The organism is Dermatophilaceae bacterium Soc4.6, assembly GCA_039889245.1.
Lineage (GTDB): Bacteria > Actinomycetota > Actinomycetes > Actinomycetales > Dermatophilaceae > Lapillicoccus.
In genome coordinates this window covers 1771168-1828838 of the sequence record JAZGVH010000002.1, presented here as the reverse complement: position 1 = coordinate 1828838, position 57671 = coordinate 1771168, and the positions used below count along the sequence as shown (strand labels likewise).

Here is a 57671-nt window from a genome sequence, read left to right as displayed (position 1 = left end):
CGCTGGGGGTGCTGATGGTGGGGCAAGGGGCGCCGTTCCGGGCCCGGGAGGTGGGCCGGGTGCTGCAGGTCCCGGTCGTGACCACCCTCGCGTGGGACCCGGCCTCGGCCGCGGTCCTGTCCCACGGAGCGCCGCCCCCGCCGGCGGGCCGGCTGGCCCGGCTCGCCGGCCGGGGAGGGTGGGAGGACGGCGCGCTGCTGCGCAGCCTGCGCGCCGCCCGCAGCGCCGTCACCGGACGGATCAGGGCCAATGAGGAGCAGCTGCAGGCTGCCGACGGCGGGAGACAACGGTGAGCAGCGAGCCGATAGCCACCACAGACCCCGCTGACGGCGCTGACGGCGTTCACGCCACTCGCAGCGCGGTGGGCGCGGAGAGCGCGGAAGGCACGGAGGGCACGGAGGGCACGGAGGGCGCTCCTGACACGGCGGTGCTGCCGCCGCTGTTTGCCAGCCCGGTGTCGGGGTCCGTCAGGCCTGTGGGGCCCGTCCGGGCGGCCCGGCCTGGGCGGGTGCGCGGAGGGTTCTCGATGCGGCCACGCACCGTGGAGGGTGACCCGGTCGCGCTGGACGACGCCCGCCGCCGCCACGACGGCCCCGGCGCCCCCGCCGTCCCGAACCTCCCGAACCTGCCGGACGTCCCCGACATCCCCGATATCCCTGACATCCCCGACGTCCCCGACGTCCCCGACCAGGCGACGTTCCGTCACGCCTTGGCACCCGGCGGGAGCGACCGTCATGGTGCGCGGTTGAGTGACCGGTTGAGGGAGCAGGGGGAGATCGACTGGGCTCTGGTCACGGCGTTCCGCACGCTGGTCGCGGGCCGGCTGGCGCTGGGTGGGGACTGGCGTGCCCAGACCGATAGCGCCAACTGTGCGAACAGCGCCACCGGTGTCAGCCGTGTCAGCGGTGCCATCGACAGCAAGGGTGTTGGTGGTTCCGGTGGTGGGGGGTCGCGGCCGGGCGCGGACGGGGGCGCGCGGGATCGTGCCGCGCAGGAACGGTTCGGGTGGGTGGTCATCGCGGATCTGCTGAGGGAGCACGCGGCGGATGTCGCGGCCAGTGGGGCGCCGGCGTGGACGGGGCGGCAGCAGTCGCTGATGGGGCAGGCCGTGTTCGATGCGGTGTTCCGCCTGGGCCGGCTGCAGCCTTTGGTCGAGGATGACCGGGTCGAGAACATCTTCATCCTTGGCTGCCGCCAGGTGCTGCTGGAGCTGACCGACGGCAGCCGGATCCCCGGCCCGGCGGTGGCGGAGACCGATGAGGAGCTGATCGACTTCCTGCGTTTTCTGGCCGCCCGGTCGGAGTCCAACCCGCGCCCGTTCTCGCAGAGCATGCCCCGGCTGCACATGAAGCTCGACGGTGGGGCGCGGCTGGCGGCCACGGCGTGGGTGGTCAGCCGGCCCACCGTCGTCATCCGGCGTCACCGGTTGATGGTCGACAGCCTGGATGGGTGGGTCGAGCGGGGCTGCATGAGCCCGTCGTGTGCGAACCTGCTCGCGGCGCTGGTGCGGGCGTCGTGGAGTGTCGCCGTCTCCGGGCCCATGTCGGCGGGTAAGACCACGCTGATGCGGGCCCTGTGCGCGCAGATCCCCCGGGGCGAGGCGATCGGCACGTTCGAGACCGAGTACGAGCTGTTCCTGGGCGAGACGGGCCAGCACGAGATCGTCATCGACTGGGAGGCCCGCCCGGGTCTGGGGGAGGTCGGCGCCGACGGGCGCGCCGCGGGCGCGTTCGAGCTCGCGGATGCCCTGACCGACTCCTTCCGGTTCGCCCTGTCCCGCCAGATCGTCGGCGAGATCCGCGGGTCGGAGGTGTGGACGATGATCAAGGCGATGGAGTCCGGTACCGGCTCGCTGTCGACGACGCACGCCGCGACCGCCGAGACGTGTATCCGCAAGCTGGTCACCTGCGCGATGGAAGCCGGCAGCCACGTCACCCGGGACCTCGCGTTGGAGAAGCTGACCGGCTGCCTCGACGTCATCGTCCAGCTCGCCCGCCGGGTGGAGGACCGGCCCGACGGGTCGCAGGTGCAGCGCCGCTGGGTCAGCGAGGTCGTCCTCGTCGAGCCCGGGGAGAAGGAGAAGGGCTACGCCCTGACCTACCTCTTCGGGCCGGCCCCGCCGAGCAGACGAGGCCCGGCCCGGGCCACCGGCATCCTCCCCCCGCGCTGTCGGGAGCTGGTGGAGTTCGGCTTCGACCCCGACCTCTACCAGGCCGAGGCCGACGGGGCCGACACCGCTGACGGTGCGGGCTGGGTGGGCAGGGCTGGCAGGGCTGGCAGGGCTGATGGTGGGGGGTGGGCGCCGTGACGGACCTGCTGTCCGCGGTCTGCGGGGCCCTGGTCGTCGTGGGCCTGCTCGGCGCGGTGGCCGCCCTGCGACCGCGCACCGGGGGCACCCCTCACGCTCGCGCCGCCCTCCACGCTGACGGCGGCCCTCTTGAGCGGGACCCGTTTGCGCTCGGGACCCCACTGGCGCGGCTGGCGCGGGTGGCGCGGTTCTCTCGGCGGGTGACACCCCGGACCCGGGCCACGCTGGGGCTGGCCGTGGGGGTGGGGCTTTTGCTGGCGGTCCTGACTGGGTGGGTCGCCGCCGTCGTCGTCCTGCCGGCGGCCGCGGTGGGGCTGCCGTACCTGCTGGCGGCTCCGCCGGCGGCGCAGCAGATCCGGCGCGTGGAGGCGATGGAGGAGTGGACCCGCTCCCTGGCCGGTGTCCTCGGCGCCGGCGTCGGGATCGAGCAGGCCCTGACCGCGACGCTGCGCTCCACCCCGGAGCCGATCATGGGGGAGGTCGCCACCCTGGTGGCGCGGCTGCGGGCCCGGTGGGACACCGAGACCGCGCTGCGGGCCTTCGCCGACGACCTCGACGACGTCACCGGGGACCTGGTGGCGGCCAACCTCATCCTCGCCGCCCGCCGCCGCAACCGCAGCCTGGCCTCGGTCCTGGCCGGCGTGGCCGAGTCCGTCGCCGAGGACGTGGCCTCCCGCCGACGGGTCGAGGCCGGCCGGGCCAAGCCGCGCGGCAGCGCCCGCCTGGTCACCACGTTCTCGGTGGGGGTGCTGGCCGTCCTGGCCTTCACCGGTGACTACATCGCCCCCTACTCCACCCCGTTCGGGCAGGTCGTCCTGGTCGTCCTGCTCACCGTCTACGCGGGGGCCCTGCTGTGGATGCGGCGGATGGCCGAGGGCAGAACGAGCCCACGCTTCCTGGGGCCTGACGCCCGGGCCGGTGCCCGATGACCGGCCTGCAGCTGTCCCTGGCCTTCGGCGCCCTCATCGGGCTCGGCGTCGCGGTCATGATCTACGGGCTCATCCCCGCCCAGCCCGACCTGGCCGATGTGCTGGACCGGCTCTCCCCGCCGGTACGGCGCCGTCCGGGTGCGGCCGTCCCCTCGACGACCCCCGACCCGCAGGAGCGGCTGGGGATGTGGGCCGAACGCACCCTCCCGGCCCGGCTGCTCGGTGTCCCGCCGGCGGCGGACCTGGCTGTCCTGCGCCAGAGCCCGGCGCAGTTCTACGGCCGCAAGGTCCTCTACGGCCTGCTCGGGCTGGTCCTGCCCGCGCTGCTGACCGGGTTCTTCACCCTCCTCGGGATCCGCATCGCGTTCGTGGTGCCGGTCGCGGCCACGCTCGTGCTCGCCGCGGTGCTGTTCGTGATGCCGTCGCGTGACGTCGCCGCGGACGCGGCGCAGGCCCGCGCCGACCTCGCGCGGGCGCTGAGCGCCTACATCGAGCTGTGCGCCCTGGAACGTCACAGCGGCGCCGGCGCCTCGACCGCCCTGGCGAACGCGGCCGAGGTCGGTGACGCGTGGGTGTTCGCGCGGATCGGGCAGGAGTTGGCCCGCTCCCGCTACACCGGCCAGCCACCCTGGGACAGCCTCACCGCCCTGTCGCGCGACCTCGCCCTGCCCGAGCTGGTCGACGTCGCCGACATCATGCGCCTCGCCAGCGACGAGAGCGCGGAGGTCTACCGGCAGCTACGGGCCCGCAGCGCCTCCGTACGCAGCGCCCTGCTCAGCGCCGAGCTCGCCCACGCCAACGTCGTCGAGGAACGCATGTACCTGCCCGGCTCGCTCCTGGGCGTGGTCTTCCTCGCCCTGCTGATGGCCCCACCGCTGCTGCGGCTGGTCGGGGCCACCTGAACGCCGTCAGGAGGAGTCTCCAAGCAGTCCCACAGCAAGCCCATCGCAGCCGGGAAGGAGAGGAAACCCCAGGACCCACCGAGGCCAACCGAGCATCCCGAGCATCCCGAGCACTAGGCCAATCACGAACAGCGACAACCCGTTTCACCCCACAGCCCACCACTGAACCACCGGAAGGACACCGCCATGACCTACCTCTTCGTCACCCTCCACACCCTCGGAGTGAGCCTGCAGACCCGTGCGGACCGGGTCCGCGCGCAGCGCCGGGACTGCGGCGCCGGCAGCACGATCGAGATCGTGTTCTGGGCCGTGGCCGCCCTCGCGCTGGCCGGCATCGTGTACGCCGCGCTGCAGGCCTACATCAACAGCAAGCTGCCGGGGATCCGGTGACCATGACCAGGGACCGCTGACCATGTCCCGCCGGCGAGTGCGGCACCTGGTGGTGTCCCGCCGGTGCGCCCGCACCGGCCCCGCTGTTGCGGGGCATCACGAGCGGGGTGCGGCCTCGATCCAGATCGTCATCCTCATGCCGGCCCTGTTCCTGCTGATGTTCGTCGGTGTGCAGGCGGCCCTGATCTACCACGCCCGCACCGTGGCCATCGCCGCCGCGGCCGAGGGGGCCCGGGCCGGCGCCGCCCAGGGCGTCAGCAGCGGGGCAGCCCCGTCCGTGGCGCGGTCGGCGGCGACCGCGTTCGTCGCCGCCGCCGGCGGCCGCGACGTCCTGGCCGGGCTGAGCGTGACCACCAGCCGCACCGCAGCCACGTCCACCGTGGTCGTGACCGGCACCACCCCCAGCGTCGTCCCCGGCTGGACCCCCCGGATCAGCCAGAGCGCGTCCTCGCCACGGGAGGGCCTGACCCGATGACCGGCCCGCCCCTGTCCCGTCGGGACCCTCACGCACGGCTGACAGCCCTTCCCGGGCTGGCCCGTCTAACCCGCTGGCGCGCCCGCACCGGGGTGAGGGACCGCGGCTCCTCGGCCGTCGAGGTCGTGATCCTGGCCCCCGCCCTGGGCCTGTTCCTGATGCTGATCATCGCCGGAGGGCGTGTTGCTATCGCCCACCAGGCCCTCGAGGCGTCCGCCGCGCAGGCCGCCCGCGCTGCGTCCCTGGCCCGCACCCAGGGTCAGGCCCTGACCGACGCCCGGACGGCCGCCGACAGCAGCCTGTCCGCTCAGGGCCTGGACTGTGTGCGCACCACGGTCGAGATCGACACGACCGGGTTCGCCGCGCCCGTGGGCACCCCCGCCTCCGTCGGGGCGACCGTGACCTGCCAGGTCGACCTCGCCGGCCTGATCCCGGCTCTGCCCGGGTCGATACCTGTCACCGCCACCATCCGTTCACCCCTGGACACCTACCGAGAGCGGTGACCGCCATGACCACCACCACCAGCACGATCACGACCACGGGCACGACGGGCACGACCGGCACCACGGGCACGACCAGCACGTCAGGAAGGGCGGCCATGGCGGGCACGACGGGCAGGACGGGCATGGACGGGCGGCTGCGTGCACGGGTGCGCCGGGCCGGGGACCGCACTCGCGGCTCCATCGCGGTCTGGATGATCACGACCGCGATGACGATGGCGCTGGTCGTGGGGCTCGCCGTCGACCTCGGCGGGCAGGTCCACGCCCAGCAGCGGGCCCAGGACATCGCCGCCGAAGCCGCCCGCGCCGGCGGGCAACAGCTGCAGGGGGCCGCCGCGGTCCGCGGGCAGGGCGTCGACCTCGACCCCGCCGCTGCGGCCGCGGCCGCACGTACCTACCTCGCCGCCGCCCCCGGGGTCACCGGCAGCGCCTACGTCCTGGCCGGGACCCGTGTCGTCGCTGACACCCGCAGCACCTACCGCACCCAGTTCCTGTCCCTGATCGGGATCACCACCATCACGGTCACCGGCCACGCCGAGGTCCAGGTCAACCGCGCCGTCGCGGGGCTGGCCCGATGAACCGCCGACCCCGTCTGGTCGGACTGCTTGCGACCCTGCTCGTGGTGGGCATCCTGATCGGGCTGCCGGCCACCCTCCTGGCCCTGGGGGCCAGCCCGTTGCCGCACGGCATTCCCACCAGCATCCCCACCCTCGAACAGGTCCGCTCGGCCCTGACCACCCCCGACGACGGCACCCTGGCCCTGGGCGTCATCAAGACGGTCGCGTGGGTCGCCTGGGCGGTCCTGGCCGTCAGCATCCTGCTCGAGATCGTGGCGTACGTCCGCGGCGCGCACGCCCCCCGGCTCCCTGGCCTGCACGGGCCGCAGGTGGCGGCTCACCAGCTCGTCGCTGCCGCCGCCCTGCTGTTCCTGCTCGTCCCCGGCACGGTCGGCGCGACGGGCCTGGCCGTTGCTCACGCGGCACCAGCGCACGCTCCCACCCCTCGGCCCGTCGCCACCGCACCGCCCGCCACCGGCCCGGCCTCGCCTCCCGTCGGGCATCCGGCAGGGTCCCGCCGAGGCGTCGCGCCACAGCAGCAGGCATCACCACAACCCACGGTGCAGCCGACGGTGCAGCCGAGGGTGGAGGCGACGGCGCAGCCGACGGGGCGGGCGACGGTGGCGGTGACGCGGGGGACCTACACCGTCCAGCGGGGTGACACCCTCTCCGGGATCGCCGCCGACCAGCTCGGTGACCCGAGGCGGTGGCCGGAGCTTGCCGACCTCAACCCGGCCGTGGCCGGGCACCCGGACCTGATCTATCCCGGCACCCTCCTGCGGCTGCCCCACCCCACCGCGTCACCCGCCGACACCTACACCGTCCGCGCCGGCGACACCCTGTCCGGCATCGCCGAACGTGAGCTCGGCGACGCCTCCGACTGGCCGGTCATCTTCGAGGCCAGCCGCCGCACGACCCAGCCCGGGAACGTCCATCTCAGCGACCCCGACCAGATCGACATCGGGCAGACCCTCACCATCCCCGACGTCCTCCCCACCCCCGCCGCCTCCGCCGCCGCGGCCCCCTCACGCGGCACCGCCCCCACCGCCGCCGCAGCCCCCACCAGCGCGACCGGCCGCGCCGCTCCGGCGCCAGCACCAGACCCAGGCGCCACACCAGTCGTCCCAGCCACCCCTACGCCGGTGCCGTCATCGGCCGGCTCGCCGTCCCCGTCAGCCCCGTCAGCCCCGTCAGCCCAGTCGGCGCCGTCGCTTGCGTCGCCGGTACCTTCCGGCGCCGCCCAGGCGCCGCCCGCCAGTACTGGTAGTACCGGTAGTACCAGGGGGGTCGAGGGGGTCGGTGGTGGTCGGAGCGCGCAGGCCATGACGGCGGCGCCGTGGATGCTGGCCGGGCTGACCGGGGCAGGTGCGATGCTGGCCGGGTCGCTGCTGATGCTGCTGCGTCGGCGGCGCCGCGCCCAGCTGCGCCACCGCCGTCCCGGGCGGACGCTGCCCAGCCCCGACCCGTTGCTCAGCCCTGTCGAGCGGACGGTCACCGGCATCGGGTCCGTCACCGCTGCCACCGTGGAGCACATGGACGCCGTCCTGCGCCGTCTGGCCGCCGCCGCAGCCGGCCAGAACAGCGCCGGCGCAGGCGCTGGCGCCACGATGCTGCCCGACCTCGCGGCCGTCGAGCTGTCCGCGACCCACCTGAGCCTGCACCTCGCCGACCCTGCACACCTGCCCGACCCGTGGGAGGGCACCAGCGACGGCTACCACTGGGCCATCCGCGTCGACACCGCCCTGGACGCCATCGGCCCGGACATCCTCGACCAGCCCGCCCCGTACCCCCTGCTGGTCACCATCGGGGTCAGCGACGGCGACCACGTGTGGCTGCTCAACGTCGAGGACCTCACCGTGATGATCACCGGTGACCCCACCTACGGGCAGGACTTCGCCCGCTACCTGGCCGCCGAGATCGCCTGCAACCCCTGGTCGGCCGGCGTGACCGTCTCGTGCGTGGGCCTCGCCGCCGAGGTCGCCGCGCTCAACCCGGACCGGATCCACACCTACCACCCACACCACGACCCGCACGACCCGCACGACCCGCACGGCCCCCGCAACCGGTACGGCACGCGGACGGACCCCATCGCGGACCAGGTCGCCGCCGCGGTTACCACCATCGACCGCTGCGATGCCGTCTGCCTGGACGTGCCCACCGCCCGAGCACGCCAGGCAGATGCCGACGCCTGGCCGGCGCGGATGCTGCTGGTCGACGCCGGGCACGAGCACCCCGGGCTGGACCAGCTGCTCGACCTGATCCACACCCACCCCGGCCAGGTGGCCACCTCGGTCGTGGTCCGAGGACACCGCCCCCGCACCCCCGGCACCGTCCTGGAAGTGACCGCCGACGGCCGCGTCAACCTTCCCGACGCGGGCCTGAACCTCATCGCCGTCGGCCTGACCAGTGACGAGGCCCAAGGATGCGCCGCCCTCCTGGCCCACAGCGAGCTCGTGACGCCGACGCCCGTGCCGCAAGACCCGCACGCCACCGACGGGTGGCGCTCCTACGCGGACCAGGCCGGCGCGTTGCGCCACGGCCACACCCTCACCCGGGCGACACCGCCGCCGCGAGAGACCGCCCGCCGCGACGGCGGTGACCCGGGCCCTGTCCCCGCCGAGGCTCCGGCCGGCCTGACCGCCGGTGGTTCCGCCGAGGCGAGCGCCGGGGGCGGCGCCCGAAGCGCAGCCCCCGCTGCTGGTGCTGACGGGGCGGCCGCAGCCTCGAGCAGCCTGCTCGAGCACGACGACATCACCTACCTGGACGTGGCCGCGACCACCCGTGAGGACCTGCAGGTCCTGGCTCCACGCGTGCCCGACACCGTCCGGCACGACGTCGAGGAGGCCGACCCCACCCTCGACGACGACGTCGCGATGTGGTTCCGCGAGGACAGTGCCCTGCCCAAGCTGCGCCTGCTCGGGCCGGTGCGGGCCACCACCCGGGGCAAGCCCCTGACCAAGCGCAAGCCCTACATGACCGAGCTGCTGACGTACATCGCGCTACAGCGACTCGGGGCCACTCCCGAGGAGATCGCCGACACCTTCACCATCACCAAGGCCAAGGTGCGCGACTACGTCCTGATCGTGCGGCAGTGGCTGGGGACCAACCCGCGCACCGGGGACCCGCACATGCCCGACGCCCGCACTGCCCCCGCCGCCGCCGTACGCGGGGTCCCGGTCTACGAGGTGGTGGACCTGCTGATCGACCTCGACCTGTTTCGGCGGCTACGGCTGCGGGGAGAGGCGCGAGGCACCGCCGGCATCGAGGACCTGCGCACCGCGCTGCGGCTCGTCGAGGGCCGCCCCTTCGACTACCCCATCGAGCGGGAAGCCGGCGGCGGGTGGACCTGGCTGGTGGAAGGGGACCGCGTCGACGAGCACATGGCCGTCGCCGTCGTCGACGTCGCCCACGTCGTGACCACCCACGCCCTGGCCGAAGGGGACCTTTCCACCGCGCGGCTGGCGGCCGAGACCGCCGCTCTCGCCGCGCCCTACGAGGAGATCCCGCGCCTCGACCTGGCCGCGGTCGCCGCTGCCGAGGGCCACTACGCCGAAGCCCAGCGGATCATCCGCGACGAGGTCTGTAACCGCACCGACGACGAAGGGCCCCCGCCGGAACTGTCCGAGCGAACCAACGCCATCCTGAGCCACCGCCAGGACTGGCACGACAGCCACGCCAGCTGACCTCCAGCAATGCCAGGCCGCCATGAGGCGGCGGAAGGACACGGCCGCACTCGCGGCGGTGTGGGACGGCCGCACTCGCGGCGGTGTGGGACGGCCGCACTCGCGGCGGTGTGGGACGGCCGCACTCGCGGCGGTGTGGGACGGCCGCACTCGCGGCGGTGTGGGACAGCCGCACTCGCGGCGGTGTGGGACAGCCGCACTCGCGGCGGTGTGGGACAGCCGCACTCGCGGCGGTGTGGGACAGCCGCACTCGCGGCGGTGTGGGACAGCCGCACTCGCGGCGGTGTGGGACGGCCGCACTCGCGGCGGTGTGGGACGGCCGCACTCGCGGCGGTGTGGGACGGCCGCACTCGCGGCGGTGTGGGACGGCCGCACTCGCGGCGGTGTGGGACGGCCGCACTCGCGGCGGTGTGGGACAGCCGCACTCGCGGCGGTGTGGGACGGCCGCACTCGCGGCGATGTGGGCTACTCGGCTGTCATGGAGTCAGGGAGGCTTCGCAGGCGTCAAGCCAGTGCAGGTACCACTCGGTAAAGCGCACGGGAGACGCGGGCCGGATGCCTTCGTCGCCGGCCCGGCCATCGGTCCAGACCTGACCGGCCAGGGGTCCGCTCACGACCAGTCGGTCCCAGTAGGCGCACCCCTGATGTGCGATCGGGATCGTGCCGTTGATGAGCGCCAGGTCAAAGTAGACAGTGTCCTTGTGCTCGAACCACCGCTCCATGCCCTCGTCGCCTAAGTCCGGTGGGACAAGCTGCGCGTCGGGGAGGTTCCACGGTTCGCTCAGGCGGAAGGAGGTGCGCAGATCGCTGACCATCCACTCATCCCACGGTTCGGTCTCGGTCGCTGAGTCGCCGCACTGTCCGACGGGGAACAGGCCGTAACCGGGGCCGGCGCCGCCGTCACCGATCTTGGTCAAGAAGAAACGGTAGTCGGCAGGAAGGGTCACACCCCAGCGACTCTCGAGTGACTCCAGGTGGTCATCGGCAAGTGGCACCCGCAGTTCGAAGCGGTGCCCGTGGAAGCCAAACACGTCGTCGACCCCGGCGGACGCGCGAAGGCGCGCGAGGCGGCTCGGGACCGTTGCCAAGTCGTCGAGGGTGCCCACATGCGGATCTTGCCACCCGATGGTGACAACTGCCGCGAGCCGTGAGGGTGGCGGGGTGGGACGGGGGTGCTCGCGGCAGAAGGGGACTGCCGCTTACGCGGCTACTAGAGACTTCCCTGCAGGACCGGTGTCTGGCCAGACTCGGTCTAGGTGATCGGCGGGCGGCTCTCTTTGCGGCTGCCCACTAGCGGTATCGGTGTGGCTCACCTTCGGTCTGCAGCCCGCCGGTCACTGTGACGAGGCGTGGCTCAAGAAGGGACTGCCCTGCTCGTAGTAGCACTGCCCACCTCGCCGTCCCCTCATCGGCACGAGTGTTAGGCAGGAGCAGCACATGGAACACACGGATCACACGAAGGACACAGGACCCGTCGTCATCGGCGTCGACCCGCACAAGCTGTCCGCGACGATCGAGGTCGTCGACGGACAGGAGCGTCTGCTCGGTTCGGGTCGGTTCACGACCGACGCGGCGGGCTACGCCGCGATGCGCAGGTACGTCAAGGCGTGGCCTCATCGGGTGTGGGCGGTCGAGGGCGCGAACGGCGCCGGTCGCCCGCTGGCCCAGCGGCTGCTCGAGGACGGGGACGACGTTGTCGACGTCCCGGCCAAGCTCGCGGCCCGGGTGCGGCTGTTCGACACCGGCCACAACCGCAAGACCGACGCCCTCGACGCGCACTCGATCGCGGTGGTCGCCGTCCGCACCGAGGGGCTGCGGGTCTTGAAGGTCGACGGGGAGCTCGAGGCGCTGCGGATGCTCGCCGACCGGCGTGAGGCCCTGACCCGCAGGCGGGTGGAGACCGTCAACCGGCTGCAGGCGTTGTTGGCTGAACTCCTTCCGGGACAGGCGAAACGTGACCTGTCCACCGCCCAGGCCAAGGCCATGCTGGCCGGTGTCCGCCCCCGCGACATCGCCGGCCGGACCCGTCGGCGGATCGCCGTGGAGGAGCTGGCCGAGCTGGTCGCGGTCGAGGTCAAGATGAAGAAGGCCTCCGCCGAGCTTAAGGCGATCGTCGTGGCCCGCAGGTCACGCTTGATGGACATCTATGGCGTCGGGCCGGTGGTCGCCGCCCGGGTCCTGGCCGACGTCGGTGACGTGACCCGGTTCGCCGACCGCAACCGGTTCGCGTCGTGGACCGGGACGGCGCCGCTGGACGCGTCGTCCGGGGAGCAGAACCGCCACCGGCTCTCCCGCGCGGGGAACCGGCGGATGAACCACATGATCCACATCGCCGCGGTCACCCAGCTGCGCCAGGACACCGACGGTAAGGCCTACTACCGGCGCAAGCGCACCGAGGGCAAGAAGCCGCTCGAGGCGCTGAGGTGCCTCAAACGCCGGATCTCCGACGCCATCTATCGCCAGCTCCTCGCCGACGCCGAACGCGACGCCGAACGTGAGGCTGACGCGGGTCCGGGAGGGCACTGCGGGGCGTCTCAAGAATCCAGCGCGGCCGACCTACCCCCGCACATCGACACTTCGGATCAGCCACTTCCCGGACCCGCAGCACCGACGCTACGCCCGGCCCTAGCTCCACGGAAGACCCACCAGCGGGCCCTCGTCACGACCCCTTGACAACAGAAGGGAGCCGGAGTGGGGCACGTCGGGGGGCCCTCGCGGATCCCGGCACAGTTGAATCCGCCTCACTGACCTTGTGCGGTGACTGCACCCATGCTCCAGGGATGCGACGCTGTGGCCGTGACGGATCTCGTGGGTGACTGGCGCGAAGCTTGGGCGCAATGGGCTGCGGCAAGCGCATCGGGGGGCTCAGTCGTTGCCCGCAACCTCATGATGGATCGAATCTGGGCTTTGGGCCAAGAGATAGCCAGGAGCCCTGATCTACACGAGTCGATGGAGGGGCTGTGCGCACCGGGCCAGGAACCCGATGTCCGGCTACACGCCGCTCTCGTCCGGGAACACTGGGACTCCCGCGGTTCGGCCGAGACTCTGATCGAGATCATCAGTGACTCGGGCGCATCCGTTGAGCGGCCCGTGACCATGTCCAGTGCGCTGTCCGTCAGCACAACGACGACAGCCAGGTCGGCAGCCCTGTGCCTCTACAACATAGACCGGGGGTCCGGCAACGTGGGCGCCGCTTCGTGATCGCTCCGCCAGCGTCAACCAGACGATGAGGGGTGTCCCGCAACCTTTCCGCTGATCGGCATGAACAGACATCGGCGTAGCCCCTTCCTTCTGTAATGGATGCTGGTTCCTGAGCCCGGTCAGACGCCGGCGACGTAGGCGGTGAGGAAGTGGACGCCGTGGCGGTCGAGGTTGCCGCGGGCGCGGTCGTAGTGCTCGGTGGTGCGGGGGTCGGCGTGCCGGGCGAGGATCTGCGCGTCGCGCAGGGGGACACCGGCGTCGAGGGCGTTGGTGATCGCGGCGTGCCGCAGCGAGTGGGGGCTGATGTGCCGGGGGATGCCGGCGGCAGTGGCGATGCGGGTGACCATCCGGTAGACGTCGCGCCGGTCGACCGGCCGACCTGAGAGGGGACGCAGGATCAGGGGCCCGGTGGTGCGCTGTCCGCGGCAGGCCTCGAGGACCCGCAGCACGGGGACGGTGACCGGCATGGTCGCGGGCTTGTTGCCCTTGCCGACGAGGTGGAGCACGCGGTAGCCGCGCAGGGTGTCGGCGTAGTCCTCGATCCGGACCGCGGCGGCCTCGGAGGCGCGGAGGGCGTTGATGCCGAGGAGGTAGGCGAGGGCTCCGTGGTGGACGGTCAGGGTCGGGGCAACCTGGAGGAACCGGATGAGCTCGAGCCGGTCCAGGCCGTGGGTGCGGGACTCGTCCTGGTGGATCTTCGGGAGCCGGGCGTAGACGGCGGGGTCGGCGGTGATGAGGCCGTCGATGTGGGCGAAGCGGAAGTAGCCGCGGACGGCGTGCATCATCGTGTTGACCGTGGAGTCCATCATCGGGCGGTCGCCGAGTTGGCGGATGTACAGCTCAACGTGGGCGCGTTGGATCCCCATGAGCGGGTCGAGTGCGTGGGTCTGACACCAGGTGAACCATTCTCGCAGCTGGTACGCGTACAGGGTGTGGGTGCGCCCGGTGTAGCGCGCGAGGTAGGACACTGCCGCTAGTTGCGCCGTGGACATCGTGGCGGGCTGGAACGGAAGAAGAGCAGTGGGGCTGGGCATGACGTCACCTCTCGCGGCGACCTCACCGACACGCCCAGACCCCGCTCGCCGCTGACACGGCCAGGCACATGGACGGATCGACGCTAGACCCGGTCGGACAACGCAGCCGCGTCCACAGGCGGCGGTGTGGGACAGCCGCACTCGCGGCGAAGTGGGACAGCCGCACTCGCGGCGGTGTGGGACAGCCGCTCTCGCGGCGGTGTGGGACAGCCGCTCTCGTGGCGGTGTGGACCGGCCGCTCTCGCGGCGGAAGGGGACGGCCGCTCTCGCGGAAGGACACGGCCGGAAGGACACGGCCGCTTGCGCGACGGAGGGGACAGCCCCTCTCAAAGCGGAGTGGGCGGCGCGATGTTCTTGTGAGTGGCCGCGGACCGGCCGGTGGATGGTTTACCATCCAGACGGTCAAGGACAGTAGCTCAGGGGGGATATGACGGGGCGCAGCGACGCCAAGAACGACCTGACGCCTCAGCAGCGCGACCGCCTTAGGCGGGCGTTGCGCCGCATGTGGCTGACTTTGCTGCCGGTTCTGCCTGCGACGGCCGTCCTCCTCGCGATTACACATTGGGTCTCGCCCGAACCGACAGCCGCCCCGGGCCACCACTCACCGCCGACGTGACTGTTCATAATCGTGCTCGGGGCGTCGCTGCTAATCGTGTTACCGGTTGAGGTGTGGTTCGTGTCGCGACGGTTTCACCGACCAGGCACGGCTAGGGACCTGCTGGTCGGCGGGGAGCCGCGTGACATCCGGCGGGTGGTCAAGATGCTGCGCCGCCAGCAGCCGATCGCGGACGAGGATGGCGGTATTGCTCAAGCGTACGTCAACTCTGCCGCGAGGCAGTTGAGGATGTTCCCTTGGCTAATTGGGGGAATGTTCGTCCTTTGTGCCATCGTCGTCTTCCTTGCCGCTCATGCGAACAGGCCATTCCCGTGGCTGCTGCTCGTGATGTTTATGGTCCTCTTGGTCGTGCTCGGCGCGGCCGTTTCCATGACGCGGAGATCGATCTCCACCGCCCGCGAGCAGGGGATCGTGGTGCAAAGGAAGCGTCGGCCATGAGCTGCCCCGTCAGCTGCGTGGAGCGACGCAGGCAACGCACACGGCGGCGGTGAACTGTCGCCCGATCGCCCGGTACCGGGCGGCACCCAGCCGCGAGAGGGGACGGCCCCTTCGCGGCGGAAGGACGCACGGCGAAGCTGTCCCTTCGCGGCGTGAGCTGCAGGCCGGCTCCCGCTAGGGTCCGCGGGTCGCCAACCTTAAGTGGCTCTTCACAAAGCAGGGTGTAGTTGAGGTCTGAAGCCGCCGCTCTCGAGTAGGGAGCGGGCGATGTAGTTGGTGAGGTTGCGGAACCCGAGGGCGGACCCGCGGAGGTGCGCGAGTCGACCATTGATGGCTCTTCGAAGTTAGCCGGGCTCCTCGTGGGTCATGACTGGCTTCCGCCGGTGTTGGCGGGTGCAGGCCCAGCGTATGCGGCGGCGGTGGTTGATGACGTTGCGGAACCCGAAGGCGTCGCGGCCGACGTGCTTGGCGAGGCGGTTGAACGTTATCTGGAGCACTTGGTCGGATGTGGCCGGTGACCTGCATGTCTGCGTCGGCTACATGTCGCTGACGGGGGCGTCGCGGCCGGCGGTGCGGTCCTGCCCGATGCGGGTGGCGAGTTGCAGGCGGAGCGCGTGGTTCTCTGCTCGCAGGGTGTGGAGTTCCTGGCGGAGGGTGGTCAGCTGTTCGTCGCGGGAGGCTTGGCTCATCCGTTGGGCTGCGGGTTGACGGGGGCTGCGGGTGGCGGGAGCTCGAAGCCGGTTGATTTGCTCGCGGAGCTGGGGATCGCGATAGAGCAGGGTCCGCGAGACGCCGGCGGTGTGAGCGACGGCGGCGTAGGTGATGGGGGTGCCAGCGTGGTCGAGGGTATGGATGGCCGCGCGGGCCCGCTCCCGAGCCGATTCGGCTCGGTGCCGGCTCGCGGCAGTGAGGGCTGTGGTGTTGTCAGCGCGCATCGGGGGTGTCCTGTCCGGCTGGGGCGTCATGGATCCCGAGGGTCTCGAGGGTTTCCAGCGCGGAGATGATCCTCGTGAGGTTGTCGGCGACCTTGCGGTGGTTGTCGGCCAGCCGGTGGTTGCCGCGGTGCTCGGCCAGGTCGATCAGTTCGAGGGTGTCGTCGTGTTGGCGCCGGTGGATCGGCAGGAACGTCGTGGTGGTTTGGAAGTCCGGGCAGGTCAGGCAGGCGTTGGGGTGTGGGCAGTCCTGCTGCGGTGGTCGTCCGCAGTAGCCGTTCGGCAGGCTGGCCTGCACCCGGGCGAGGTTGTGCTTGATCCACTCGGCGTCGGCGCTGGGACCGTGGGGGTCGAACGGGAGGCGGTCACCGTGGATGTCCACGCGCCGCTGCTGGTAGTCGTCGAAGGCCGCGCGGACGGTGGCGTCGTGGATCGTGGCGTACCGGGCGGTCATCTGGGGTGAGGCGTGGCCGAGCATCTTCTGAACGACGTGCTGCGGCACACCGGCGTTGATCAACCGGGTCCCGAGGGTGTGACGGTACTGGTGCGCGGTGACGGACACGGCCTGGCCGGCTTCGTCGTGGAGACTGATCTTCTCCTGCCAGTCGGCTAGGCGCTGGCGCAGGGTGGCGTAGGAGAATGGTTGGGCCCCATCGGGATTGGCGTGAGGCGAGGGAAACAGCTTCGGGCATCCGGCTGGCCAGCGGCTGCTCAGGTGCAGTTGTTGGGCGCGGACGGCGTCGGCGGCCCGCTGCGACAGCGGGACGAGCTGCTCGGTGGACATCTTGTGGTTGACGTACTTCAGGCAGGGCCAGCCGGCGCTGTCGACGATGACGGGGTTGTACTCGAGCAGGCAGGCGTCATTGGCGCGTAGGCCGGTCTCCTGGATGAGGATCAGCAGGTGTCGGGTGGTCTCGTCGGGGAGCAGGGCGAGGTTGTTGGGGTCCTCGAGCTGGGCCATCACGAACTCGGGGATGAACCGTGGCAGGGGACGCGGCCGCGGTGGCAGCTCGTCCAGGTACAGCGCGGCGTGACCGGAGAGGCCGGGCATCCAGTCGTGGCGGTGGCAGGCCTGCAGGAAGCTGCGCAGGATGACCAGGTAGGTGTTCGTCGTGTTGCCCGACAACTGCGGCGCCGCGGTGAGCCAGGACAGGTAGTGCTCCAGGACCTGCCGGCTGATCCCGCTGGCATCATCGACGTCCGGGTGATGGTGATGCAGGAACCCGGCGAACCAGCGCAGGGCACGCTCGTCGATGCTGACCGATCCGAACGCTTTACCGGCGCCGAGCCGGTAGCGGCAGGCTCGCTTGATCGCCTCACGCAGCCACGGTTGTGGGATGTGGTCGAACCGAATGGGTGGGACCTTCTTCGGCGACGGTCGCGCCCCGAGTGCGGCTGCCCGCCAGGTGTCTCGAGCGAACTCGGCCTCGGCGTCGATGCCCTCGTCCAGGTCGAGCACCTGCCGCCACGCGAAACGCAGCTGGCCCATCGCCCGGCCACCGGTGTCGGTCAGGCCGTGCTCGAGGGCCAGCAAGGTCCAGCGCTCCAGCCCGTGGTCCAGCAGCGAGTCGACCCTGGCGGTACTGACCAGCCTCACGAGGCGGTTGATCATCATCGGGACGAGGCGGATCGTTCGATGATCGTGGCGGATCTGAATGGAGTAGGCCACCTCCAACCGCAGCTGCAACGGCAACCCGCGAAGATCGAACGCGTCGATCCGGTCGCTGTGACCGCCGACCACCGGGCCGGTCGTGGCCGCGAACAGGTCCAGGTCGTGGCGGCCCTCGTGGACCCACCGTCCGTAGTGGCTGTTGCACAGCAACTTGGTCCAGGCGCCGCGTTCGCAGTCGGTGACGCGGCACTGCCCGCGCGCGAAGACGGGGTGGGTGGGATCGATGTGGATCAGGTCGACCGCGAACTCCGGTCGGACAGCCGCTCCCAGCTTGTCCAGCAGGCTCAGCGCGCCAGCCCGGTTGGCGTGCAGCGCGATGGTCATGACGGGTCCGCCTGCAGGACCGGGCGAGTGGCTGGCCGCTCGACCCAGAATCCCGCGCGGACGAGCTCGGCCCGCACGTCCTCGACACCGAGATGGACGTACGTTTCGCTCGTGGTCACGACCGAGCGGTGGGTCAGCATGTTCGAGACGATCTCGATCGGGACACCGGCCCGGATCAGCTCCGTCGCCCGGGTATGGCGCAGCATGTGGGGGCTGAACTCGATCCCGGTCCCGGCCCGCAGGCGGGCCACGAGCTTCGCGACCGCGTCGTACCGCAGGGGTCGCCCGACCGGTGCCGCGAACAGGTTGACGAAGACGTAGTCGCTGTCCAGGTCGCCGTATTCGGTGTGCATGTACTCGCTGTACAGGCGCACCAGCGGCGCTGAAACGGGCAGCACGGCAACGGTTTTGGTCTTGGCGCGGGCGCCGTTGGCGTTGTCGTCACGCGGCACGATCCGCAGCTCGCACCGACGAGAGATCAGATCGCTGTGGCGCAGCCCGAGCGCTTGACCCACCCTGATCCCGGTCTCGGCCAGCAGCGCGAGCAGGAACCTGTCTCGCAGCCGCGTGCAGGCGCCGAGGATCACCGCGACCTCCTCAACGCTCAGCGTGGACGGCAGCCGCCTCGGTGCCTTGAGCTTGACGGGTCTGGTCGCGATCGGGCGTCCCTTGGTGACATGGTGCAGGAACGGCTTGAACGACCCCCTCGGTACACGGCGCCACGCGACCAACGACTCAGCCAGGGCCACACCCGTGCGGGCGTGGAAGTCATAGAAGCCGAACACGCCCGCCAGGTGACGGTTGACGGTGGCCTCGCTGCGGCGGGCCGTTGCAGCATCCAGCACGATGACGTTCGCGGCCGGTGCCCGCAGCCACGACACGAACCGTGAGACGTCCTCGACTCCGGCGCTGGCCCAGTCGACGCGTCTCAAGGCGAGGAACTCGAGCCACAACGCCAGACTGTGCGCGTACGCCCGCACCGTGTTCGGCGACCGCTCGATCGAGGACAGGAACGCCAGGTACCGCTCCGCCGCCTCGACCGGACCGAAGTCGTCGTCGACGACGGTCCACGACTCCACCCCCGTCACCGGCATGAGCACCCGTTGCGCCTTCACCAGCACCGCCACCTCGAGGTCGGCCTGCACCGGCTTCCAGCCGGATACCTACTCTTCTACTCCGACCCGCCAGCCACGTGGGGGACGTCGAAGACATGCTCCAGATAACGTGTCGCTGACGCACCGGATCGGCCTCGTGAGCTACGTCGGACACACCCTCCGGAGGGCTCCAGATAATGTAGCCCTCTGAGCGCGCATTGGAGTAGCCCGTGCGCAGGCCCGCCTCGATCGCGGGCCACCAGTCCTCGATGGTCTCAGCGAGGCGGTGGACCTCGGGGATGTCACAGCTCGCGGCGCGGGAGTAGAACCGGAACAGCCGGTGCGAGATCCGCTCCCGATCAGGGGTCGTCGTGGTGGTCGCCGCGAGGGCGAGCAGGGCCCGCAGCTCCTCCTTGACGATGTAGGCCTGCACGACCTGCACCCCGAGGTGGCCCTCGTCGAGCAGGTCGTTCCACATCTTTGCGAACGTGCACTCGCGGAGGCGTTCGTGCGCGGTCAGCAGCCGGCGCCGGTTGGTCCATTCCGGGTCTTTCGCGGTGCCCCGGCGGCCGCGTTCCTCTCGCGTGGTGCGCTGGCGCACGTCGGTGACCATGGTGTTCGCGAGCTGGACCAGGTGGAACCGGTCGGCCACGAGCGTCGCCGTCGGCAGTGCGTCACGCACGGCTTTCGCGTACGACGCGGACAGGTCGATACACACGTGGGTGACCGCGTCACGCCACCACTCTGGTTGCGCAGCAACCCATTGCGCGACCGAGTTCGAGGTGCGCCCGTCGATGTGAGCGAGCAGGCCCCCGGTGCCGGCCGCGTCGACCACGGCGGTGTGCCATCGCTCGTGCACCACCGACCACCGCTGCGTGAGCGGGTCCTGCGCCCACCGCGGCCGGCCTCGGCGGGTCTCGTCGATCCCGATGACCGGGGTGATCGGCAGCGGTCGGGCGAGGACGGGGTCGACGTGCTCGATGAACGCGGCGTGCGCCACGGGCCAACTGACGTGGTGGTATGCCGCGGACGCGGACACGCAGGAGAACCCGTCTGCGACGCCGGCCCCGCACGCCGCGCGCAGGCGCGTGGTCAGCCGGGCCCGCGCGGGGACCGCGGGCAAGGACTCGGTGAACGAGCCGCGCGAACACAACGGCTCCCGGCACCGCCACCGCCGCTTGTGCCACACCAACCGCACCGGCTCCGGCCCGTACGGCAGGTCCCGCGGGCGCGTCGTCGCCCACCCCTTGACCGAGGACGAGACCACCCCACACGTGGGGCACGCCGCCGCCTGCTCGTCCCCGGTGACCAGATGCACCACCCGAACACCCCCGCCCCCGCCCTCGTCGTCCTCGTCGCCGACGACCTGCAGGACGTCCAACCCCTCGAGCCCAAGCAGCAAGCTCGCCCCTACCTCGATCTCGCGTGCCGAAGCACCTGCACATTGCGTACGCTGAACCACGCCCGTGACCTCACCTTCGTGACCAGGACTGCCTTGACAACAGCCATGATCACCGAGGTCACGGGCGCCGCGTGCTTTTATTGCGAGCTTCACGGGCCTTGGCAGGGAAATGTTACGGAGTGTGCGATGGAGTCAGGCGCGCGCAACAAATTGAGGCGTCTGTTGCCTTGACACGTACGAACGGCGAGAGTAGCGTCCCAGCCGTTACGACTGATGGATTTATGCGGGTGGTTCCTGCTTGGGGGAGTTTCAATGACTACGGCGCGTCGCTTGAGAGCACGACTTTCGTCACCTAGGACCCGTTGGCGATCGGCGGTGTTTGCGCCGTCCTGTCCCTAGCCGTTAGCCCTGTCATAACGTCACAGAGCGCTGAGGCGCGGGTGGTAGTCACGACCTTCAAGGGCTTCGATACGTGCTCGGCTCCGTCCGCGTCTACGATGGCGGCCTGGTACCCGTCGCCGTCGCCCTATTTTTGGCTTGGGGTTTATATCGGCGGGTCCAACCGAGGGTGCTCCCAGCCCAACCTCACGGCGAGCTGGGTGAGCCAGGTGACGGCTAGCCAAGCCTGGTATCTCGAGCCGATCTGGGTGGGTCCTCAAAGTGCCTGCTGGTCCGGCCCCTCCACCGCACCGCGCATCTCGAGCAACACCGCGACTGCGTCGTCGCAAGGGACCGCCGAAGCGCAAGCCGCTGTCCGCGCTTTAACTTCCCTCGGCTTCTCGCCAGGGACGGACTACAACACCCCAGTCGTGTACGACTTAGAAGCCTTCAACGGGACGAGTGCGTGCCGCGCGTCGGCGCAGGCCTTCATCAAGGCGTGGAATAGCTACCTCGGGAGCACTCCTCGCCAGGCATCCGGCGTCTATGGTTCGACCGCCGGCTCGTACCTCTCTGACTACGCGGGTTCCCCGCCCCCCAACTTCATCTGGGGCGCTCTCTACGACAACAACAGCGACACCAATGTTCTGACCCCTGTGCCGTCTAACGCCTGGTCACACGGTCAACGTCTGAAGCAGTACCAGGGAGGACACAATGAGACTCACGGCGGCATCACCCTCAACATCGACACCGACAGCGCCAATGGTCCGGTTTACGGATCCTGACGGTCCCGTTGCGGTCAGCAGCGGACGCCGGGCACGGCAGGCCCACCGGTCTAGTCGCCTCACGTCCGGCCTGGTGGGACTGGCGGTGGTCGTTGCCGTGTCCTCCTGTGGACAGCAGCAAGCCGGCAGCTCAGGCGCCACCGCTCCCACATCGACGGGCGCTTCGACGGCAACTGGCCACGTCATTGCCCGGTCTGATCCGGGGGGCGTCGTCTCCGTCCGGAGCGACCGCCGCATACAGCTCAGCCGGAACGGGGGGGCCACGTACACCACGCTTCCGGCACTGCCCGCGGCACCAGCCGATATCCAGGACGTTGCGGCTGGCCCCACCAGCGCCTACATCGCCGCAATCGTCTCCGGCCGACCAAGAGTGTGGACGACCAGCGATGGCGGTGCCGCCTGGGCACCCGTGACGCTCACGCCCCCTGCCGGCGCCAGCGTCGGCGCCGGCGTCGGCGCCGGCGCAGTGCGGTTGGTGATGAACAGCGGGGTAGTCGCGGGGCTCCTGGTGCGGGCCCAGAGCAGCTCCAACTTCGTGACCAGTCAGTGGTACGAAGCCCCGACGACGACGGCGAGCACGCTGTGGACCGGGCACGTCGCGGCGAACGTCGCCACCGTCACCGCAGACAGCGGCGGCCTCTGGGCCGTCACCGGCCCGTTGTCGTCCGGCCTGGCCGAGAGCACGGACGGCGGCACGACCTGGGCTCCGGTCAGTCTGCAGGGGTGCACCACCGTGGACGCGGCCTTGGCCGTCCTCGGCGCATCCTCGACCGGAGGCATCGTGGTCGCTGTCACCACCGCGACAACCAGTGGAGCGACCTGGAAGACCTGCTCACGCCAAGACAGTGGCGCCTGGTCGGCCTCCCAGGCGACCGACGTGACCGCTGTCGTCGGACCCGGGGTCTCCCTCCCGAGCAGCCTGGCCGGAGCCACCGCCGTCATGGCCACCCCCGACGGATCGCGGGTGGTCACCGCCCAGCCCGCCGGTACCACCGCCTCGACCAACAAGGCCCCGACCCTGCTCTCGACCAACGGTCTCCCCTCTGGCGTCAGCGATCTCAGCGCAGCCAGCGCGACGTCACTCACGGCAGTGGTCACCTCCGACCAGTGCCCCGACGGGACCAAGACGTCGTGCCAACCCGCGACGACGTCCTACACGAGCAAAGATGGCGGGCAGACGTGGCAGCCCATGACCTCCGCCTGACCCCTTAGGGCGCCCGGTCCTGCTTCAGCAGTACACCTTCCCCGGCTCGAGGACAACTGCTGGGTGGCCCCGGTTTTCGCCGGAGGGTCAGGACCGGCGCCTTATACCGCTCGTCGAAGCCGGTGATCGCCTCGGTGGGTCCATTCGAGGTGCCGGACCGGTCGAAGTAGGCCAGCACGTCAGTGGCTCGGCTCGCCAGGGTGCGGCCGAGCTTGGCGACCTTGGCCAGCGCGGTGGGGACGCCGTCGCTGACGGAGGCGATCAGCGCGGTCATCAGCTCGCGACCGTGGCCGCGGTCGGGATCGCGGTACGCAGCGATCATCCGCTGATAGATGCCCCAGGTCGCTTCCACCTCGACGTGCGCGCGAGTCGCGAACAGGGCAGTCAGTCGCTGCCGCTGGGAGTCGGTGAGCAGGTCGGTGCCGGTGTGCAGGGTCCGCCTGGCCTTGTACAGCGGATCGTCCTTGTGACCGCGGTGTCCGTGCAGGTCCTGCTGGACCCGCCGCCGGCACGCATCCACCGCGTCCCCGGCCAGGCGCACCACATGAAAGGGATCCATGACCGCAACGGCGGCGGGGAGCTCTTCCGTGGTGGCCGTCTTGAACCCGGTGAAGCCGTCCATCGCCACGACCTCGACCTGGTCGCGCCAGGCTTGCGGCCGGACGGCGAGCCACTGCTTGAACGCCTGCTTGGAGCGGCCTTCGACCATGTCGAGGAGCCGAGCAGGGCCGGTACCGTTGCGGATTGGTGTGAGGTCGATGATGACGGTGACGTACTTGTCGCCGCGCCGGGTGTGCCGCCACACGTGTTCGTCGACGCCGACGACGTGGACGCCGTTGAACCGGGTGGGGTCGCCGATCAACACCCGGCGGCCCTCGGCGAGGATGGCGTCGTTCGCGGTGTTCCACGAGACCGCGAGGCCCTCGGCGACGCGGGCTACGGTCAGGTGCTGACACACGATCGCTTCGAGCGCCCACCGCAGGGCTCGCCGCGTCAGCTTGGCCCGTGGCTCGGCCGCTCGGGAGGTGTCCTGGCGCCACACGTGGCCACAGTCGGGGCATTGGTAGCGGCGGATCGTGACGGTCAACGTCGTGGGGCGCCACCCCCACGGTTCGTGCGCGAGCCGGCGGACCACGGTGTCGCGAGCGACGCCCTCGAGGCCGCAGCGGTGGCACCACCGGTCGGGTTCCACGACTCGGCAGGCGAGGACCGCCCGCCCGGGTTCCAGGCGTTGCCCGGTCGCCACGAGTCCGAGCTCGTCGAGACGGGTAAAGGTCGTCAGGTCAGGGCGCGCGAAGGTAGCGTGAGACACGTCGAGGTCTTCCAGATGGGTGGTGTGAGAACTTCCATCTTCGGGAGACCTCGACACCTACCCCGGGACCGACGCGCCGAGCTACCCTGCGAGACCTACACCCTCGTTTGTGAAGAGCCGCGAATCCGCCAACCTTGCGAGGCCGCACTCGGGGTGGTGGGCGGCAGGACCCACACACGCCCTATCTGGGCGGAGTGACGCGCCCGCTCATCGAGGATGTCTGGTGGCTGGTGCCGATGTCCGCCCCCACACGCGGACGTGGTTGAGCGTGCGAACGTCCTCCCGGTCGCTGTCACCGTTGTCCCCACGCAGGATCGCCTGCACTGGGGCATGCCGTACACGGTGCCGACGGTGGCTGGCGTCGGCTTTCACCAAGGGAACGTGCCCGCATAGAGCCCCTTTCGGCCCGGTGCCAGGCTCGGGCAGCCCTTGTCGTGAACTTTCGGGGGGACGTTGGGGGGACGTGACCGCATCTGAGGACCCAGCAGCCCGCTGACCTGCAGGAACGTGGGGGACGCGGGGCGGAGGGGAGGGCGGAGGCGGCGCCTGCCTGTGGGTGGGGGACGTCTTGGCAGGCCCTGAGAAGGGGGAGGGACGTCTCGGGTTGGCGATGGCTGTGGTCCAGGGGGGACGAGTGCGGGGATGTCCCCGCGCGACCGTTCGTGCCGTGCCAGCAACAGGGGCTTGGCACCAGCTGGCACCCAGCTGTCACGGGCTGACGCGAGTCAGCGGGGCGGAAGGACATCACGATGAGCGTGGGAACACAGTTGGGGCTGGCGGACCCGGAGCAGGCGCTGCTTGCTCAGGCACGCGCCCTGTGGCCGACCTGGGGTGAGCAGTGCCGCGCGCTGCGGGTGGTGGGTGACCTGCTTGACCTGCCCGGGTGGATCGCCAGCGCGCCCCGGGACGACGCCGACGAGGTGCTTCACACCCTGGCCAGGCTGGCCAGCCCGAGCGGCGGCGACGACCTCGCCGCCACGGGGGCGTTGGCGTGGCTGCTGCTGCCCGGGGCGTCCCTGGTCGCGCACCGGCTGCGGTCCTTGACCGGTCGGATCGACGAGGTGGTCGCCGCGCAGCTCTGGCTCGAGGTCCGCGAGTTCCCCTGGCAGCGGCGGCGCAAGGTCGCCGCGAACGTGGTGATGAACACCCGCCGGGGGGTCCTTCGCGAGCTCGGCGTCGGGGCACACCTGCGCGAGGTCGACCCGGCCTGGTCGCGCACGGTCCCCCTAGATCCGGGAGCCGACTCGTGGCGTGCCCTCGAGGCACGTCCTGCCGTTCTCGACCCTGCCGCTGGTACAGCTGATGCAGCTGGGGCGACGTCGGTGGCGGCCGAGACGGAACTGGCTGAGGTCCTGACCTGGGCGCTCAGCCATGGCGTGGTCGAGCAGGACGACGTCGACCTGCTGCTGCGGTTGGCTGTGGCCGCCGACGAGGCCGGAGTCACCCGCACCCGCTGCGGGCAGGGCGGTCTGTGCTCACGGAAGGTGGCGCTGACCGTGGCCGGCCAGACGGGCGTCTCGTCGGCCACGGTGCGTCGCCGCGCCAGCGCCTGCCTACAGGCGATGGCCACCGCCTACACCGCGTACACCGTGCACGGCCAGATCCCGGCCTGAGGATGAGCCCCCAGCCCGGGCCGGCCCGCTTTAGGCATCGAGTGATGGACGCAGCGACGCAGTGACAGGGATGACGGGGATGACGGGATGACGGTGATGAGGCGGATGACGGTGACGGGTGTGGTGAAGACGAGGCACGTGACTGACGACCACGACCTGGCCCGGCTGGTGCGCGAGGCCCGTGACGAGGACGCGGCCGTTGCCGACATCGAGGGCTGTCGGGCGCGGCTTCAGCGGGCCCGCGCCGCCCAGAGCGCACTGGCCGCTCTGCCCGCTGAGCAGCTGCGCACCGCGTTGCGGATGCGCCGGGCCGACCTCGACGCCGGACCCGCGATATGACCACCTACGCGGACACCGACACTGGCACCGACATCGGCACCCGCGCGAGCAGCCGCGCCCGCGCCTCGGCCCGCCCGGTGAGTGTCGACGAGCTCCGCCGCGCCTGGCATGCCGTGCAACAGGGTCAGTTCCGCGGATCCGCACACCGGCCAGCCCAGCGACCTAGCCTGGCGGGCCCGCCGGGCCTGCCGGACCTTCTCGGCCCCCCACGAGGCATCACGAGCGACCCACCCGGTGCTGATCTGCGCTGGGCCGCCACCGAGCGGGTCCTGCCGGTGGTGGGATGTGTGGGTCAGGCGGGCGCCTCCACGCTCGCCCTCGCGATCGCCACCGAGGCCGCCACTCGACCCGCCACCAGACCCGCCACCGAGCCCGCCACCGGGCCCGCGGGCCGGGTCGGCACGCAGGTCGGCCGTGCCCGGGTCATCGAGTGCTGCACCGCCGGCGCTTCCGGTCTGACCAGTGCCGTCACGGCCGAGCTGGGCGTGAGCGAGAACGGGTGGTCCCTGGGCCGCCGCGAGCGGGTCTGGGTCGCCCGCCCCACCGCAGCCCACCGGGGGGTCGAGGAGCTGCCCCTGCCCGACGAGCCCCCACCGGCCACCGCCCTGACCGTCCTAGACGTCGGCTGGGAACTAGGGCAGGTGCTGACCGCAGGAGGCTGGGTCAGCCAGACCCTGACCACCACCGAGGCCGTGGTCGCCGTCACCCGAGCCACGATCCCGGGGCTTCGCCGGCTCGAGAGCGCCCTCACCATGCTGAGCATTCAGGGCGCCAGCCGCCCCCTGATCGCCGTCGTCGGTCCCGCCCGGCGCCGCTGGCCCCGCCACCTCGCCGCCGCGATGGGCCCGCGAACCCGCGCCGGCGACACGCACGGCCACCTGGTGACCGTGCCCCTCGACAAGCAGCTGGCCCTCCGCGGCCTGGACTCCGCTCCGCTGCCGCCCGCGCTGCTCCAGGCCGCGACGCTCCTCCTGCACCACCTCGAACACCTCGAGCACCTCGACCCAGCAGGCGAGACCCCCAGCACCCCTGACACGAGCGAGACCGACCCGAAGGGACCACCCCCATGAACACCCTCACCGGCGCCGTCAGCGCCGTCAGTTCCGTGAGTGCCGTCGGTGCGCTGCCGTCGGTCTGCCCGGTCGCCCCACCCGGGGCGCAGACCTACGTCGACACCCTGACCGGGTACGTCCTGTGGGGCGTGCTCGCCCTGATGGTCGTCGGGGTCGTCGTCTCCATCGGCGCCGTCGTCGGCGGCCGGGTGTTCTCCATGCCGCATGCCAGCAAGGCCGGTGTCGTCGGGGTCGCGGTCGTGTTCGTCGCGGCGGTCGCCTACATGGTCGTGCCGGGCATGCTGGCCGGCATCACCGGGTCGGGCTGCGTCGGATGACCACCCCCACCCGCACGGCTAGCGCTGACCACAACGCTGACCACAACGCTTTGCCCTGGGACCGGCGGCGGCTGCTGCGGTCCCTGCTGGGGGTCGCGCTGGCCGCTGCCGTCCTGGCCGGTGGCCTCGGGTACGCCGGGTACAGCGCTGTCATCACCGCCACCGCCCCCACCACCCACACGCTCACCACAGCCACCCCCACAGGCACAGCCAGAGCCGCAGGGAAGGCTGCGGCGAGGGCCCCGGCCGGGGAGCCGCTGCCGCCCGGGCCGGCTCGGCGGGACGCGATGGCCGCGGCGGCGATGCTGGCGGTCCCGCCGCAGGCCAGCCGTGCCGGCACCCCCGCCGCCCGTCCCGCCCCCCCGCTCGACATCCCCGCGGCGGGCCGGGTCGGTCCCGTAGGCGTCCCCACCGGCTACCCCCACACCCCGACGGGCGCGGTCGGGCAGCTGGCGGCCATCGAGACCACGGTGCTGCAGGGGATGTCCATCGAGACGGCCCACACGGTGTACCGGGCGTGGTCGGCGCCCGGGGCACCGCCCGCGGACTCCTGGGAGCTGGTCGCGAACATCCAGGCCTTCCTCGCCAGCGGCGCCGGCCCGTCCGTCAACGACCTCAGCGGCGTCAGCGATCAGGGCGGGCTGAGCGGGCTGGGTGCGGTGGTGGTCGCGGTCCCGGTCGCGGCCCAGGTGAAGGCCACCGACGGCCCCGACTGGGTGGTGGGCTGTGTCCTGCTGGCGGTGACGGCCCGCGTGGCGGCCGTGGCGCGGATCGCGTACGGCTACTGCGCCCGGCTGCAGTGGACCGGCGGGGAGCGCGGCCGCTGGGTCATCGCCCCCGGCGCCCCGCCGGCGCGGGCGCCCTCGACGTGGCCGGGGACCGCTCTGGCCGCCCCGGCCGGATGGCGCCCCTGGGGCAGCAGCCCCGACCAGTAGCCCGACCAGTAGCCCGACCAGCAGCCCGACCAGCAGCCCGACCAGCAGCCCGACCAGCAGAACGAGCAGGACGACGACGAGCAGAATCCCGACGAGCACCGACCAACGAGCAGAGCGGAGCAACACCGATGAGCTGGGGCGACTACCTCAACCCGTTCTCCTACCTCGGCAACGCCGCGGGGAAGGTCGTCGCCGACGGGTGGACGGCCGCGATGCTCGGCCTGTGGAACGCGGGCCTGTGGCTGCTGAAGCTGGTCCTGGGCATCGAGGACGACTTCCTGGTCCCCGACCTGTCCGGGACCGGGCCGCTGGGCGGGATCTACTCGTTCACGTTCTGGGTCGCCGGCGTCCTGGTCCTGATCCTGGCGATGGTCCAGCTCGGTATTGCCGCGTTCCGCCGCGACGGTGCCAGCATGGCCCGGGCCCTGGTCGGCAGCGCCCAGTTCGTCATGGTGTGGGCCACGTGGGTGGTGTACGCGTCGGCGGTGCTCGCGGCGGCCGGCGGTCTGACCCGGGCGCTGATGCAGTCGCTGCTGCACGTGGACGCCATGGCCGCGTGGCAGCCCTGGACGGGGTTCTCGACCGCCGACATCACCGACGGCACGCTGGCCACGGTGCTGGGGGTGATGGGCCTGTTCCTGATCGTCTCCGCGTTCGGGCACCTGCTGGTCATGCTCGCCCGGGGCGCGTCGCTGCTGGTCCTGGCCGCGACCAACCCGATCGCCGCGGCCGGGCTGGTCTGGGAGGGCGGGCGGACCTGGTTCTGGACGTCGTTGCGGTGGTTCCACGCGGCCGCGTTCACCCCCGTGGTGATGATGCTGATGCTCGGGCTCGGGGTGCAGGTCACCTCCCAGGTCGCGCTGTCCGCGACCGACTCCCTGCAGAAGGCGGTCGGCACCGCCGTGCCCGCGGTGATGCTCATCCTGGTCGGCTGCTTCGTCCCGCTGGCCCTGTTCAAGCTGCTGGCGTTCGTCGACCCCGGCACCTCCTCCGGTGCCGCGATGCGGTCTGGGCTGTCTGCCCAGGGCGGACTCTCAGGCCTGCTGCGCGGCCGCAGCACCGACAGCACCTCCGCCGACGCCCCCGGCAGCTCGGGCAGCTCGGGCAGCTCGGGCAGCTCCGGCAGCTGGGGTTTCTCGGACGCGGCCTCCACCAGCGAGGCCGGGGGACGATCGCAGGGTGAGGCCTCCACCGAGGCCGCCACCAGCCAGCGGTTCGCCACGTCCGCGGGAGGCGCCAGCGGCGCACTCGGGGCCCTCGGCAGCGTGGGGCGGGTCGCGGCCGCCGGGATCGGGGTGGCCGCCGGGATGGGGTCGCGGGCGGCCACGCTCGGCGCGGACCTGACCAACCAGATGGGAGTCGGGCACAACACCTACGTCCCCGACTTCGCCGGCAGCCGCCCGGGCCGCTTCGGCAGCCGGAACACCGCCGGCCCCACCAACCAGGACCAGGACCAGGACAACCCCTTCGTCCACGGCGCCGGGCCGGACCCCACCGACCCCGACCCCCGCACCAGCCCTGGGATGGCGCCACGCTCTGGGCCGACGCCACCCCCCACCCCGAGACCGCCCGGCGCCGGCGGCGGATCCGGCGGTCAGGGCGCCGGTGGCGGATCCGGCGGTGGGGGGGCCGGCGCCGGCAGCGCCGAGGCGGCCGTGGCCGTCGTCCCCGTATAGCCCGGTCTAACCGCGGGGTGACCCCGTCCTGCGTCCAGCCCGTCCAGCCCGTCCAGCCCGTCCAGCCCGTCCAGCCCGTCCAGCCCGTCTATGTCGTTCACGAGGAGAGAGGTCACCTGTGATGAGCTCCGTCTACAGGGCCTATGCGAAGGCCCGCATCGGGTGGTTCCCCTTCGGGCTGACCGGGTGGCAGGCCGCGGTCGTCGCGGCGTCGAGCCTGCCGGCGTGCTGGCTGCTCCAGCGGCAGGCGTGGGCCTCGGCGGGCGTGTTCGCGCTGATCTGCGCGGTGGTGACGGTGGTGACCGTGGTGCCGGTCCGCGGCCGCAGCGCGCTGGGGTGGGGCCTGGCCAGCACCGTGTTCGCGGTCGGCGCCCTGACCGGGTGGACCCGGTTCGCGTCCCGGGCCTCGTCAGGGCAGGCGAGGGACCAGAGCGAGGTCGACCTGCCCGGCGCCCTGGCGGGGATCGAGATCCACGAGGGCCCACCCACCGGGCTGTCCGGCGCCCGTGCGGCCGTCATCCAGAACCACGCCGCCCGGACCTGGGCCGCCACCGCCGCCATCGTCCACCCGGGTACCGGGATGCGCGACGGTGACGAGCGTGCCCGGATGGGTCGCGGGCTGGCTGACCTGCTCGACCAGGCCGGCCGGACCGAGCTCATCGACGAGGTCCTCTTCCTGGTCCGCGCCGTCCCCGACGACGGGGCCGAACGCGACCAGTGGGTCGCGCGGCACCGGCGCCCCGACGGCCCGGCCCAGGTGCGCACCATCAACGACGAGCTGCACCGGGCCCTGACCCAGGCCTCGGTCCGCACCGAGGCGTTCGTGACGATCGTGGTTCCCGAGAGCCGGATCGGCCGGGCCGCGAAGGAGTCCGGCCGCGGTGTCGAGGGCCGCGCCCAGGTGCTGTCCGCGCTGATGAGCGAGGTCGAGGCCCAGCTCAAGGGCGGCATGGGCGTCCTCAGCGTTACGTGGCTGACCAGCCCCGAGCTGGCCCTGGCCTGCCGCACCGGCTTCGCCCCCGGGGACCGGGCCGGCATCATCGACGCCCTCACCACCCGCTCCGCCGCAGTTCCCGGGAGCGGTGGGAGCGAGGTCAACGTGGACGTGCCGTGGGCGATGGCTGGACCCTCGGGGGCTGACCCGGTGGCCCGGCACTACAGCCACGACGCCTGGAACTCCATCAGCGCCACGATCATCCTGCCCGTCAGGGGAGCCGTCCTCGGCGCCCTCGCTCCGGTCCTGACCCCGACGACCCCGGGGGAGCGGCGCAGCTACCTCGTCGCGTACCCGATCCTGAGCCAGCACCAGGCGGCCCGGCAGTCGGCCAGCAGCCAGTGGACAGCCGACATGGGCGAGGGCCTGCGCCAGCGGGCCCGGATGAGGCAGACCACCCAGGCCGGCGACGACGCCGCGCAGGTACGCACTCTCGAGGCCAAGCTGGCCCGCGGCAGCGCCCTGACCCGCCCTTACGCGGTGTGCACGGTCACCGTCCCCAAGACCGCCCGCATCGCCGAGCACGGCCGACGCCTCGACGCCTCGATCCGTCGTGCCGGGTTCGCCTGCCTGCGCCTCGACCTCAGCCAGGACGTCGCGTTCGCTGCGTCCGTCGTCCCGCTCGGTGTGAGCCTGACCCGCGAGGGCGACGCATGACCACCCCAACCACCCCAACCACCCCGACAACCCCGACCACCCCGACCACCCTGACCACGCTGACTGGCATGGCCGTCGTCCCCTCGGAAAGCCGTGGGAGCGCCACGACTGACGTGGCCCTCATGACCCCGGCTACCCCGACTGGCCACCGGAGCCGACCGCCGGCTCCGCGCCTGGCAGACCTGGCAGACCCGCTCGTGCGCACCCCGACCACCGTTGATGGTGGTCGCCGCGGATGGCTCGGAGCTGGTGTGGGCTCAGGACGGTACCGGTGAGCGCCACGCGCGGCACGGGAGGCACCGGCCGTGCGCCACGCACCGGCCGCACCAGCCGTATTGGTGGTGTCGGTGGTGTCGGTGGTGTCGGTGGCACGGGGCGTGACATGACCCAGCTGCTGGCCGACTTCGGGCATGACCTGCCGACCACCTGCCCGGCGCCGGTGACCGGGAAGGAGGCCAGGCTGTTCCGGCACGTGAGCGCCCGTGGTGCCCGCCGCCCGGGGCGGGGCTGGGCCCCGGCGGGCGCGCCGGTGACGGCGTACCGGATGACCTCGGACCAGGCCCCGGTGTTCTGGCCGTTCATCGCCGGGCCGGGTCTGCCGCCTACCGGCGCGCAGATGGGCGTCGACGTTCTGGCCGGGTCGGCGTTCCACGCCGACCCGGTGGGGTGGGTCCTGCGCGACGACATCCCGGTCACCAACGCCAACGTGATCTGCCTGGGCAAGCCCGGCACGGGCAAGTCCGCGACGACGAAGGCGTTCTGCCTGCGGATGAGCGACTTCGGCTACCGGACCCTGATCCTGGGCGACCCCAAGGACGAGTACGAGCGGCTGTGCCACTTCTTCGGGGTCGAGCCGTTCGTGCTCGGGCCCGGTATGCCGGCCCGGATCAACCCGCTCGGTCTCGGGCCGTTGGGGCTGGGGTGGGCGGCCCTGGACGCGGATGAGGCGCGCAGCCGGGCCACGGTCGTGTTCAGCCGGTGGCTGACCCTGGTGCGGGCCCTGGTCGCCAGTCAGCGGATCGGGTCGCAGCGGGTCCCGTTCGGTCCGTCCGAGGAGGTCGTGGTCAAGGCGGCCCTGGCGGACCTGACGGGGTACACGGCCGGGAGCTCCACACTGGCCGAGACCACGATCCCGCGGCTGTGGCATCACCTGGACCAGCCCAGCGACACCCTGGTCGAGCAGTGCCGGTACGCCTCCCGGCAGCACTTCTTCGACCAGACCCGGCTACTGCGCGACGCCCTGGGCCAGCTGGTGTCCGGGGCACTGGCCGGCCTGTTCGACGACCACACCACCATCGACGTCGACTGGGACGCCCCGATCCAGTCGCTGTCGCTGTCGCGGCTGGCCCCGCTGGGGGACGACGCGGTCGGGATCGCCCTGGTGTGCCTGAACTCCTGGGGCCGTGGGATGCGGGAGATCGCCGCCCCCGGCGACCTGCGCATCGTGGTCCGCGACGAGATGTGGAAGGCGATGCGCCTCGGCGTCGAGGCCGTCAAGAGCCTCGACGAGGACCTGCGCCTCTCCCGCGGGGTCGCCGGCCGCGGCGGCGACATCCAGTGGGCCAACGCGCACAAGCCCTCGGACATGCTCACCGTCGGCGACCAAGGCTCCCAGGCCGCGAACATCGCCCGCGACCTGATGCACCTGGCCGACATCAAGATCCTGCACGGGCAGAAACCCGGCGTCGCCGACGAGCTCGACACCATGCTCGGCCTGGGCCGGCCGGCCACGCAGGTCATGACCGGCTGGGCGATGCAACGCACCGGCCGCGCGCTGTGGCTCGTCGGGGAACGCCCCTACAAGGTCGAGACCCGGCTCCACCCGAGCGAGGAGCACCTCACCTGGACCAACGAAGCCCTCGAGGGAGCGGTCTGAACATGCCACCCCTCCACCACCCCCTCGAGCACCCCCTCGACCACCCGCTCAGTCACCTGGTGACACACCCGCCGCGTCGCCCACCGCAGCACCGACATCACGGGCGTCACCTACCCCCCGCATGGCAGCGGCAGGCCCTCCACGCCGGGCTGCGACGGTGACGAGGCTCCTGAGCGTCATTGCCATGATGCTGGCCGTGGCCATCCCGGTGCCGCTGCTGGCGGCGGCGTTCGTGGTGTCCGCCGCGGCAGCGGTGACACCGGCACCGGACTGCACCCCCACCGGTTCGACCTCAGCGACCGGTGCGGCTGGGGCCGGGGTGTGGCGGGTGCCGTTCCAGCAGGCCTACGTCCTGACCTCTCCCTTCGGGCGCCGCGTCGACCCCCTGACCGGTGTCACGCGGCTGCACACCGGGCAGGACCTAGCCTCGCTGCCCGGGCCGGGACCCGTACTCGCCGCAGCCGCCGGCACCGCCACGACCGGCTGGGACCCGGTCGGGTACGGCCACTACGTCACCATCGACCACGGCGGCGGCATCCAGACCCTCTACGGCCACCTGTCCAGCATCGCCGCAGACCTTCTCGTCGGCCCCATCATCACCACGACCACCACTACTGGCGCCATGAGGGGCTCAGCGTCCACAGCTGGGGTCGTGGTGGGTGCCGGCCAGGCGATCGGGGTCGAGGGATCGACCGGTCACTCCACCGGCGACCACCTCCACTTCGAGGTCAGGATCCACGGCGCACCCCTGGACCCCGTCCCGTTCATGCTCGAGCACGGGGCGCCCCTGAACGGCGCCGCCGGCCCACCGGCGAGCAGGCCCGACACCGGATCCCCCCGGCCCGCCGACCCTGCCGGCACCGGATCTTCCTCGTCTTCGTATGGGCCGGCCGGAGCGGGCGGCTCCGGCGGGAAGGACGGCGGCCGGACGGGCGGGCCGGGGTTCCCCCTGCCGGCGGCCGGCACCCCCCGGCTTGAATCGCTGACCAGCCCGGCCCTGCCGATCCCGGCCGGCATCAAGGCCGACTACCTCGCCGCAGCCGCCCGCTACCACCTGCCATGGACCCTGCTCGCCGGGATCGGGATGGAGGAGACCGGCCACGACCGGACCCGGGCGACCAGCCCCGCCGGCGCGCAAGGGCTCATGCAGTTCATGCCCGCCACCTGGGCGGTCTACGGGGTCGACGGCAACGGCGACGGACGCGCCGACATCGGCAACGACGCCGACTCCGCGATGAGCGCCGCCCACTACCTCACCGCCGCCGGCGCCACCACCGGCCCAGCCGGGGTACGCCACGCGATCTTCACCTACAACCACGCCGACTGGTACGTCAACGACGTCCTCGCCTACGCGGCCGCCTACGGCGGCGGCCTCATCCCCACCAACCCGAACACCTGCCGCCCCGGGAGCTAGGTCCGACCGGACGCCCTGACCATCCCCCAGTTCCCGCCCGACATCCTCAGCCGCTACCCCCAGGAGAGCCGCACCCACAGCGCGGCGCACGACCTCGAGGCAGCTGACCCCAGTCGCCAGCTCCCCACCCTGGGGCGCCGCGAGCAGGAGCGGCACCCGCCCTTGGTGCCGAATCAAGAGCCCCGTCAAGAGCCCCGTCAAGAACCCCGTCGAGGGCCCGTTCACGGAGCCGGACGAGACCGGCCCGACGGGATCACCCGCGGGGTCGGTGACCCGAGGCCCGGCCTGCTGAAGGCCGGCCGGAGGGCGAGCCATAGCCGGCTGGTGCTCAGCCGTGCTTAAGGGTGCGTACTCGTGCTCACCTGTCATCACCCCAGGAAGGGTGAGCCCCAGGGCCGGTGACGCCGCTTTCGTGGGTGGGGGCTTTGTCGACCACCACCCACCCACCACCCGCCGAGTGATCGACCGGGCAATGCACAGGGAGCAGTGATGCAGCGTTCGCGGCGTGCCAGCCCGTATCCGTTCACCTGGGAGGTTCCGCTGGCCGTGATCGTATTCGTGCTCGTCCTGTTGGTCCTTGGTGTGCAGGTGGGCCGGTCGCTGGCCAACGCGGCCGCCGGGACCGGCTGGGTGTTCGTCGACCGGCTACACCTGTTCACCAGCGTCGCCGGGGTCGTCTCCGGGGACGCAGGCGCCGGGCTTACCGGGCCGGCTGGCGTGCCGGGGCCGGCCAGGACGGCTGGGACGGCGGGGCGGGCTGGGACGGCGGGGCCGGGGCTGCTGTGGGCGGGGATCGGGGTGGTCGAGCTGGTCCTGCTCACCGGCTGCGTGGCCGCGGTCAAGCACGGGTGGGACCGGTGGGGGCCGACCCGGATGCAGGGCATGGCCACCCGGGCGCAAGCGGAGGCGCTCCTGGGCCGGACGCGACTGCGGCAGCACGCGCCGGTGATCCGGCCCGACCTGTACGGTGCCCGCCCTGGCCCGGCCCGCAGGCGCGACCGCGGCCACCAGTCCCGTGCGGACCACCCCGTCGGCAACCACCCGGGCGACCACCCGGGCAACCACCCTGGCGACCGTCTCGGTGACGACGTCGGCGACCACCGCATCCGCGGTCACCGCGATGGCGGCCCGCGTCCGGGGAAGGCACGGGTCCAGTGAGCCCGGGACTGGGACTTGGACCAGGGCTGAGGCGGGGTCGGGTGCGGCCGGCTGAGGTCGGGTGGAGGCTCGGGCGAGCGAGGGAGCCGCGCGGGGGGCAGCTGTGGGTGCCGTGGGACCGCACGGCGGGGGTGATCGGGCCGCAGGGGTCGGGCAAGACCCTCGACCTGCTGGCGCCGGCGCTGATCGACGCGCCGGGCGCGGCGCTGACGACGCTGACCAAGGTCGACGACCTGCTGCTGACATTCACTGCCCGCTCCGGGCAGGGCCGCCCGTGTGTGGTGCTCGACCCGTTCGGGCTGGTGCCGGGTCTGCCGGAGGTGGTGTGGGACCCGGTCGCGGGGTGTGTCGACCCGCTGGTGGCCGAACGGCGGGCGAAGGCCTTCACGGCTGGCACGGTCACGGGCGCGGTCGCCGGCGGCCACGGCGACGACGCGGCCCGCTTCTACGCGGCGGAGGCGGCGAAGGTGCTGCAGGGCTACTTCCACGCTGCTGCGCTGACCGGCCGCAGCCTGCACGACGTCCTGGGGTGGGTGGCTAGGCCGTTGGCGGCCTCGGCCCCGACCGAGATCCTGCGGGAGCACCCGCATGCGGCGCCGTTCTGGGACGGGCTGCTGGCGGGGGCGCTGCAGGGGGACGACCGCACCGCCGGGAACACGGTCACCACGGTGCAGCAGGCCATGTCCCTGTTCTTCCAGGAGGACATCCGCCGCCGCTGTGTCCCCGGACCGGGACGGCCCGCCACCGACGTCGCCCAGGTCATCGCGGCGGGGGGCACGATCTACCTGCTGGGACGGGAGGACCCGTACGCGTCCGCGTCGCCGCTGATGACGGCGTTCGCCGAGCACGTCCTGGACACCGCCCTGGCCGGTGCGACCACCTCGCCCTGGGGGCGGCTGTGCCCGCCGTTCCACGCGATCCTCGACGAGCTGCCCTCGACCGCCCCGCTGCCGACGCTGCGCACGCGGATGGCGAACGAGCGGGCAATGGGGATCTCGTTCCTGTGGGCGGCGCAGGCCTGGCCGCAGCTCGCGGCGGTCTTCGGGGAGCAGGAGGCGCGCACCCTGCTCGGGCTGACCAACAACCTCATCGTGTTCGGCGGGTCCACGCACGTCGCGTTCAACCAGGAGATCTCCGACCTGCTCGGTCAGGTCCGGGTCTCGCGGACCACCTGGCAGAGCGGTCACCTCGGGCAGAGCGGTGGGCGGCAGGTCTCCGGCGACGACATCGCCATCCTCACCGCCGCCGAGGTCCGGCTCCTGAAGCAGGGGCAGGCGCTGGTGCTGTCGGAGAACGGCGCCCCGGTCATCGCCGGCCTGCACCGCTGCATCGAGGGCGCGCCTGGGCGGCTCCTGCTCGCGGACCAGTCCCGGCTGCGGGCGTCGGTGACGCTCGACCACCGCCGCGTCATCGCCCCCGAGGCCCGGGCCATCGCCGCGTTGGTCGAGGCCCGCCGCCGCGGACTCGCCCACGACCTGCTCCCCGACCACGACGACGACACTCAAGACCGAGACCGAGACCGAGACCCTGACGCCGAGCGCGAGGGCCGTGACGACGAGGACGTGGTCTGGTGAGCGAGCGCCCCCAGACCACGCCGACGCCCAACGCCGCAGTCGCGGCGCAGGGGTTCCCCGCGCCGGGCCGCCGGGTCGAGCACGCCTACCGTGAGCTCGACATCGCCCTGCACGGCAGTGACGAGGCGAAGAAGGCCCTGGGCAGCCCGCGGCTGCTGGCCCGCCCCTGGGACCCCCCGACCTGTGTCGACCCGCAGCTGCTGGCCCACCTGTGGGACTGGCTGGACCGGGTCGTGGTCTGGGTCAACCACGAGTACGTCTGGGACGTCGCCGGGATGATCCCGGCCTGCTGGCCCCACCACCCCCACCTAGTCCACGAGATCGCCGTCCTGGCCGACCTGCGCCGCCGGGCCGGGCACGCCCTGACCGGCGACGCCCTCGAGGAGTGGCACCGGTACGCCCTGCCCGCGTTCACCGAGCGGATGCGGCACCGCATCAAGGCGCACTGCGACGACAAGGACCACCAGCCGTGGCCCGCCCAGGGGCGCCACACCCGCCACCTCGCTCACGACGCCACCACCGACCGGGCCCGAGTCTTCCGCCGCGACGTCGCCACGCTCGAGAGGACCCTCGAGCCGCCTCCGCCGCCGCCGAGCGGGCCACGTCTGCAGCTGGTCGACGGGACATGCGTGGACGTCGAGACCGGCGAAGTGCACGACTGACGCTGCTGGAATTTGCCCGCTCATGCTCCGCCAGCGCTCAAAGACGGCTCTTGTGGCGCATCCGTGGGTGGGTTCAGGGGCCGAGATGACGACACGCCGTCTCCGGTCTAGCCCTCGGCAATTCAGCGGGGTCGGTGAGGGCGGGCCGCTGGTGTTGATGCACTGCCTCAGCCCTGCTTTGACTGGCTCCCCCCGAACCCAGGGCTGTGGACAACTTTCGATCCGGCAGGCGCTGTGGACGAACGACTGCACGGCAGCCCGCGACGATAAGTTCAGCGCGTGCTCAGCCAGCGACCACGACGTGCCACCCGCCTTCGTGACTGGCACCCAGACGCCGGCCCGGAGGATCAGTGGCTCGCCGGATGGGCCCAAGCAGGGTGAGCACCAGAGACTCCGCCGTACGAAGGAGTGGGGTACTCCATCGGTGGCCTCCAGCGAAAGCGATGGCGCATGCGCAGGGTCGAGCGCGACAGCTGAAAGCACGGGGCTGCCGGTGCGGGGAGCACATCCTCAACCGACGGTCCAGGTCGATCGCCCTGGTCGTCGCCGCCTGCTCCAGAGCCGCCACCGACGCCTCGACACCGAAGTGCGCACCCAGCACATCCAGCAGTTCGGGCCGCCGCTGCTCGAGCACCCGCAACCGGTCCAGCAATGGGCCCAGCTCCCGCGTCAACTTGCCCTGCGCGAAGTACCGCAAGGGATGCGCCACCCCCGGCCACAGTGACCGCGATGTCCGCCCGCCCGGCCCGCACCACCAACAGCGCCCTCTTACGAGCTGCCCGCGGCACCAAGAACATCCTGGCCCGTACGGATCCTCCACCGACGACCACCGCCTGATCGGCTTTCGCCTCGACCGCGATCCACGCCACCGAATCCGCGCCCCTGTCCGGGTGTCCTGCGCACGAGTCCCCACACCCGCAGCTCGTCCCGTCCGACCCGAGTCGTGACACCGGGATACGTCAGCTGACCATGGGCAGGCTGGGCGCACGTTGGAAACAGCCCGCCAATCGGAGGTGAGTCCGGGGCGTGCAATCTTGCGCCCGATTCGCGCTGTTATAGAATGATTGGCCTATCGTTCCCGGTCGCATCGGTGGGCCGGTTGGTCCTCGAGATGGTCACAACCACCATCGAGTGAGTGAATCTGGGGCGGAGTGTGTCATTTGAATCAAGTGCAGCTCTCTGAACTGCAGCGGCGCGGTCGGGGCATGCAGATTCTCAGGGAGTGGCACGAGTCGGGTCCCAAGACGCACCGGCACAGCACGCACCCCGAGATCGGCACATCGACGTGCGACTCCGGCGGGTGCCCACACGCGCACAAGAACACCGGGCCCACGACCTCCCCCCGCTTCCGATGTGACCCTGCCCGCCCGCCAACTGACGGACGAACGGGGGGCCGATGTGGGCGGTCAGCCGACCGTTCCCTCCGTCCGAGAGGTCAGCCCGGGCGTAGCGCGTCGATCGCGACGCCTGCGCTCACCAGCCCCAGGACAGCCATCGCCAACATCCACCAACGCCTGCTCCGGCCCAGCTCCAGCCTGCGCTCGAGACGTCCGAGAAGACCGTCACTCAGCCGTGTCATCCGGCTCGTGCGCGGTGCAGGTGGGGCGTGCGCCAGAGTCATGTGAAGCTGTTGTTCCATGGAGTGCAGCAGGTCGGCGTCATTACGCTGACTTCGAGAGTGCTTCGCCATCAGCTGCAGGCTCACTAGCGCGATCATCGCGGAGAGGATCCCGGCCACGGCTCGGTATGTGTGGTTGCGGCCGTCTCCGAGGGCAATGGTCAGCAGGAAGGCCATGGCCGACATCGCCACGACGGGCGTCTGCCACATCAGCTCGTTGTGGGAGTTGTGCCGGTCACTGACGGCGGCGAAGACGGCGAGATCGGCATCGGTCCCGGCATCGGACCCCGCCTCCTGCGCGAGTAGTTCCTGCAGCATCACGTCGGTTCCCGGCCAAAGCTGGGCGTCGGGAGGCAGGTGGTCGAGCTCGTACCACGCGAAGTCGAGGCCCTCGCCCATCGCCCCGCACGTCACCCCGTCGGGGAAATTGGCGACATAGCACGTGGCGACAGCATGCTTTCGCGGGTCCCACCCGTAGCCGGAGCCCGGCCTGGGCTCGACGAGGTACTGGTTGACGAAGAATGGGCGGGTCGCCATCTGCGCTCGGTCGATGTTGGTGAGGGTTGCTTCGAGGTGGCGATGAGCCGCCGCGGCCAGCGTCTCGCCGTAGAAGACGCGGCCCCCGAGGTGGCACCAGATTTCACCCCACGGGCTCTCCCTCAGGATGAGACCAATGTGGGACAGAGAACCGTCCGCGCTCCGGCGCACGGGGAGGATGTCAACGCAAGCGATGGGGACCGCCGTGCTGATCCGCTCCCAAAACTCCGGCGGGAGAAGGGGGTTGCTGCTTCCTCCTGGCGGTCCGATCACCTGCACATTCGACCACACCTGTCTTGGGACCCCCGAACGGTCAGTGGTTCCCGATGGACACCTGGGAAGGTGCCTGCAGTGCGTCCTCCGTGACGCACTGGCCAGGGTCCGTGGATCAACGAGTTAGGGGCCCCGATCGTGAGTCAGACGTGCCCAACGACGTCGAACCTGCAAGCCCTTCTGTCCGACTCGAATGTCAACGGGTCTCGTAGTCGCGCGGGTCCATCCCGAGGTGACCCATGACGTCCCAGAGCTCGGCGTCGGCGGCAGTGGGTTTACCGGCTCTTGGAACTTGAGATAGGGGCGGGGATGACACGCCCAAGTGGGGTGATGCGCTGAGAGTGGGGTCGAGGCCCTCAGGATGTGGAACGACCAAGCACCGTTTCCGTGAGGACCTCGGCGATGACCGGGCCTACGTCGCGCTGCGCTGCACGCCACTGCTCCCCGACCGCGTACTGCGGCAACTGCGACCTTCTCGTGGGCCTGGACGGGCTCCACGTCCTCGACGTGCCCACCACGGAGGACGAGCATCTGCGGGTGCCGGGTCGAGTCCCCGCCAGGGCTGATGGGGTGCCCTTCCTGCGGGGTCGTGGCCCTCAGCCACGGCCGGTGTGAGGTCGATCTGATCGACGCGCCGTGCTTGGGCCGGCCGGTCACGATCGAGTGGTGGAAGCGGACCTGGTCCTGCCTCGAGCCGGCGTGCCCGGTGGCGGTATTCACCGAGCAGGACGAACGGGTGGCCCGGCCCCGCGGGCTGCTGACGACGCGGGCGGCGTGGTGGGCGACCCGGCAGCTATGCCGGGAGCACGCCTCGATCCTGGGGTTGGCCCGCCAGCTCGGCACGACCTGGAAGACGGTGTGGCGTGCGGTCAAGCCGCTGCTCGAGGTCCTGGACGCTGACCCGACCCGGTTAGACGGGGTCGAGACCTTAGGCGTCGACGAGCATGTGGTGCGCCACGAGGCGCTGTTGTTTCGGATGGAGGTGAGAGACCTGCATCGCCTGGTCGTCGTAGCGACGAGGTGAAGCTGGCGGCAGCCTGACTCGGGGAACGCCGGGAAGGGTGGGAGCAGCCGCGACAAAGTCAGGGCGGTTCGGCACTACCGGACGGGCCGTGCCTGGTGAGCAAGACGGGAAGGTGCACGCAAGGAACCGGTGTCGTGAAGCCTCTTAATCGTCGCCCAGCTCGAACCCGGTGGATTAGGGTTTGATTCCAGTGGTTCACAGCAAGTCAGCCTTGCAGGGTGAGATCCAGGATCGATGACCCGATGAGTAGTTCTGTTCTGTCCAGGTCGATGTCCCTCCGCACCCGTGGTGAACTGGCGCTGCAGCTCAGGTCAAGCCAGCGGTGCGGCTCACAGGCTGCGACTAGGGTTTCGACGGGCTGGGTGGGGAACTGGCGTGGCCGCACTCAGTGGGGAGGGAGGAACCGTGGCGGCGACGGGTATGTCCGAGGGGGCCATCCGGTTACGGACGGTAGATAGGTCGTTGATCTGTTCCTTGGTGTTGGTGTGGGGGTCGTGGTCGCGCTGGTGGACTGCGGCGGCGAGGTGGCGGCGGACAGCAGTGGCGGGGAGACAGGTGCTGGCAGCGATCCGGTCGACGCCGTTGTTCCAGGTGGCTGGGTCGCTTGCGGCGAGCACGAGGACGGCTTGACGGGCGGCGTGTAGACCGGCGAGGTGCTCGAGCCGTTCGGTGATCAGGGCCTCTGCCAGTGGTGTGTGCGCGTCAAGGGTCTCGCGGAGCGCGGCGGGTCCGTGCAGGGCGAGGAGGTCGGCGGGGTCGCTACCGGGTCGTAGCGCGATGGTGTGGGGGGTGAGGTTGTGCTGGGTCAGGAGCCAGTAGTCCCGCTGGGCGGCGACCTGTCCGGCAGTGTCAGCGTCGGTGGCCACGATGGGCTGCCGCCCTGCCTCGTGCGCGACGCGGGCGAGGTGTCGGGCCTGCTCCTGGGTGAGGGACGTGCCGAGGGGCGCCAGTCCGACGAACCGGCCCCGACCGGCGACGGATACGGCGAGGGCGTCCAGGGGGCCCTCGACGAGGACGGGGGTGGCGCCGGAGGTGATCAGGCCCTCCGTGACGGCGTACAGCTGCGCTCCCTTGTGGAACAGGTCGGTGTCGGGGGTGTTGAGGTACTTCGGGCCGCCGTCCTGCTGCAACCGCTGTGGGTGGCGGCGGGCGACGAACCCCAGCGGCTCGATCTGCCCGGCCGGGGACAGGCGGGTGATGGGGAGTACGAGGCGGTCGCGGAAGCGGTCGATGATCGTGCCGTGGCGGCTGGTCGAGGCAAGACCGGAGGCGGTCAGCTCGATGTCGGTAGCGCCGAGGCGGCGCAGGTGGCGGACGAGGCCCGTCCAGCCGGGTGGGGCGTAGCCGGGACGAACGTGGGGGTCCCCGGTCAGGTCGACCCCGAGCCGGTCGGTGAGGTAGGTCTGGGCCCATGAGCCGGGGAGGTGCCGGGCATAGTAGTCGACGGCGACCTGGTTGAGCTCGAGGATCCGGGCGGGGCTGACCTCGGCGGTGTCGGCGTCGTAGGCGCGGGCGAGCAGGGTGTCAACCTCCTGGTCGGTGGGATCCAGCACGCCGGCGAACTCGCGGGCGCGGGCGGCCCACGCGAGCGTGGCGAAGACCGCGTCATCGTCCATGACTGGTGCTGCATCCAGGTCGCTGTCGTCGACGTCGACCAGGTTCGACTCGAGCTGCGGCGCCTCGTCGTCGAGCGGGTCGAGGGGGTGGAGGGTGGTCCACTCCGAGCCGGTCGGGGCGCAGGGGGGCTGGTCGTCGTCGTCCCAGAAGGGGTTGGTCTCCTCCTCGGGTGCCGCGTGCGGGTCGGGCCAGAGGGCGTCCTCGTCCTCGGGTGGGGGTGGGTCGTTGAGGACGGAGATGCGCCAGACCAGGGCCTGGCACGGGTCGAGGTCGTCGCCGGCCTGATCGTCGGCGGCGTTCGACGTGGGGGTGAGCAGGTCGTCGATGCTCTGGCCGCGGGCGATGGCGTGGTCGACGACGGCGACGAGGGTGGGCCACCAGCTGGAGGTGCGCAGGGCGGTCGCGTGGTCGGCGCCGATGAGTGCGGGCAGCCGGTCCGCCCAGGGGGTGGCGAGGTGGTGGTCGTGCTCGACCTGGGTGGCGACGGCGGGGGACAGATGGCCGGCGATCCGCCACCAGAGGGCGGCGGCGTTGTGGTCGTCCGGGAGCGGGCCTTCGCTCAGGGCGCGACGGACCATGCGGGGGGCGTCGAGTCCGGCGCGGCCGAGAGCGGCGAGCCGTTCCGCCAGCAGGGGGGTGAAGGGGTCTATTCGCTGGTGACTGCGGGGGTGGGTCAGGGCCTGGTCGAGGACGGCGCCCCACTCGGCTAGGGCGGGGGTGCGGTGGCGGGCCAGGCGGGTGATGAGGTGGGTCTGCCAGCGGTGGGGGGCTGTGCTCATCTGGGTAGGCCCGGTCGGGCGGCGGTCGTGGGGGGAGACGTTCGTGGCGGCCCGCCAGACCGCGACGTCGACGAGCAGGTCGGTCGCCGGCCGGCCCTGCCCTTGCCGGGCCCACGACGGCAGCTCGGTGGCGGCGGCGGCGTGCTCGCCGACCTGGTCAGACAGGTCACGTACGCGGGCGGCGCGGGCGGCGAGGTAGGGGCCCCAGGCGGGGTCGTCGGCCAGGTCGGCGGGGATGCCGGGCAGCCACCGCAGCGGGCCGGTGCCGGCTCTGCGCAGACCGGTGTCGTCCAGGCGCCAGTCGAGGACGGCGGCGACGTCGCCGGCGGTGTCGACCTCGCGGATGGCGACGGCGGCGGACAGCTGGTGGACCGGGTCGAGGCCGTGGGCCGAGGCCAGGATCAGGTGGGCGCGCAGGGTGGGCCAGGCGGGCGCCCGGGTCAGGTCGGGCACGATCTGGTCTGCGGCGGTGTCCAGGCGGGCGACCTGCGCGGCGCCGAGCCGCTGCTCGGCCGCGACGTGGAGGGAGTCGACGTACCGGGAGACGGCATCCCCGAGCAGGGCGGCCGGGTCGTGCGCGTCGGCGCGCAGGGTGCTGGCCGAGCGGGAGGCGTCGTCGCGGGTGAGGATGCCCTCGAGCAGGTCGGTGGGGGTGGGCGGATGGGTGTGGTCGGGGCGGATGACGTTGTGCTCGTCGCCGTCGCCGACGACCTGCAGGTACAGGTGGTTGGCTGTCCGTCCGCGGGTGAGCGCGGTGTAGGCCAGCTGGCGGGACTCGGCGCCGGTGAGCAGGGTGTGGCTGGTATCGGCGGTCACCCCTTGGGCGGTGTGGATGGTGCAGGCGTAGCCGAGCTCGACCGAGGTCGTGACGTAGTCGCCCGGCAGGTCCACGAAGCGGCCGTTCGTGACGTGCTGAACCGTCAGCGCCCCATGACGGCCGAGCCCGGTGACCCGCCACCGGTCACCGTTCTTGACCCAGTCCGTCGCGCTCATTCGCAGGGCCCGGTCGTTGGTGCGCGTGATCACCAGGTCCCCGACCGAGGCCAGGTTGCCGTCGGCCAGCGTCACGGTGCCCTGGTCACCGCTGCCCGTCGCGGCAGAATCAAGGTCAGTGACAGTGGCGCCGGTGGCGCCGATGGTGAGGGGACTGCGGGTGGTGACGGAACTGCGGGTGGTGACGGAACTGCGGGTGGTGACAGTGCGGTTGGGGCCGCTGCTGGTGGTGTGGAGGCGGTGGAGTCGGGCGCGCTGGTTGAGCTCGGCGACCAGGTCGCGGGTGGGGGCCAGCATGATCGCGTCACGGCCGGCGGTCCGGTCCTTCCTCCAGGCGGTGAAGACGTCGTCGGTCATGGTGGTCAGGTCCCCGACACGGACCCGGTCGCGGTCGAGGTAGAACCCCAGCGCCTCGGGCAGCCCGTCGCGTAGGGCGAGGGAAGCCGCACCTTCGCAGGGGTCGGTGAACCGCATCAGCTCGCTGAGGTGCAGGCTGCCGTGGGTGGCCCGGATGTCGCGCAGGACACCGCCGGCGCCGACCGCGGCGAGCTGCTGGTCGTCCCCGATCAGACGGACCGACCCGCCGCGGGAGACGACGAACTCGATGACCGTGTCGAGGCTCAGGGTGTCGGCCATCCCGGCCTCGTCGACCACGACGAGGGTCCGCCGCCCGATCTGGTCGGCCCACTCGGGCAGCGCCGCGACGTCGGGATGGTGCAGGTGCCAGATGAGCTTGGCCATGGTGTCGGTGGTGGCCCCGAGGTGCTCGCCCAGGTTCTGCCCCAGGATGCTGGCCGCGGCCGCGGACGGGGCGAACCCGAGGACCTGCCCGCCGCCGTCGACCCAGGCCTGGGCCAGGGCCCGCATGGCGGTGGTCTTCCCCGCGCCGGCGGGAGCGATCGCGAGCTGGACCCGCGCCCCGGAGGTGGCCATCGCCCGGACCAGGGTGGCCTGGCCGGCGTTCAGCGGCAGCCCGTTCGCGGTCGAGGCGAGCATGGCCAGGTCGACCGTCGCCGGCGGGACGCGGGCGCCGTCGACCTGCCCGGCGCGGGCCACGATCCGCGCCTCGGCCGCCAGCAGGTCCGCCGACGTGAACAGCGCCGATCCGGCGACCGTGTACACGCTGGCACCATCGCTGCGCCGCAGCGAGGCCGGCAACCCAGCGACATCGACGTCGACGTCATCGCCGGGGCGGGTCAACGGCACCGACTGCCGGGTCAGGACCTCGTCGACGAGCAGACCGACGACCCGGTCCAGCCCGGAGGGATCGCCGGTGCTGCCCGTGCTACCCAAGCTGCCCAAGCTGCTCGTGCTGCTGACCCTGTCGAGAGCGGTGAGGTCGACGTCACGGACCTGACGCAGTGCCTCGGCCTCGACGTGCCAGCGCTGCCAGTGCGAGCGTCGGGCTTGGAGGGTGTCGCGGATCCCGGCCGCGGTGGTGGTGATCCAGGCGGCGTCGACCCGGGCCGGGGGAAGGTGCCGCGGGGACAGCGCGGAGGCGAGCATCGCGGTCACCGCGCGCTGCCCGCCGAGGACCTCGCGGGCCTGGCCTGCCCAGGTGGCCCGCTGCTGCTCGAGACTGCGCGGCTCATGCTTGGCGTCGCGGGTCTCCAGGGTCGCCTGCTGGGCCAGCTGGATCGACTCGACCGGGGACGGCGGCCGGCCGTGGGTGGCCTGGAACTGGCTGGCCAGGACCGCCCGCCGCGCTTCGATGCTGGCGCGGCGGGCGGACCAGTGCTGGTTCAGTGCCGGGTCGACACCGATGATCTCCCGCACGTCACGCTTGCGCGGGTCGAGGTTCGGGCGGGCCGCGAAACGGACCCCGAGCGCGGCGTGCAGGTGGTGCTCGAGGCGGGTGTTGTACGTCTCGGACGCGGCGACGGTGGCCTTGAACAGCAGACGCCCGTCGATGGCCAGCCACGTGCTGGCGCCGTGCTCGTCGGGTCGGGTCTGGACCTTGTTGGCCACGGCGACGTGGGTGTGCAGGTCGGGGTCACCGGCCCGGGAGTCGCGGTGGGTGAACGCCGCGGCGACCAGGCCGCGGGTCTCGACCTGGCGGATGCCCTGGGCGCCCTGCCGGGTGAACAGGGCGTTGTTCTCGAGGTAGGTCAGGGCATCCCGGACCGCCTGGTGGTGGGCCCGGTCGATCGCGGCGAAGGTCGCCCTGTCCGCGATCGCCCACAAGGTGCTGACGCTCTTGACCGGGGAGAAGGTCAGGTCGTACCCGGCCACCGCGTTGGTCCGCGGCCGGGAGTGGGTGGCGATCGTCGCGGCGACCTCGCGGGCGTCGGCGGGGTCGCGGCCAAACTCCTCCCGGAACAGCTCGACCGCGACCTGCGTCCGGATCCGGGCGCGGTCCGCCACGGAGCCCGCCGCGTCCGCAGGCAGACCCCGCGCGCGGTTGACGACGGCCACCCGCTGCGCGACCCGGCGACGGAACAGCGACACGTCGTCGGCGTAGACCGGGTACGGGTTCCCCAGCCAGGACGCATGGTCCTGGGCCCGGATGTCGAGCCCAGCCTCGGCCGCTGCGGCCCGGATCTGCTCGGCCATCGGATGCCGGCCGGACCCAAACAGGTTGCGCATCTGCTCCTCGGTGACCGGGTCACCGGCAGCCAGCCCATTCAGCCCGCCCAGCCCCTCCAGCCCGAGGCCACCCAGGCCGGTGAGGCCGGCCATCCCGCTGCCGACCCACACGCCGGGGGCCTCACCCTTGGCGGTGTAGTACGACGCCAGACCGGAGTGGCCGCGCTCAGTCGCATCCTGAGCAGCGACCTGACGGGTCAGGTAGTCGTACCCGCTCCCGGCGGTCAGCTTGTGGATGGACATGGTCACACCCGCCGAAAGCGACGCCCCGCCGCTCGGGGCTTGATCGTTGACCAGGTAACGACCGTCGGTGCAAGAGGTGTGTAGGGCAGCGTTTCGTGGTGCGGGAGGGGTCGGCGGGTCAGGGGTCGGGGGCGGCTCGTGAGGTGGGGGGACGTGAGCGGGTGGGGTCGGTGGCGTGGGAGCGGGGTGGGGCTGCTGGCGGAGGTCGGGATGGAGGTGAGCACGGGGGAGTGTCGGTGGGCTTTAGGGGGGTGGGACCCGGTGGGCGGGTTCACCAGGTGGAGGGAGAGTGCGGTGCCGAATCAGACGGTGAGGCAGCAGGCGCGGCGGGCGGCGCTGGACGCCCAGAGCAGGGCGCGGCAGCGCCGGGCTGAGCAGGACCGCCGGCGCAGCGCCCTCGCGATCACGGTCGTGACCGCGCTGGCGGAACGGGACGCGCACGTCCTGGCGTGCGAGGCCCGCGCGGGGCAGGCCCTGCGGGCGCTGACCGAGGTCGAGGGTCTCCCGGTGCGGGAGGCGGTCGAGTGGTGCGGTGACGGTGTCACCCGCCGGGAAGCTGCTCGGCTACGCACGCTGGGTCAGCCCCAGACCGGCGCTGAGACGTCTGAGACGTCTGAGACGTCTGAGCCAGCGGGGTCGACGGGGTCGACGGGGTCGACGGGCTCGGCCGGGTGGGCCAGGCCGGCTCGGACGGCGGACGCGGCGAAGCTGCGCTCGGGTCCACCGGCGTCCGCGGCAGCGGTGCAGCGGTGAGGGGAGCGCGGCGTCGGCAAGCGCAGGGACTCCGCGTTCTGACGGCGGCGTCGCAGTACAGCAGGCGATGAGCTGCTACCGATCGAAGATCGGGTGGTCCCGGGTGGCGACTGCTGGTGGTGGTCTTCTGGTGACGAGGTCGGGTCTGGGATGGTGTTGACCGTGAGGTCTGGGACCGGGCGCGGGTAGGTTGCTTGGCGACGTCACGTGCCCGGCGGTGTTGGCGTCTGGGTGGTGGCGCAGGACAGACACTGGCTTCCGTGAGGCGGCGCAGAAGGTGAGGTGTGGTGCACCGTGACGGACTTGGCGGACGAGCTGGAGCGGGCGGGACTGACCAGGGCCGGTGTCCTCGACCGAGTGCGTCACTCAGCGCAGTGTTCCCGCGCGTTCGGCCTCACCGCAGTCAGGGAACCTAACGGTGAGCCACGGGCGCGGCGCGCGCTGACGCGGGCATGGTCGACGGCGACCCTTCCGCTGTGGCTGATCGTGGTGTCGGCGGGTCAGTCGTGGCAGTACGGCACTGCTCGAGCGAGTCTGACCTCGGCACCGACGCCCACGGCCGTGATGAGGACGGCCGCCATCCCCGTCATCGCACTGGCCGTGGCGATCATCGCCGGTCCCCGGCTCCTGGTTGCTCTTGCCGTGGCGGCCGCGCCGTCGCTGATCGAGGCCACCGCGCTCACTGCCCGCGCCTACCGCTCGGGCATCGTGAGTGTCACCTCCGCGCGTGACCAGCTCCACGCGTCGGGCGTGCGGGACGTGCTCGAGGTCGGCAACCTGGTGGCTGGCGCGCAGACCCATGAGACGGTCGTCCTACTGCGCCGGCTCCTGCGAGCAGCGGACGCCGCCGAGACGGGCCTGGTCGTAGCCGCTCGAGACAGCGTCCGGCCAAAGTACGTCCGGCTCGGCTGGCAGCCGGTCGCCGGGGCGCCGCACACGCTCACCCGCCCGCCACAGGGCAAGCCGGCGAGACAGACGGCCGACTGAGAGAGCCCCCGCCGCGCCCCGCTCACGCGTGCGCCGTGCGCCGGTGGTACTCGCTCCGGTGAGCGCCGGCACGGTTCGTGCGGCTTGAGGAGGGCATCGACGTCGGAGGTGGCGCGCAGATGTCTTCTCGGAAAGCCTGGGAGGTGGCCTATCAACGTGACCGGGCCGCCGGCCGGCGGCGGTACGTCGATGCCCAGCCGACGCGGGCGCGGCTGACCGAGCTGGCCGCAGCACACGTGCCCCTCAGGGCCCTGGCCCGCGCCACGGGGCTGAGCGACACCGGCGTGAAGAAGATCCTCGACGGATCCGTTGAGCAGGTGCAGCGGGCCACAGCCGCCCAGGTCGCCACTGTGTCCCTGCCGCGACTGTATGAGGCGCAGACCCGCGGCCACGTTCCCCCCGTCGGTGCGGTGCGTCGGGTCCAGGCCCTCATGGCCATGGGGTGGAGCCACGACGACCTCAAGGCCGCCGGCGTGCCGAACACGCCCCAGCTGCTCAGCTCATCGGGGGACCTGATGACGGTGCAGCGGTGGCGCCAGGTCCGCGACGTGTACGACCGGCTGGCGATGACTCCTGGCCCGTCTCCGCAGACACGGGCACGGGCCAGGCGTCTGGACTACCCGCCTCCGCTGTCGTGGGACGAGGGCTCGATCGATGACCCCGGTGCCAGGCCAGTAGGTGACGCTGTAGAGGGAGCGGGCGCCGAGGTGATCGACATGGTCGCGGTCCGCCGCGCGATCGGCAGCGCAGGTGCGGGGCCGCCGTTGAACGCCCGAGAGCGGCGCGAAGTAGCCCGCGCGCTGGCCTCGACCGGCGACTCCGACGCGCAGATCGGCCGTCAGCTCGGCGTCAGCGGTCGCACCGTGCTGCGGATACGTCACCGCGAAGACATCGCCGCGGGCGGCGCCACCGATCGTGTGGGATCGAGCGAGGTGGAGTGGGCCGCCGCGTCGGCGGCGACGCGCGACCGCGTCGGCCGCGAGGGTGCACCCGGCCAGCCGGCGGGGGCACTGGCCCGACCTTTCGGGTGCAAGCCGCTGACCGGGTGAGGTGTCGGTCCCCTCTTGACGTCAGCGACAGACCCCTCCAGCCCGCCCGCCGTGTTGCGTCACTCCGCCCACTAAGACGCACATGAGTAGCGCTACTAGATTGACGACCGTGGGCAGGCGAGAAGTGGGTCGACGACTGGTCTCCGGATCGTCGTGACTTCACCACCACATCGAGCCCTGCGGCGCAGGAAACGGGTCACCCGACCAGACCACACCTGGCATTCTCTGAGGCGTGTCGAGCCCGAAGGAAGCAGCAGGGGAGCGCCTGTTCGAGAACTCGTTGCGGGATTTCGGTCCGCCGAACCGCGGGAGGATCGCGACTACGACCTGCCGTCGTTCGAGATGACGCTGCCGCCGCATGAAGCACTGATCCCCGTGTTGCTCCGTCACGCCTTGACCCTCATCGGGATACCCCACTGCGGACCCAGCGAAAATGTGGCGCGGTGGATGACGTTCACCTTCAAGGGTTACCCGGGCGAGCTCGCCCACGAGAAGTTCGGACTGCGGCTGCGCATCGGCGGCGAACTCACCGAAGAGCAGCCTGGCGACCTCTTGACCGAGATACGGACGAAGTTGATGTCGACTGTAAAGATCGTCGAAGGACTGCTGGCCGAGACGGCTAGCGACACGCTCAACGCCGGGAACGTGACGGTGATAAATCAGCACCTGCAGTTGCGCCGCGCCCACGACCACCTCCGCGAGCGGGCCAGCAACCCGGACGTAGTCGAGGACGTCCACGAGAGTGGGACGAGCGAGGACGGCACCTGGTCGACCTTCCTGCTGGGCAAGAACGTCATGGCATGCCTTCCACGACCTCGTTGCCGCCATCTCGGCCTTCGTGAGTTCGCTGGAGCACGACCTGGTCCGGGCTTAGCTACTTCGACCTGAAAAAGTCGGGGCGCGGCGGTGCGTGATCGGCTGGTTCCAAAAGGGAAGGATTGCCTCAACCCTTGGGGTCGAAGGGATCGAGGCCATCGTGCTTCGTACCGTAGGCGATCAGCCGTCGTTGTTCGAGGCTACGTTGCCGAAGGAGCTGTTGCGGCTCCCGGCGGAGCTTGCTCAGATCGACGAGTTGCCGGATGATCCGGTGTTCGTCGCGCCGTTCGTGCCGTTCTTCGACCCACGGCCGGGTCGGCCGTCTACGCCGATAGAGACCCTCTATGTGGTTGATGTTCCTGAAGTTCCAGTATCGGCTGGGCTGCGAGTCGCTGACGCCCCCGACAAGGCCGAGAGAGAGGGCGACGAGTGGCGGATCCTGATGACCATCTACCAGGCGCCCATCGTTCGGCAACTCAGTCTCGACGAGAGCACCCCGTCCGTCGTCATGAAAGCGCATGCGCTGGTTCCGGTGCCGCTCCCCGAAAATTGGAGGGACAGGCCAGACTTCCTTCGACTCCACAACGTCTGCCTCAAGCACGGGTACGAGTGGCCGCACGCACTATGACGCCTCTCCCTTTGAAGTCCCACATCAAGTCGTGAGCCGCCAGATCGGCACATGGGGACGCCACCAGCGTCATTGACTGGCAACCTGAAAGCCCGTGACGTTTGAGTGACATCTTCTATCGCCCGTGCGAAAATTTTCGCATTGCACGCTCGCGCGCTGGGCACCCTGGCTCGTCGCGCGCACGCGATGCGACAGGAGGCACGTAAGCTGCAGATGGCGATCTTAGCCATCCTCTGCGGTTGCCGCCCCCACCTGGTCGCGGAGTTCGGCGTCGGACCGATCGTTGCGGCAACGGATGGTTGAGGACGTCGGCTTCATCGCGGAGATCAACCGTTCTCCGCCTGTTCCGGCTCTTCGGCACTGGTCTTTCAACCGGCCACCGGGGCGGCTCGCTACACCGCCGGCGCCACGTGTCGGGCCCTTCGGGTTCAGTGCGGCGTGCAACCTCCCTGAACTGAATTTATCCGTAGTTCGCCACCGAAGAAGCGCGGTCGTTCCAGCCATATTGTCGGAAATTGGCTTCTTTTCTCGCTAAAACGTCCTTCGAATTGTCGTACCGGGGGAGGATTAGATTGCTACCGCCCGCGTTCACGTGCTCATAGTACGTGATCGTGTCGTCAGAGGGAGACTGCGACGAGATTTGGTCATTCCAGTCACCATGGGTAAAGAGAAAGCGGTTCTTCCATACTTTAGTGAGGTCTGGCCACCAATGTCTAGACGTCAGCCAAAAATAGTCCCCTTTCCATTCGGCATCATCGAACATCTGCACTGTCCCTGACAAAGTGGGAGGGTTTAGCAAGGCATTTGGCGCCTGGCCTACACTCCCCATCCAACCGCCACCGCCGCCCATTGGGGGCCCGTAGTCCAAGACCGATAGAATTGCGCGTGTGTGAAGAGCCTCCTCGACCTGATTGTTGGTGAACGTTTGCAGGAGTGGGCCATCTCGGCCGGACGTTGCCACCATGTAGAGCGGTTGCCCATCAAATCGCGTGATGTCGCTTGGATCATAGTTGACCCCGTCGATTACAAGTTCACACTCTGGTGGACGATGTGTGCAGTCCACATCGCCATCTGATGTCTCTTTGAAATGTCGACGTAAGATCGAGCTGGTCATTGGCGTAGCACGGGAGGGATTTTGCTGTTCCGCTCGATACATTTTCAGTGAGTGCGTCACGAGGGCTTCCAGATTTTCGACGCCTCGATCACGTATTTCCCGTAAGACGTCGTCGGCCGTGTGCTCGTCCTCTACAAAAATATCGGAATTCAAAACGTGTTCGAGTTGACCTTGCAGGCGTCGCTGTCCGTCTACCATTTCGAACTCCGTGAGTGGCCGGGTCGTCTCCGAGGTTATGGAGCCAACTCCACTATCCTCACCAGACCATCTCGCGTCAAGGTGCCTCCTGCCCCACCGAGCGGCTCGCGCGCCTATGGGGATTATGGGCTCTTCACCGCTGAGTGTGGGGTGAGCGCGACGCGCCGGGCGCCCGGTTGAGCCGGGGACAGGGTCGAGGTCCCCGAGGATCAGAGGACTCTGACCTCTTCTGATCACGAGGACCTCGACATGAGCGAGCCTACGTTGTGCTGCCGTACGCCCGGTGCGCCCGGTGGCTACTGCATCCGATGTGACCTGCTGGTGGGCCTCGAGGGGCTGCACGTCATCGCCGTCGAGCGGGACGACGGACGAGACCGGCCGGGGTTGACCATCACGGTGGAGTCCGCCCCGGGCCGCTGGGCTGCCCACGGTGGGGAATCGTCGCGCACGCACACGGCCGGATCGAGGTCCATCTGGTCGACGCCCCGGCGATGGGCCGACCGGTGAAATCGTGTGGCGCAAGCGGCGGTGGGTCTGTCCTGAGCGGGCCTGCCCGATCGGCTCGTTCGTCGAGCAAGACGCACGCGTCGCCGCGGCGAGAGCCCGGTTGACGACGCGGGCGTGCTGGTGGCTGGTCGAACAGATCCGCCGGGAGCACGCCTCGGTCAACGGGCTGCGCAGGCAGCTGGGCACGAGCTGGCGCACGGTGTGGGACGCCATCAGACCGCTGCTGCAGCACGCAGCCCGCGGCTGCGTTGCAGGCCGAGGTCGCCGCGTACGTTGACGCGTTCGCCGACCAGGGCGACGAGCACGGCCGCCGACTGGTCGTGCCCAACGGGTACCACGCCGCGCGGGAGGTGACCACGGCCGCGGGCGCCGTCCGGGTCAAGGCGCCGCGTGTCAACGACCGACGTGTCGACGAGTCCGCGGGCTCGCGGGCCCGGTTCTCGTCGGCGATCCTGCCGGCGTGGGCGCGCAAGTCGCCGAGGGTCGCGGAGGTCCTGCCACTGTTGTACCTGCATGGCCTGTCCAGCAACGACTTCGGGCCGGCGCTGGAGCAGTTCCTCGGCTCGAAGGCAGGTCTGTCGGGCCCCACTATCACCCGGCTCACGACCCAGTGGCAGGACGGGGCCGCCGTGTTCGGCACCCGGTTCCTGGCTGGGACCGACTACGTATACATGTGGGTCGACGGCTTCCACCTCAAGGTGCGGCTGAGCCCGGACAATGTGTGCCTGCTGGTGATAATCGGGGTCCGCGTTGACGGCACGAAGGAGCTGATCGCCCTGGCCGACGGGCACCGCGAGTCGTCCGAGTCATGGGCGGACCTGCTGCGCGACTGCCAACGCCGCGGGATGACCGCCCCGGTCCTCGCCGCCGGTGACGGAGCGCTCGGGTTCTGGAATGCGCTGCGGGACGTGTTCCCCACGACTCGCGAGCAGCGGTGCTGGTTCCACCAGATCGCCAACGTCTTGAACGCGCTCCCGAAGTCGGCCCAGCCCGGGGCCAAAGCCGCCCTGGCCGAGATCTGGCAGGCCGAGGACCGTGAGCACACCGCGCGCGTGGCGGCCGTGTTCGGGCCGAGCACGGCCCGAAGTGGCCCAAGGCGGCCGCGAAGGTCACCGACGACCTCGACGTGCTCTTGCCGTTCTATGACTACCCGGCCGAGCACTGGTTCCATTTGCAGACCACGAACCCGATCGAGTCGACTTTTCGCGACCCTGCGGCTGCGGCAGCGGGTCACCAAAGGTCCGGGCTCCCGGGCGGCGGGGATCGCGATGGCGTTCAAGCTCATCGAGTCCGCCCAAGCACGCTGGCGCACGGTCAACGCCCCGCACATGGTCGCGCTCGTCCGGGCCGGCGCCATGTTCGAGAAAGGCGAACTCATAGAACGACTCGAGGAGTCAGCCCCCGATTAACATGTCGCCTGACACACCCATCCACCGAGCTTGACATATTGCTCGCGCGCGCGGCACGTTCGGGTCTACGCTGTGCCACTGGGTCCCTTCTTGCCTGGCCAACGCGTGAGGCGGGCGACCTCCGGAGGTAGGCATGGTCGACCTGTTTCGCTACATCGAACACAATTTCGCCGTCCCCACCGCCACGGACGCGATCGACGCCACCAACGACTCAGATTTTCAGACCTCCCTCGGCGAGGCCACGCCCGCCGACCCGGCCGGTGATCCGGCTGACGCGCCGCCTGGGAAACCGCCAGCGGCACAGGCGATCCGGAGCCTCTCCGAGGCATACGTCGCGGCGCACTTCCCGTCCCCGACCGCGGACCCGACGGCGCTCGGACAGCGTCTCGACGGGCTCACCGCGGCCCTGTGGGCCCTCGACACCGTGACCAACGCCACCGTCGAGGCGGCAGCCGTCCAGGCGTTCGGTCAGTCGTCGGGTCAGGTCGTGGCCGCCGACGACTTCACGGGCGACCGCGCGCTGCTGCAGAACTCGGTGGTGGCGGTCAAGATGTCCACCGGGTTCGACCGCGCCGACACCGCCCGAATCGTGCGCCAGTTGCGCGCCATGGCGGTGCTCGAGCGGCTCGCCGCCGACGACGGCGAGGCTCTCGACCGGACGTCACTCCGCGCCCTCCTGCAGCGGCCGGTCCGTGTGCCCGCGGCGCTGCTGGACGCGCTCAGGAACTCGTCGCCACCGCCCGTTGCGGACGCCCCTGCTAATGACGACTACCGACAGCGGGTCGCCGGCATGCAGGCCCAGCGCGACCGTCTGCTCGCCGGCTACAACGCCCTTCTCGCGGTCGCGCCGCAGCAGCTGGCGATGACGACCGTGCGCGACGCCGGCGGTGAAACACGAGACGCCGCACAGGTGCGGGCGAGCGACTACGAGCGCGCAGTGCAGCCCGGCGAGCGGGACCCCGCATCCCAGTCCGTCGCGGCTGACGTCGCAGGCACTTCGCCGAAGGCGATCCTCACACTCGGCCCGGCCGCCCGGGAAGAGTTCGGCCGGCGGCACGGGGAGGCCGTCGACGCGCTGGGCCTCGACATCGCCGCGATCCCGCTGGACCAGACGGTCCGCGCTTTCGAGGTCCGGTTGACCGAGCTCAACACGCAGCTGCTGCCCCTGGAGGTGGCGACCGCGGCGAAGGTGTTCAGGGTCGGCGGTCACCTGTTCTCCGAGCCGGTGACGTCGATGAAGACCATGGACGCTCCTGCTCCGGGGGGCCTCGGCGCAGGCCTGGCGGCCGCTGACGCGCTGGTGCCGGCCGTCATGCCCGACTTCAGCAAGGTCATCACCCGGCCGGTCGGCATCGGCAACCTGCAGGTGGTCCGCCAAGAGCTCGTCGGCTACCGGGCGGCCGAGATCTCCCACATCGAGAACGTCCTGCCGGGCGAGGCCCTCCGCCGGGACACGAGGCGGGAGCAGCTCAACGAAACGATCCTGACGCAGGAGACGACAACCACCGCGGCTCAAGAGCGCGATCAGCAGTCGACGGACCGCAACGAGTTAGCGACCGAGACGCAGAAGGAGTCGGGCCGGCAGAGCTCGACGTCCGGGCCCGGCATGTCGTCGTCCGACTACGGCAAGCTGGTGGAGAACAGCAAGTCCAACTTCGCGCAGACGGTCGTTGCGCGGTCGGTGGAGAGCTTGACGCAGCAGGTCCGCCAGCAGCAGGTGCGGCGGGAACGCATTACCTACACCGAGCGTGCCCGACACGATCTCGACAACAGCGCGGGCGCCAAGCAGGTGGTCGGCATCTATCAGTGGCTCGACAAGCAATACAGCATGCGGGTGCTCAACTACGGCAGGCGACTGTTGTACGACGTCGTAGTACCGGAGCCTGCAGCTTTTCTCATGCAGGCGCTCAAGAATGCGGTGCAGCCAGAGAGCTTCGACCTCGTCAAGCCGCTGGATCCCAACCTGCTCCCGGACGACCTGAACGTGTCCAATTACACCTGGTACGCGAGCCAGTACGGCGTCAGCGCCTCCGTCTCTCCGCCGCCCGAGATCTACCTTCGGACGGTGGCGCACACGGAGGCCCCCGACCCGTCCCAGCACCTGACGACCTACGGC

The 57671-nt window shown here is 71.1% G+C and carries 43 protein-coding genes and 2 pseudogenes (2 of these 45 only partly in view); 35 read left to right on the top strand and 10 right to left on the bottom strand.

Annotation, left to right across the window (positions count from 1 at the left end):
• The 9 genes from V3N99_08415 to V3N99_08375 all read left to right on the top strand — a co-directional run.
• Positions 1 to 293, top strand: the 3' portion of a protein-coding gene (locus V3N99_08415; protein MEO3936769.1) for a hypothetical protein. It extends 532 nt beyond the left edge of the window; 293 of the gene's 825 nt are visible here — the last part of the coding sequence; the start codon falls outside the window, past its left edge; its stop codon occupies positions 291 to 293.
• A 233-nt stretch (positions 294 to 526) separates the two neighbouring features.
• Complete coding sequence (locus tag V3N99_08410) at positions 527 to 2308, top strand: CpaF/VirB11 family protein (GenBank protein MEO3936768.1); 1782 nt, start codon at positions 527 to 529, stop codon at positions 2306 to 2308.
• The gene (locus V3N99_08405; GenBank protein ID MEO3936767.1) at positions 2305 to 3237 is read left to right on the top strand and encodes a type II secretion system F family protein; all 933 of its coding nucleotides are present in this window, start codon (positions 2305 to 2307) and stop codon (positions 3235 to 3237) included. The genes V3N99_08410 and V3N99_08405 overlap by 4 nt, the downstream gene beginning before the upstream one ends.
• On the top strand, positions 3234 to 4139 hold the full coding sequence (locus V3N99_08400) for a hypothetical protein (GenBank protein ID MEO3936766.1): 906 nt from the start codon (positions 3234 to 3236) through the stop codon (positions 4137 to 4139). Before V3N99_08405 ends, V3N99_08400 begins: the two co-directional genes overlap by 4 nt.
• A 186-nt stretch (positions 4140 to 4325) precedes the next feature.
• Positions 4326 to 4529, top strand: coding sequence for a hypothetical protein (locus V3N99_08395; protein MEO3936765.1), 204 nt, complete (start codon positions 4326 to 4328; stop codon positions 4527 to 4529).
• A 22-nt stretch (positions 4530 to 4551) separates the two neighbouring features.
• Positions 4552 to 5004 (top strand): TadE family protein, encoded by a 453-nt coding sequence (locus tag V3N99_08390; GenBank protein ID MEO3936764.1) that lies wholly within the window; start codon positions 4552 to 4554, stop codon positions 5002 to 5004.
• Positions 5001 to 5507, top strand: a complete 507-nt coding sequence (locus V3N99_08385; protein ID MEO3936763.1) for a TadE family protein — start codon at positions 5001 to 5003, stop codon at positions 5505 to 5507. Before V3N99_08390 ends, V3N99_08385 begins: the two co-directional genes overlap by 4 nt.
• Before the next feature lie 5 nt (positions 5508 to 5512).
• Entirely contained in the window at positions 5513 to 6082 is a 570-nt protein-coding gene (locus V3N99_08380; protein MEO3936762.1) for a pilus assembly protein TadG-related protein, read from the top strand.
• Complete coding sequence (locus V3N99_08375) at positions 6079 to 9744, top strand: LysM peptidoglycan-binding domain-containing protein (GenBank protein ID MEO3936761.1); 3666 nt, start codon at positions 6079 to 6081, stop codon at positions 9742 to 9744. Before V3N99_08380 ends, V3N99_08375 begins: the two co-directional genes overlap by 4 nt.
• A gap of 476 nt (positions 9745 to 10220) precedes the next feature.
• Here the strand turns inward: V3N99_08375 and V3N99_08370 are convergent, their stop codons facing one another.
• Complete coding sequence (locus V3N99_08370) at positions 10221 to 10850, bottom strand: SMI1/KNR4 family protein (protein ID MEO3936760.1); 630 nt, start codon at positions 10848 to 10850, stop codon at positions 10221 to 10223.
• 331 nt (positions 10851 to 11181) lie between these two features.
• On the opposite strand from V3N99_08370, the gene V3N99_08365 reads away from it, so the two are divergent.
• Entirely contained in the window at positions 11182 to 12417 is a 1236-nt protein-coding gene (locus V3N99_08365) for an IS110 family transposase (GenBank protein ID MEO3936759.1), read from the top strand.
• Between the two features lie 647 nt (positions 12418 to 13064).
• On the opposite strand, the gene V3N99_08360 is transcribed toward V3N99_08365, so the two are convergent.
• Positions 13065 to 13979 (bottom strand): tyrosine-type recombinase/integrase, encoded by a 915-nt coding sequence (locus V3N99_08360; protein ID MEO3936758.1) that lies wholly within the window; start codon positions 13977 to 13979, stop codon positions 13065 to 13067.
• 751 nt (positions 13980 to 14730) lie between these two features.
• Here V3N99_08360 and V3N99_08355 point away from each other — a divergent pair.
• Complete coding sequence (locus tag V3N99_08355) at positions 14731 to 15033, top strand: hypothetical protein (GenBank protein ID MEO3936757.1); 303 nt, start codon at positions 14731 to 14733, stop codon at positions 15031 to 15033.
• A gap of 344 nt (positions 15034 to 15377) precedes the next feature.
• Here V3N99_08355 and V3N99_08350 read toward each other — a convergent pair whose 3' ends face one another.
• Genes V3N99_08350 through V3N99_08335 form a run of 4 tightly spaced genes read right to left on the bottom strand, consistent with a single transcriptional unit; the run spans position 15378 to position 19106 of the window.
• The gene (locus tag V3N99_08350) at positions 15378 to 15530 is read right to left on the bottom strand and encodes a hypothetical protein (protein MEO3936756.1); all 153 of its coding nucleotides are present in this window, start codon (positions 15528 to 15530) and stop codon (positions 15378 to 15380) included.
• Between the two features lie 39 nt (positions 15531 to 15569).
• The gene (locus V3N99_08345; GenBank protein MEO3936755.1) at positions 15570 to 15968 is read right to left on the bottom strand and encodes a DUF6262 family protein; all 399 of its coding nucleotides are present in this window, start codon (positions 15966 to 15968) and stop codon (positions 15570 to 15572) included.
• Positions 15958 to 17961 carry a tyrosine-type recombinase/integrase gene (locus V3N99_08340; GenBank protein ID MEO3936754.1) on the bottom strand — a complete coding sequence of 668 codons (2004 nt, stop codon included), beginning with the start codon at positions 17959 to 17961 and terminating at the stop codon, positions 15958 to 15960. The genes V3N99_08345 and V3N99_08340 overlap by 11 nt, the downstream gene beginning before the upstream one ends.
• Complete coding sequence (locus V3N99_08335) at positions 17958 to 19106, bottom strand: tyrosine-type recombinase/integrase (protein ID MEO3936753.1); 1149 nt, start codon at positions 19104 to 19106, stop codon at positions 17958 to 17960. Before V3N99_08335 ends, V3N99_08340 begins: the two co-directional genes overlap by 4 nt.
• 1848 nt (positions 19107 to 20954) lie before the next feature.
• On the opposite strand from V3N99_08335, the gene V3N99_08330 reads away from it, so the two are divergent.
• Positions 20955 to 21620, top strand: coding sequence for a DUF1906 domain-containing protein (locus V3N99_08330; GenBank protein MEO3936752.1), 666 nt, complete (start codon positions 20955 to 20957; stop codon positions 21618 to 21620).
• Between the two features lie 409 nt (positions 21621 to 22029).
• Positions 22030 to 22824: a hypothetical protein gene (locus V3N99_08325; protein ID MEO3936751.1), complete on the top strand. Its 795-nt coding sequence runs from the start codon at positions 22030 to 22032 to the stop codon at positions 22822 to 22824.
• Positions 22825 to 22942: 118 nt separating this feature from the next.
• Here the strand turns inward: V3N99_08325 and V3N99_08320 are convergent.
• Positions 22943 to 24136 (bottom strand): annotated as a pseudogene (locus V3N99_08320) (ISL3 family transposase).
• Positions 24137 to 24885: 749 nt separating this feature from the next.
• Between V3N99_08320 and V3N99_08315 the strand changes: the two are divergent.
• From V3N99_08315 to V3N99_08260, 12 genes are all read left to right on the top strand, one after another.
• Positions 24886 to 25749 (top strand): hypothetical protein, encoded by an 864-nt coding sequence (locus V3N99_08315; protein MEO3936750.1) that lies wholly within the window; start codon positions 24886 to 24888, stop codon positions 25747 to 25749.
• A gap of 138 nt (positions 25750 to 25887) precedes the next feature.
• Positions 25888 to 26088, top strand: coding sequence for a hypothetical protein (locus V3N99_08310; protein ID MEO3936749.1), 201 nt, complete (start codon positions 25888 to 25890; stop codon positions 26086 to 26088).
• On the top strand, positions 26085 to 27158 hold the full coding sequence (locus V3N99_08305; GenBank protein MEO3936748.1) for a hypothetical protein: 1074 nt from the start codon (positions 26085 to 26087) through the stop codon (positions 27156 to 27158). Before V3N99_08310 ends, V3N99_08305 begins: the two co-directional genes overlap by 4 nt.
• A complete protein-coding gene (locus V3N99_08300) occupies positions 27155 to 27478 on the top strand; it encodes a hypothetical protein (GenBank protein ID MEO3936747.1) in 324 nt (107 codons plus the stop codon). Before V3N99_08305 ends, V3N99_08300 begins: the two co-directional genes overlap by 4 nt.
• Entirely contained in the window at positions 27475 to 28413 is a 939-nt protein-coding gene (locus V3N99_08295; GenBank protein ID MEO3936746.1) for a hypothetical protein, read from the top strand. Before V3N99_08300 ends, V3N99_08295 begins: the two co-directional genes overlap by 4 nt.
• Before the next feature lie 128 nt (positions 28414 to 28541).
• Positions 28542 to 30089, top strand: coding sequence for a hypothetical protein (locus V3N99_08290; protein ID MEO3936745.1), 1548 nt, complete (start codon positions 28542 to 28544; stop codon positions 30087 to 30089).
• Between the two features lie 121 nt (positions 30090 to 30210).
• The gene (locus V3N99_08285) at positions 30211 to 31740 is read left to right on the top strand and encodes an SCO6880 family protein (protein ID MEO3936744.1); all 1530 of its coding nucleotides are present in this window, start codon (positions 30211 to 30213) and stop codon (positions 31738 to 31740) included.
• A 271-nt stretch (positions 31741 to 32011) separates the two neighbouring features.
• Entirely contained in the window at positions 32012 to 33616 is a 1605-nt protein-coding gene (locus V3N99_08280; protein ID MEO3936743.1) for an ATP-binding protein, read from the top strand.
• Positions 33617 to 33773: 157 nt separating this feature from the next.
• A complete protein-coding gene (locus V3N99_08275; GenBank protein ID MEO3936742.1) occupies positions 33774 to 35030 on the top strand; it encodes a peptidoglycan DD-metalloendopeptidase family protein in 1257 nt (418 codons plus the stop codon).
• A 546-nt stretch (positions 35031 to 35576) separates the two neighbouring features.
• Positions 35577 to 36188 (top strand): hypothetical protein, encoded by a 612-nt coding sequence (locus V3N99_08270; protein ID MEO3936741.1) that lies wholly within the window; start codon positions 35577 to 35579, stop codon positions 36186 to 36188.
• Positions 36189 to 36229: 41 nt separating this feature from the next.
• Positions 36230 to 37762 carry a TraM recognition domain-containing protein gene (locus V3N99_08265; GenBank protein ID MEO3936740.1) on the top strand — a complete coding sequence of 511 codons (1533 nt, stop codon included), beginning with the start codon at positions 36230 to 36232 and terminating at the stop codon, positions 37760 to 37762.
• Complete coding sequence (locus V3N99_08260) at positions 37759 to 38424, top strand: hypothetical protein (protein MEO3936739.1); 666 nt, start codon at positions 37759 to 37761, stop codon at positions 38422 to 38424. The genes V3N99_08265 and V3N99_08260 overlap by 4 nt, the downstream gene beginning before the upstream one ends.
• A 1435-nt stretch (positions 38425 to 39859) precedes the next feature.
• Here V3N99_08260 and V3N99_08255 read toward each other — a convergent pair.
• Positions 39860 to 40852: a DUF4916 domain-containing protein gene (locus tag V3N99_08255; protein ID MEO3936738.1), complete on the bottom strand. Its 993-nt coding sequence runs from the start codon at positions 40850 to 40852 to the stop codon at positions 39860 to 39862.
• Positions 40853 to 41558: 706 nt separating this feature from the next.
• On the opposite strand from V3N99_08255, the gene V3N99_08250 reads away from it, so the two are divergent.
• Positions 41559 to 41876 (top strand): helix-turn-helix domain-containing protein, encoded by a 318-nt coding sequence (locus V3N99_08250; GenBank protein MEO3936737.1) that lies wholly within the window; start codon positions 41559 to 41561, stop codon positions 41874 to 41876.
• 329 nt (positions 41877 to 42205) lie between these two features.
• Here V3N99_08250 and mobF read toward each other — a convergent pair whose 3' ends face one another.
• On the bottom strand, positions 42206 to 48094 hold the full coding sequence (mobF, locus tag V3N99_08245) for a MobF family relaxase (GenBank protein ID MEO3936736.1): 5889 nt from the start codon (positions 48092 to 48094) through the stop codon (positions 42206 to 42208).
• Between the two features lie 294 nt (positions 48095 to 48388).
• On the opposite strand from mobF, the gene V3N99_08240 reads away from it, so the two are divergent.
• The 5 genes and pseudogenes from V3N99_08240 to V3N99_08220 all read left to right on the top strand — a co-directional run bounded on the left by V3N99_08240 (position 48389) and on the right by V3N99_08220 (position 52094).
• Positions 48389 to 48847, top strand: a complete 459-nt coding sequence (locus V3N99_08240; protein ID MEO3936735.1) for a hypothetical protein — start codon at positions 48389 to 48391, stop codon at positions 48845 to 48847.
• Between the two features lie 561 nt (positions 48848 to 49408).
• On the top strand, positions 49409 to 49834 hold the full coding sequence (locus tag V3N99_08235) for a hypothetical protein (protein MEO3936734.1): 426 nt from the start codon (positions 49409 to 49411) through the stop codon (positions 49832 to 49834).
• Between the two features lie 119 nt (positions 49835 to 49953).
• A complete protein-coding gene (locus V3N99_08230) occupies positions 49954 to 50883 on the top strand; it encodes a helix-turn-helix domain-containing protein (GenBank protein ID MEO3936733.1) in 930 nt (309 codons plus the stop codon).
• Between the two features lie 447 nt (positions 50884 to 51330).
• On the top strand, positions 51331 to 51771 hold the full coding sequence (locus tag V3N99_08225; GenBank protein ID MEO3936732.1) for a hypothetical protein: 441 nt from the start codon (positions 51331 to 51333) through the stop codon (positions 51769 to 51771).
• Between the two features lie 88 nt (positions 51772 to 51859).
• Positions 51860 to 52094 (top strand): annotated as a pseudogene (locus V3N99_08220) (ISNCY family transposase).
• 693 nt (positions 52095 to 52787) lie between these two features.
• Here V3N99_08220 and V3N99_08215 read toward each other — a convergent pair.
• Positions 52788 to 53639: a hypothetical protein gene (locus tag V3N99_08215; protein ID MEO3936731.1), complete on the bottom strand. Its 852-nt coding sequence runs from the start codon at positions 53637 to 53639 to the stop codon at positions 52788 to 52790.
• A gap of 249 nt (positions 53640 to 53888) precedes the next feature.
• On the opposite strand from V3N99_08215, the gene V3N99_08210 reads away from it, so the two are divergent.
• The 4 genes from V3N99_08210 to V3N99_08195 form a co-directional block, all read left to right on the top strand.
• On the top strand, positions 53889 to 54146 hold the full coding sequence (locus tag V3N99_08210) for a hypothetical protein (protein MEO3936730.1): 258 nt from the start codon (positions 53889 to 53891) through the stop codon (positions 54144 to 54146).
• Positions 54070 to 54423: a helix-turn-helix domain-containing protein gene (locus tag V3N99_08205; protein MEO3936729.1), complete on the top strand. Its 354-nt coding sequence runs from the start codon at positions 54070 to 54072 to the stop codon at positions 54421 to 54423. The genes V3N99_08210 and V3N99_08205 overlap by 77 nt, the downstream gene beginning before the upstream one ends.
• Positions 54395 to 55555, top strand: a complete 1161-nt coding sequence (locus V3N99_08200) for an IS256 family transposase (protein ID MEO3936728.1) — start codon at positions 54395 to 54397, stop codon at positions 55553 to 55555. The genes V3N99_08205 and V3N99_08200 overlap by 29 nt, the downstream gene beginning before the upstream one ends.
• A 133-nt stretch (positions 55556 to 55688) precedes the next feature.
• On the top strand, positions 55689 to 57671 hold the 5' portion of the coding sequence (locus V3N99_08195) for a hypothetical protein (GenBank protein MEO3936727.1). Its footprint extends 1026 nt past the window's final position; only the first 1983 of its 3009 coding nucleotides appear in the window; it begins with the start codon at positions 55689 to 55691; its stop codon lies off the right edge, out of view.

What these genes read in the sequence shown, in the direction of transcription:
- V3N99_08410 (MEO3936768.1), top strand. Translation starts at nt 527, where the DNA reads ATGCGGCCACGCACCGTGGAGGGTGACCCGGTCGCGCTGGACGACGCC.
- V3N99_08400 (MEO3936766.1), top strand. Translation starts at nt 3,234, where the DNA reads ATGACCGGCCTGCAGCTGTCCCTGGCCTTCGGCGCCCTCATCGGGCTC.
- V3N99_08395 (MEO3936765.1), top strand. Translation starts at nt 4,326, where the DNA reads ATGACCTACCTCTTCGTCACCCTCCACACCCTCGGAGTGAGCCTGCAG.
- V3N99_08390 (MEO3936764.1), top strand. Translation starts at nt 4,552, where the DNA reads ATGTCCCGCCGGCGAGTGCGGCACCTGGTGGTGTCCCGCCGGTGCGCC.
- V3N99_08385 (MEO3936763.1), top strand. Translation starts at nt 5,001, where the DNA reads ATGACCGGCCCGCCCCTGTCCCGTCGGGACCCTCACGCACGGCTGACA.
- V3N99_08380 (MEO3936762.1), top strand. Translation starts at nt 5,513, where the DNA reads ATGACCACCACCACCAGCACGATCACGACCACGGGCACGACGGGCACG.
- V3N99_08375 (MEO3936761.1), top strand. Translation starts at nt 6,079, where the DNA reads ATGAACCGCCGACCCCGTCTGGTCGGACTGCTTGCGACCCTGCTCGTG.
- V3N99_08365 (MEO3936759.1), top strand. Translation starts at nt 11,182, where the DNA reads ATGGAACACACGGATCACACGAAGGACACAGGACCCGTCGTCATCGGC.
- V3N99_08360 (MEO3936758.1), bottom strand. Translation starts at nt 13,979, where the DNA reads ATGCCCAGCCCCACTGCTCTTCTTCCGTTCCAGCCCGCCACGATGTCC.
- V3N99_08345 (MEO3936755.1), bottom strand. Translation starts at nt 15,968, where the DNA reads ATGCGCGCTGACAACACCACAGCCCTCACTGCCGCGAGCCGGCACCGA.
- V3N99_08340 (MEO3936754.1), bottom strand. Translation starts at nt 17,961, where the DNA reads ATGACCATCGCGCTGCACGCCAACCGGGCTGGCGCGCTGAGCCTGCTG.
- V3N99_08330 (MEO3936752.1), top strand. Translation starts at nt 20,955, where the DNA reads ATGGCGGCCTGGTACCCGTCGCCGTCGCCCTATTTTTGGCTTGGGGTT.
- V3N99_08315 (MEO3936750.1), top strand. Translation starts at nt 24,886, where the DNA reads ATGAGCGTGGGAACACAGTTGGGGCTGGCGGACCCGGAGCAGGCGCTG.
- V3N99_08305 (MEO3936748.1), top strand. Translation starts at nt 26,085, where the DNA reads ATGACCACCTACGCGGACACCGACACTGGCACCGACATCGGCACCCGC.
- V3N99_08300 (MEO3936747.1), top strand. Translation starts at nt 27,155, where the DNA reads ATGAACACCCTCACCGGCGCCGTCAGCGCCGTCAGTTCCGTGAGTGCC.
- V3N99_08295 (MEO3936746.1), top strand. Translation starts at nt 27,475, where the DNA reads ATGACCACCCCCACCCGCACGGCTAGCGCTGACCACAACGCTGACCAC.
- V3N99_08290 (MEO3936745.1), top strand. Translation starts at nt 28,542, where the DNA reads ATGAGCTGGGGCGACTACCTCAACCCGTTCTCCTACCTCGGCAACGCC.
- V3N99_08285 (MEO3936744.1), top strand. Translation starts at nt 30,211, where the DNA reads ATGAGCTCCGTCTACAGGGCCTATGCGAAGGCCCGCATCGGGTGGTTC.
- mobF (MEO3936736.1), bottom strand. Translation starts at nt 48,094, where the DNA reads ATGTCCATCCACAAGCTGACCGCCGGGAGCGGGTACGACTACCTGACC.
- V3N99_08230 (MEO3936733.1), top strand. Translation starts at nt 49,954, where the DNA reads ATGTCTTCTCGGAAAGCCTGGGAGGTGGCCTATCAACGTGACCGGGCC.
- V3N99_08225 (MEO3936732.1), top strand. Translation starts at nt 51,331, where the DNA reads ATGACGTTCACCTTCAAGGGTTACCCGGGCGAGCTCGCCCACGAGAAG.
- V3N99_08215 (MEO3936731.1), bottom strand. Translation starts at nt 53,639, where the DNA reads ATGGTAGACGGACAGCGACGCCTGCAAGGTCAACTCGAACACGTTTTG.
- V3N99_08210 (MEO3936730.1), top strand. Translation starts at nt 53,889, where the DNA reads ATGAGCGAGCCTACGTTGTGCTGCCGTACGCCCGGTGCGCCCGGTGGC.